The organism is Pseudomonas sp. NFR16, from assembly GCF_900108875.1.
GTDB lineage: Bacteria > Pseudomonadota > Gammaproteobacteria > Pseudomonadales > Pseudomonadaceae > Aquipseudomonas.
Map to the genome: position 1 here is coordinate 1683245 of NZ_FNYJ01000001.1, position 45972 is coordinate 1729216.

General features: G+C 61.7%; 37 protein-coding genes (1 of these 37 running past the window's edge). 17 read left to right on the forward strand and 20 right to left on the reverse strand.

Going from position 1 to position 45972, the window contains the following annotated elements:
- On the reverse strand, nucleotides 1–255 hold the beginning of the coding sequence (locus tag BMZ10_RS07495; RefSeq protein ID WP_093459354.1) for a pyridine nucleotide-disulfide oxidoreductase. 1182 nt of this gene lie to the left of the window's left edge; the window shows 255 of its 1437 coding nt (coding positions 1–255); it begins with the start codon at nucleotides 253–255; its stop codon lies beyond the left edge, outside the window.
- Nucleotides 256–1199: 944 nt separating this feature from the next.
- Here BMZ10_RS07495 and BMZ10_RS07500 point away from each other — a divergent pair.
- Nucleotides 1200–1514, forward strand: coding sequence for a hypothetical protein (locus tag BMZ10_RS07500; protein WP_143070269.1), 315 nt, complete (start codon nucleotides 1200–1202; stop codon nucleotides 1512–1514).
- A gap of 39 nt (nucleotides 1515–1553) precedes the next feature.
- Here the strand turns inward: BMZ10_RS07500 and BMZ10_RS07505 are convergent, their stop codons facing one another.
- The 3 genes from BMZ10_RS07505 to BMZ10_RS07515 form a co-directional block, all read right to left on the reverse strand.
- Entirely contained in the window at nucleotides 1554–1973 is a 420-nt protein-coding gene (locus tag BMZ10_RS07505; RefSeq protein ID WP_093459356.1) for a hypothetical protein, read from the reverse strand.
- A 361-nt stretch (nucleotides 1974–2334) separates the two neighbouring features.
- The gene (locus tag BMZ10_RS07510) at nucleotides 2335–2598 is read right to left on the reverse strand and encodes a DUF1652 domain-containing protein (protein WP_093459357.1); all 264 of its coding nucleotides are present in this window, start codon (nucleotides 2596–2598) and stop codon (nucleotides 2335–2337) included.
- A 363-nt stretch (nucleotides 2599–2961) separates the two neighbouring features.
- Nucleotides 2962–3438 (reverse strand): GNAT family N-acetyltransferase, encoded by a 477-nt coding sequence (locus BMZ10_RS07515; protein WP_093459358.1) that lies wholly within the window; start codon nucleotides 3436–3438, stop codon nucleotides 2962–2964.
- Between the two features lie 418 nt (nucleotides 3439–3856).
- Here BMZ10_RS07515 and BMZ10_RS07520 point away from each other — a divergent pair, with 418 nt between their 5' ends.
- Complete coding sequence (locus BMZ10_RS07520; RefSeq protein ID WP_093459359.1) at nucleotides 3857–4789, forward strand: hypothetical protein; 933 nt, start codon at nucleotides 3857–3859, stop codon at nucleotides 4787–4789.
- Between the two features lie 170 nt (nucleotides 4790–4959).
- Here the strand turns inward: BMZ10_RS07520 and BMZ10_RS07525 are convergent, their stop codons facing one another.
- Nucleotides 4960–5835 carry a LysR substrate-binding domain-containing protein gene (locus tag BMZ10_RS07525; RefSeq protein WP_093459360.1) on the reverse strand — a complete coding sequence of 292 codons (876 nt, stop codon included), beginning with the start codon at nucleotides 5833–5835 and terminating at the stop codon, nucleotides 4960–4962.
- A gap of 105 nt (nucleotides 5836–5940) precedes the next feature.
- On the opposite strand from BMZ10_RS07525, the gene BMZ10_RS07530 reads away from it, so the two are divergent.
- From BMZ10_RS07530 to BMZ10_RS07560, 7 genes are all read left to right on the forward strand, one after another.
- Entirely contained in the window at nucleotides 5941–6654 is a 714-nt protein-coding gene (locus BMZ10_RS07530; protein WP_218147194.1) for a haloacid dehalogenase type II, read from the forward strand.
- Nucleotides 6655–6663: 9 nt separating this feature from the next.
- Nucleotides 6664–7461, forward strand: coding sequence for an aldolase (locus tag BMZ10_RS07535; RefSeq protein WP_093459362.1), 798 nt, complete (start codon nucleotides 6664–6666; stop codon nucleotides 7459–7461).
- Nucleotides 7462–7595: 134 nt separating this feature from the next.
- The gene (locus tag BMZ10_RS07540) at nucleotides 7596–8345 is read left to right on the forward strand and encodes a creatininase family protein (protein ID WP_093459363.1); all 750 of its coding nucleotides are present in this window, start codon (nucleotides 7596–7598) and stop codon (nucleotides 8343–8345) included.
- A gap of 168 nt (nucleotides 8346–8513) precedes the next feature.
- Complete coding sequence (locus BMZ10_RS07545; protein ID WP_093459364.1) at nucleotides 8514–8864, forward strand: hypothetical protein; 351 nt, start codon at nucleotides 8514–8516, stop codon at nucleotides 8862–8864.
- A gap of 566 nt (nucleotides 8865–9430) precedes the next feature.
- Nucleotides 9431–10450, forward strand: coding sequence for an alpha/beta hydrolase (locus BMZ10_RS07550; protein ID WP_093459365.1), 1020 nt, complete (start codon nucleotides 9431–9433; stop codon nucleotides 10448–10450).
- A 197-nt stretch (nucleotides 10451–10647) separates the two neighbouring features.
- On the forward strand, nucleotides 10648–11871 hold the full coding sequence (locus BMZ10_RS07555) for an MFS transporter (RefSeq protein WP_093459366.1): 1224 nt from the start codon (nucleotides 10648–10650) through the stop codon (nucleotides 11869–11871).
- Nucleotides 11872–11948: 77 nt separating this feature from the next.
- Nucleotides 11949–12638: a YoaK family protein gene (locus BMZ10_RS07560; RefSeq protein ID WP_093459367.1), complete on the forward strand. Its 690-nt coding sequence runs from the start codon at nucleotides 11949–11951 to the stop codon at nucleotides 12636–12638.
- A 19-nt stretch (nucleotides 12639–12657) separates the two neighbouring features.
- Here the strand turns inward: BMZ10_RS07560 and BMZ10_RS07565 are convergent, their stop codons facing one another.
- On the reverse strand, nucleotides 12658–13512 hold the full coding sequence (locus BMZ10_RS07565) for a LysR family transcriptional regulator (RefSeq protein WP_093459368.1): 855 nt from the start codon (nucleotides 13510–13512) through the stop codon (nucleotides 12658–12660).
- A gap of 74 nt (nucleotides 13513–13586) precedes the next feature.
- On the opposite strand from BMZ10_RS07565, the gene BMZ10_RS07570 reads away from it, so the two are divergent.
- The gene (locus BMZ10_RS07570) at nucleotides 13587–14525 is read left to right on the forward strand and encodes a DMT family transporter (protein ID WP_093459369.1); all 939 of its coding nucleotides are present in this window, start codon (nucleotides 13587–13589) and stop codon (nucleotides 14523–14525) included.
- A 211-nt stretch (nucleotides 14526–14736) separates the two neighbouring features.
- Nucleotides 14737–15609, forward strand: coding sequence for an NAD(P)-dependent oxidoreductase (locus tag BMZ10_RS07575; RefSeq protein WP_093459370.1), 873 nt, complete (start codon nucleotides 14737–14739; stop codon nucleotides 15607–15609).
- Nucleotides 15610–15634: 25 nt separating this feature from the next.
- Here the strand turns inward: BMZ10_RS07575 and BMZ10_RS07580 are convergent, their stop codons facing one another.
- The 9 genes from BMZ10_RS07580 to BMZ10_RS07620 all read right to left on the reverse strand — a co-directional run bounded on the left by BMZ10_RS07580 (nucleotide 15635) and on the right by BMZ10_RS07620 (nucleotide 29704).
- Nucleotides 15635–16363, reverse strand: a complete 729-nt coding sequence (locus BMZ10_RS07580; RefSeq protein WP_093459371.1) for a GntR family transcriptional regulator — start codon at nucleotides 16361–16363, stop codon at nucleotides 15635–15637.
- A 123-nt stretch (nucleotides 16364–16486) separates the two neighbouring features.
- Nucleotides 16487–18331, reverse strand: a complete 1845-nt coding sequence (gene atzF, locus BMZ10_RS07585; RefSeq protein ID WP_093459372.1) for an allophanate hydrolase — start codon at nucleotides 18329–18331, stop codon at nucleotides 16487–16489.
- 171 nt (nucleotides 18332–18502) lie between these two features.
- Nucleotides 18503–19348 (reverse strand): alpha-amylase family protein, encoded by an 846-nt coding sequence (locus BMZ10_RS07590; protein ID WP_256214396.1) that lies wholly within the window; start codon nucleotides 19346–19348, stop codon nucleotides 18503–18505.
- Nucleotides 19349–19383: 35 nt separating this feature from the next.
- A complete protein-coding gene (locus tag BMZ10_RS07595; protein ID WP_177182084.1) occupies nucleotides 19384–21306 on the reverse strand; it encodes a bacteriophage N4 adsorption protein A in 1923 nt (640 codons plus the stop codon).
- A 65-nt stretch (nucleotides 21307–21371) separates the two neighbouring features.
- On the reverse strand, nucleotides 21372–23492 hold the full coding sequence (locus tag BMZ10_RS07600; protein ID WP_093459375.1) for a glycosyl transferase family protein: 2121 nt from the start codon (nucleotides 23490–23492) through the stop codon (nucleotides 21372–21374).
- A gap of 11 nt (nucleotides 23493–23503) precedes the next feature.
- Nucleotides 23504–25720 (reverse strand): cellulose biosynthesis cyclic di-GMP-binding regulatory protein BcsB, encoded by a 2217-nt coding sequence (locus tag BMZ10_RS07605; protein WP_093459376.1) that lies wholly within the window; start codon nucleotides 25718–25720, stop codon nucleotides 23504–23506.
- A gap of 162 nt (nucleotides 25721–25882) precedes the next feature.
- Entirely contained in the window at nucleotides 25883–27115 is a 1233-nt protein-coding gene (wecB, locus tag BMZ10_RS07610) for a non-hydrolyzing UDP-N-acetylglucosamine 2-epimerase (RefSeq protein WP_093459377.1), read from the reverse strand.
- 641 nt (nucleotides 27116–27756) lie between these two features.
- Nucleotides 27757–28644 carry a YghX family hydrolase gene (gene yghX / locus BMZ10_RS07615; RefSeq protein WP_093459378.1) on the reverse strand — a complete coding sequence of 296 codons (888 nt, stop codon included), beginning with the start codon at nucleotides 28642–28644 and terminating at the stop codon, nucleotides 27757–27759.
- Between the two features lie 175 nt (nucleotides 28645–28819).
- Complete coding sequence (locus tag BMZ10_RS07620) at nucleotides 28820–29704, reverse strand: LysR family transcriptional regulator (protein ID WP_093459379.1); 885 nt, start codon at nucleotides 29702–29704, stop codon at nucleotides 28820–28822.
- A 77-nt stretch (nucleotides 29705–29781) separates the two neighbouring features.
- Between BMZ10_RS07620 and argC the strand changes: the two genes are divergently transcribed.
- Nucleotides 29782–30741 (forward strand): N-acetyl-gamma-glutamyl-phosphate reductase, encoded by a 960-nt coding sequence (gene argC / locus BMZ10_RS07625; protein WP_093459380.1) that lies wholly within the window; start codon nucleotides 29782–29784, stop codon nucleotides 30739–30741.
- Nucleotides 30742–31165: 424 nt separating this feature from the next.
- Here the strand turns inward: argC and eutC are convergent, their stop codons facing one another.
- From eutC to eat, 3 genes are read right to left on the reverse strand one after another with little or no spacing between them, the layout of a single operon-like run.
- On the reverse strand, nucleotides 31166–31987 hold the full coding sequence (gene eutC, locus BMZ10_RS07630) for an ethanolamine ammonia-lyase subunit EutC (RefSeq protein ID WP_093460139.1): 822 nt from the start codon (nucleotides 31985–31987) through the stop codon (nucleotides 31166–31168).
- Between the two features lie 38 nt (nucleotides 31988–32025).
- Complete coding sequence (locus BMZ10_RS07635; RefSeq protein ID WP_093459381.1) at nucleotides 32026–33417, reverse strand: ethanolamine ammonia-lyase subunit EutB; 1392 nt, start codon at nucleotides 33415–33417, stop codon at nucleotides 32026–32028.
- A 30-nt stretch (nucleotides 33418–33447) separates the two neighbouring features.
- Nucleotides 33448–34800 (reverse strand): ethanolamine permease, encoded by a 1353-nt coding sequence (gene eat, locus BMZ10_RS07640; RefSeq protein ID WP_093459382.1) that lies wholly within the window; start codon nucleotides 34798–34800, stop codon nucleotides 33448–33450.
- Between the two features lie 469 nt (nucleotides 34801–35269).
- Here eat and BMZ10_RS07645 point away from each other — a divergent pair, with 469 nt between their 5' ends.
- Nucleotides 35270–36331 carry an AraC-like transcriptional regulator QhpR gene (locus BMZ10_RS07645; RefSeq protein ID WP_093459383.1) on the forward strand — a complete coding sequence of 354 codons (1062 nt, stop codon included), beginning with the start codon at nucleotides 35270–35272 and terminating at the stop codon, nucleotides 36329–36331.
- Nucleotides 36332–36440: 109 nt separating this feature from the next.
- Here BMZ10_RS07645 and BMZ10_RS07650 read toward each other — a convergent pair whose 3' ends face one another.
- Complete coding sequence (locus tag BMZ10_RS07650) at nucleotides 36441–38396, reverse strand: hypothetical protein (protein ID WP_093459384.1); 1956 nt, start codon at nucleotides 38394–38396, stop codon at nucleotides 36441–36443.
- A 201-nt stretch (nucleotides 38397–38597) separates the two neighbouring features.
- Entirely contained in the window at nucleotides 38598–40781 is a 2184-nt protein-coding gene (locus BMZ10_RS07655) for a TonB-dependent siderophore receptor (protein WP_093459385.1), read from the reverse strand.
- Between the two features lie 613 nt (nucleotides 40782–41394).
- Here BMZ10_RS07655 and efeU point away from each other — a divergent pair.
- The 4 genes from efeU to efeO (BMZ10_RS07675) all read left to right on the forward strand — a co-directional run bounded on the left by efeU (nucleotide 41395) and on the right by efeO (BMZ10_RS07675) (nucleotide 45720).
- Entirely contained in the window at nucleotides 41395–42264 is an 870-nt protein-coding gene (gene efeU / locus BMZ10_RS07660) for an iron uptake transporter permease EfeU (protein WP_093459386.1), read from the forward strand.
- 8 nt (nucleotides 42265–42272) lie between these two features.
- Nucleotides 42273–43484, forward strand: a complete 1212-nt coding sequence (gene efeO, locus BMZ10_RS07665) for an iron uptake system protein EfeO (RefSeq protein ID WP_093459387.1) — start codon at nucleotides 42273–42275, stop codon at nucleotides 43482–43484.
- A 64-nt stretch (nucleotides 43485–43548) separates the two neighbouring features.
- Nucleotides 43549–44868 carry an iron uptake transporter deferrochelatase/peroxidase subunit gene (efeB, locus tag BMZ10_RS07670; protein WP_093459388.1) on the forward strand — a complete coding sequence of 440 codons (1320 nt, stop codon included), beginning with the start codon at nucleotides 43549–43551 and terminating at the stop codon, nucleotides 44866–44868.
- A 27-nt stretch (nucleotides 44869–44895) separates the two neighbouring features.
- Nucleotides 44896–45720 carry an iron uptake system protein EfeO gene (gene efeO, locus BMZ10_RS07675; protein WP_093459389.1) on the forward strand — a complete coding sequence of 275 codons (825 nt, stop codon included), beginning with the start codon at nucleotides 44896–44898 and terminating at the stop codon, nucleotides 45718–45720.
- Nucleotides 45721–45972 lie beyond the last annotated feature (252 nt).

Sequence of the window (45972 nt, forward strand, 5' to 3'; positions counted from 1 at the left end):
CGGCTCGAAGACGTCACGCAACGCCGGATCGCGCAGGCAATCCAGAAACACGTCGCCGACCGAGTTGGCAGTGATCCGGTATTGCCCCAGACGACCTGTGCCAGGAGTCGGGCTGGCATCGACAATAATCAGGCCTTCCTTAGCCAATTCAGGCATGGTCCCACTTTTCAATGCATTGAAAAGCAATCCCATGCCTGCTGGTCCTGCGCCTCCTACTACACAACCGCAGACGGTTTCCAGATGATCTCCATACATAATCATGACTCCATACTTGGTCGATGCATTAGCGCAGCCCGGAACCGTCCCGCCCCGGTACTAACAGGAACCGCGACAGCCCACCCCGATGCGATGTTTTTTAATGTCGAACTTGATACGAACAGCAACTAGCGTTTTTGCACTGAAAAAAAACGCACAACTACCGTAGCCATTGTCGGTGAAGTCAATCGCCGCGAATGGATATCGAAAAGCAGTCCACACAGATCAAGCCTGGAAGGCTCTGGTTCAAGGGTCGCGTGACTGAAAATGCCGGTTTCCAGGCGTAATTCCACAGCCTAGACCCGCCCGCCACATGAAAAATGACCCGGGCGAAGTCTCCCTTTCTACAGGGACGCTACCGCCACTTAGGCCCGACTGGAGGCAAGCGCTCAATTAAACAGCCGGCGGCGGCAAAGAGACAGTAGCGATGGAGCGAGAAGAAAAACCGTAACGCGATAGTTTCAAAAAAGCCTGGAAGTGTCAAATTTTCGAGAAATACATATTTTTTGAATAAATGGCAGATAACACATTGATTTTAATACAGATTTAATTTTGACGTCGGAAATTCGCAAGGACATGCGGGCCCCATGCATTTTTAAAATAGTCTCGGGCTTAAAGTGCGCTCATTGGCCGACTCAAAAACAAGAGTTGTTATCGTTAAATATCGAAAAAAGACAATTTTCCAGCGTCTGAAAATAAGCGTTATAACGGCCGATTAAACTTCAGTGTCAACTAAATCAATGCCTCGACAGAGGCAGGAATTTGACGTCAGGCAATAGACTATTACTCGAACTGCGGCGGGTATCGGGGCGGAAAAGATGAGGCACGTCGACGCACCCGATGAACGGTAAGGCCTACGGTAAGAAAATCAGAACTATTTCAAGCAGATCCGTCTCCATTATCAGGCTTACGCTTACTTTTGCATGGATATAGAGGTGGCCACCATGAATGCTGATAAAAACCGTCGGTCCAGCATTGCCGAAATCGATTACTCGCGAGATACCTTGTTCGGCCCGATCCCCATGCAGGCGACCTGCCGCGTGCGGCTGGCGACCATCGAACAGGACGGCCACACGCTGCGTGAGCTGACCATCATCGGGGACGTTCCAGATTACCTGCCCAAATCTTCGATCATTCGGGTTGCGATGGACGGCCGCATCGAGGCAGGCCCGATTCGTGAGCATTACGCGATCCGCAGTGAGGGCGAAGAACAATTCAAACTGCTCTTCGAGAATGAACATCGTCGCCGGGTGCATTGAGCAATCAAGGCCACTCGTCATGCACGTTTCGCAGCAGCTCTACTGGCGCGCCTCAGTGGAGGCGTGCAGGCTGTGAGTCAAAGACAGATCACCGCTCTGGCGAATCAAGGTCTGATTGAAAGGCATGGGACTGACTTGCCGTTCAGTCGTGTGCGACGGTGAAAAACCGTCAATGCCGGGCTCATCGTTGTCGCGGTAGCGCAAGCCGTCAAGACGAGGCGCGGTCTCCAGAACCGGATCGGGAGGCAGCAGTCGCGCTCGTTCCAGGGCCGTCATGGGAGGCTGAACGCTGGCCCTGCGGGTCTCGAGATGGTTGAGCATGTAGGCGATCACCCCTACGCAGATCACCACGATACCTAACAGGCAGCCCATGCCGACCAGCGCCCTGCGGCGCACATCCAGCCGACTTGCTGCTCTGCCTTGCGGTATTTCATGGACATCAGGCTGCGTATCCGCCATGCCTACCCCTTGTATTCGTTCTGGCCTGGAGCGCCACTTGCCGCGTAACGATAAAAGGTCTGGAGCTGTATTGCCAGAGCCCTTTGCACAGCTGCGTCAGGTAAGCAGCTCACTGCGCAATTAACCGTTCCGACTCGGCTCTGACTACCTGGTGCCCATCCACCTTATTGAACGTATTACCCAGATTACGTCCACGCCTTTGTACGCATTTCATTACCGTGACACGCCAGCTGACTCTTGGCTGCCAACATTTATCTGCCGAGAACACGCTTACGAGTCGTAATCGCCCATGAAAATGCCCATGGCCTGTATAGCGCCATGGGCATGAATGATCAGACGTAATCGATCTATTGCGGCCACTTTATCCCGCCAGGGCGTGAGGGAATGGCTGCGGTTGTTTCTTCAATTCGCTTCGCAATGCCGTGATCAGTTCACACAGCGCGCGGCTGGTATCCAAGTGGTCCAGCGAAATTCCTGAACTGTACAGCTTAACGTCCTGGCTGACCGGGTCGATGATTTCGACGCTCATAGAGTCGTCGACCACCGAGCAATTACAGCGCATGGGCAGAAAAGCACTTTCAATAATGCTTCGCAGTTCAAGATTAGACAGTGTGCATGCAATCATTGACATCCTCCCTCGGCCGGACTGCTGAAAGAATAAGTGCAGTCCTGGACCGGGCGTTTATTGATTGGCTTCCATGGGATCCGCAGTGATCCTGATTCGTCAGATAAGCCTCGTGGTTATTGGCGAATACCCAATTTATACACCTCGCCCCAAGTTGTAGCAACGCGATGAATTTGAGTGCACCGCAATGGGGTGTAACGGGTCATCAAGACAGAAAAAACGATTCATCCGCCCTGAATAACGACAAAAAGCCGATTGATCGGGACGCCAAACCAGCGCGCGACGATCGACCGACTGATGTTTTGTAATATTCGGACCAGTCCGTTCGTCGCCCCGCACACGCTGTACCGACGAACGAGCCGATCAAGTGCGCGGCAGGCGCAGGTGAATCAATGCGACACGCGAGCCTTTCTTGTCCTGACGCTCTTCGATGGCGAATGGCTTGAATCCCAGCTTGGGATAAAACAGCAGGCCAGGCACATTGTGGTTGAAGCACGATGCCGTCAGTTCACTCGCTTCGTGCTTGCCAAACGCCAACTCCATCATGCAGCCGATCATGTAGCGGCCCACACCTTTAGAGCGAGCATGCGGTGCGATGATCACATTGCCCATCGAACAGCGTCCGCGGAAGTCGTAGCGGGAAAAGTTGGCGAATCCCACCACTTCCCCATTCAACTCGATCACCGTGTTATCGGAGCGCTGCTCAATGGAGTCCTTCAACTGCGCAGGCGTCAGCGGAAACGTGGCTTTGGGGAACATATAGAAGAGTTCGTCGACACTCTGCGGCATATCACAGACGACGGGGATGTCTTTTTCTTCCAGGGGGCGATGTAGAAACATGACGGTTATCCTCTCGAAGAAACGGGCACTGGATTCAGACTATAAGACAAACGGCGCCAGCACGGCACGAAAGTTGGTGGACGGCCTCTCGCGCAAGGGCAGGCATGTCAATCGCATGACGACGCGATGTCAAATACGGTCAATAAGACCTCATGTTCGGTAATTTGGTGCCCAGATGTTTCAGATACGATGTCTTAACACTAAAAAGTGCGCGCAACTCCCTGACAGCTCAGCACTTTTTCGAACCGGGCATAACGCCTGTGACACGGCAGCAATTCATGCAAAATGCATGAATCCGCGATTATCGGTACTGCACAACTTGTTGATTTTTATACCGTTGTTCCGCTGGTCGAGACTGGCACAAGCACTGCACCGTTCAACCGCGAAGCACACATTATTCGCACGGAGCAGCAAAACAATGAACGTCACCCCTGATACTTATCCTGCCGCTGTAGAAGAATCCACCAACGCCTCGGGAGTTTCCTGGGGAGCCATCTTCGCCGGCGCCGCCGGCGCCGCCGCACTTTCGCTGATTCTCGTTCTGCTGGGCTCGGGGCTGGGATTCTCAGCCATGTCGCCTTGGGCAAACGAAGGTGCCAGCGCCAAGACCATCGGGATCTCCACGGTGGTCTGGCTCGCATTGACGCAAATCATTGCCTCAGGACTTGGCGGCTATCTGGCCGGTCGTCTGCGCGTGAAGTGGTCAAACATGCACGGCGACGAAGTGTATTTCCGTGACACCGCCCATGGTTTCCTTGCCTGGGCCGTCGCTACGCTGGTGGCTGCCGTGCTGATCGTCAGTTCGGTAAGCGGCATTGTCGGCAGCGGCGTCAAGGCCGGTGCGAGTGCTGTCGCAGGCGTTGCCGGCACGGCAGCCGTGGCTGCAGGCAACGCGGCCAGCAATACCAGCAGTGACCAATACGGTTACTTCGTCGACACCCTGTTCCGTGACGACCGCCCTGCCGCTGTCAGCGACGACGCTGCGCGCGGCGTTGTCGTGCGCATCTTCACCAAGACCCTGGCCAACGATGGCCAACTGGCGCCGGAAGACCGCAACTACCTGGCTCAATTGGTCGCCCAACGCACCAACCTGAGTCAGGCAGACGCTCAGGCGCGTGTCGATCAGGTGTATGGCCAAGCCAAGCAAGCCGTTCAGGATGCCAAGGTCAAAGCTCAACAGGCCGCCGATGCCGCCGCCAAGGTCGCCGCCATGAGCGCCCTGTGGACGTTCGTTGCACTGTTGATCGGCGCCTTCGTCGCCAGCCTCGCTGCCATCTGGGGCGGTCGTCGCCGTGACGCCGTGACCTACGTAGAAACCCGTGCCTACACCAGCACTTCAACCATCCGCTGATCAAGGAGAGACATCATGCGTTCACTACTCTTGTGGTTCCTCGGCGTGCCGATTCCAGTGATCATCCTGATCGCTCTGTTCATGCACTGATCGAGTCGTAGACAATCCGCGCTGTGCCTTACGGGGCCTGCGCGGATTTTTTTCGCCCGGCGCTTAACAGCCGAAAGATTTCAGGCCAATTCCATTGTCATGCGTTCCTTCATGTAAGCCACCAGTGTCTGCTGCACTTGCGTCAGCAGCCGGCTGCCGGCAATCAACGCCAGTTCTCCGCCCGGCACTTGGGCGAAGCCTTCATTTGGTGTCAGTAACCGATGGTCCTCGCGCATGGCCGAAGTAGGCAACAGACTGATGCCCAGACCGGCCGACACCGCGGCCTGAATACCGACCAGACTCTGACTGGCGAACGCCACGCGCCAGCGGCGTCCGGAGGATTCCAGCGCATGAACGATGCGATTGCGGTAAATGCACCCTTGCGGATAAACCACGAGCGGGACTGGATCGTCGATCACCCGCGTGTCTCGGCCAATCACCCAATGCACCTGCTCGGGCCAACTCGCCAGCGCTGTGTCCTGCCGCTGCCCATGCCGACCGGCGAGGTCGCGCTTGACCAATGCCAGATCGATGTCCTTGTTATCCAGCCGCGCATAGAGGTCGACGCTCAGCCCGTTGACCGTGTCCAGGCGGATGTGCGGATGTTCCCGCGCGAACCCGGACAACAGTGACATCAGGCGCTGCACATCGAAATCCTCCGGCACACCCAGTTTGACTACGCCGGTCTCGTCGTCACGACTGAGCGAACTGTGCGCCTCCAAGGCCAACGCAACCAGCCGCCGGGCATAGCCGATCAAGCGCTCGCCATCCTCGGTCAGTTGAATGTGCTTGCTCGCCCGCTGACGCAGCAACAGTGGGCGACCTAGCTGATCCTCCAGCTTGCGGATCTGTTGGCTGACGGTGGATTGCGTGCGATTGACCCGCTCCCCCGCTTTAGTGAAGCCGCCGGCATCGACCACACAAACAAATGTATGCAGCAGTTCAAGATCAAACACTGGGATGACCCACTCATTCAGTAAACGAATTATTTCAGCAATGTAATTTAATTTTACGATGATCGCCATTGCTCGCAGAATCGGTTCACACCCTGCTACGAGGAACTGACCATGAGCACATCCCCTGCCCGCCCGCGCTGGATCACATTCGACTGCTACGGCACTCTCATTCAATGGGATGAAGGGCTGCTCGACTACGTTCGGCAGTTGCTCGAGCGCAAGGACGCCCGTCTCGACGCCGACGCCTTCATCGCTGTTTACGATCGCCATGAGCATGCGCTGGAACAGACGCCGCCGCATCGTTCGTTCGCCGATATCTCGCGCCAGTCGATGGCATTGACGCTGCAGGAATCAGGCATGCCGTGCGAGCCGGAGGATGCCGAAGGTCTGATTCAGCGCATTGGTGCCATGCCGCCGTTCCCGGAAGTGCTCGGCGCATTGAAGTGGTTGAAGGATCAGGGCTTCAGCCTGTGCATCGTGTCGAACACGGATGACGACATCATTGCCGGCAACGTCGCTCAGCTCGGCGGTTACATCGATCGAGTCATCACGGCCCAGCAAGCGCAGGCCTACAAACCGGATCATCGACTGTTCCAGCATGCTCACCGAACGCTCGGCGTCGGCCTCGATGAAGTGCTGCACATTTGCGCCAGCCCGCATCTGGATCTCGAAGCCGCCAAAGGCATGGGTTTTCGCTGTGTCTGGATCGACCGCGGAACCCGCCGCAAGCCATTGCCCGACTACACTCCTGACGCCACGCTGGCGGATCTGTCCCAGGTTGCGGATTATATCCGCAGCAAAGGTTGGGCGAACGAATAGGAAAACACGATGGCACACGACCTACGCGCCAGTGATCTGCGGCCTGCACGCAACGACCGGCAGCAAGCGAACCTGAACACCGTCATGATCGAGGCCACGAGGACCGATCTGGCCGCCAGCCTGCGCATGGCGGCGCGGCTGGGGCTGAGTGAAGGTATCTGCAACCATTTTTCGGCGCTGGTACCGGGGCATCCGGACCTGTTTCTGGTCAATCCATATGGTCTGGCGTTCGAGGAAATCACCGCGTCCAGCCTGCTGATCTGCGACGTCGACGGCAACGTGATCATGGGCGATGGCAAACCGGAAGCCACCGCTTTTTATATCCACGCTCGCCTCCATCTGCATAAACCGCGGGCAGTCGCGGCGTTTCACACGCACATGCCCCATGCCACGGCGCTGGCGATGCTGGAAGGTGAACCGCTGATGTGGGCCGGTCAGACCGCGCTCAAGTTTTACGGCCGCGTCGCGGTGGACGAGCACTACAACGGCTTGGCGCTGGACAACCACGAAGGCGACCGCATCGCCGCGTCGATGGGTCAGGCGGACATCGTGTTTCTCAAGAATCATGGAGTCATGGTCACCGCGCCGAGCATTGCCCAGGCCTGGGACGATCTGTATTACCTGGAGCGCGCCGCCGAAGTGCAGCTCAAGGCCATGAGCAGCGGCCGTGCGCTCAAGGCCATCGAACCGGAGATTCTGGTGCGAACGGCGCGCCAGATGAGCGAGGAAGATGCCGAAAGCGCCAGACTGCATCTGGAGAGCGTCAAACGGATACTCACGCGCACGGCGCCTGACTTTGCACACTGAGACGCCGCGGCAAGCGCAGTCGGCCAGCGCACACGCGTCGTGACGGACTGCGCTTCGTTGGCCGCGGTGGCCAATTCGAGTACGCTTCGCTGCGTTCGCACGTCAATCAAGACTGCCCCAGCGAGGCTCTGAAAATGCTTTTACATGCATCGACATGGATCGAGATCGACCAGTTTCTCCAGCGCAGCCGCACGGTGGTCGTGCCGATCGGCTCCAACGAACAACATGGTCCGACCGGTTTATTAGGAACCGACTGGATGTGCCCGCAGATCATTGCCCATGAAGCCCAGAAAAACGCCGATATCCTGATCGCTCCTACCTTCAACATCGGCATGGCGCAGCATCACCTCGGCTTTCCCGGGACCATCTCGCTACGCCCCTCGACCTTCATCGCGGCCATCGGCGACTGGGTTCGCTCGCTTGCCGGGCACGGCTTCGAGAAGATCCTGTTCCTCAACGGCCATGGCGGCAATATCGCCTCGATCGAAGCGGCGTTCTCGGAGTTGTACGCCGAAGCGAGTTTCGCCAGGCGCCCTGCCGGTTTCGCGCTGAAACTGTGCAACTGGTGGGATCTGGAAGGCGTCGGCGAGCTGGCCCAGCAGCAGTTTCCGGTAGGCCATGGTTCCCACGCCACGCCGTCCGAAATCGCGGTCACGCAGTGGGCTTATCCCGAGTCGATCAAGACCGCGGACTACTCGCCGCAGATTGCCCCGACCGGCCCTATTCGGGAAGCCCTCGATTTCCGCGCCCGCTTCGCCGATGGCCGCATGGGTTCGGACCCTTCACTGGCCACCCCGGAAAAAGGCGGTGAACTGGTGCGCGTCGCCGCCCAAGGGCTTGTTCAAGCGGTGGCCGCGTTCAGCCGTGAAGTCAGGCCGCAGTGATCACCGACGCACCTGGCCAGTTGTCAAGCGCGCCACTCAGGCGATAAAAACGTTGAACTCGTGAGCCGTGCCGCAGCCATAGTTTCATGCGCTTTTCTCAACGGTACCGGATCGTGGCAGGCAGGGGCGCAACGGCCCTGCCCGATCCACTTGGCTGACAGGTGATATGTGAATACTTTCATTCCGGTGGACAAACTCGAGACCATCAACCTGCACGACTACCACGAAGTCTGGCTGACTACTAAGGAAGAGTGGCCTCAGGATCCGCAGACCGAACGCGAATGCCTGTGGCGTGCTGACCGCGAACTGACCACGGACGTGGAAATCGACGAGGTGTATTTCCAGAATCTGCCGCGGTTGTGGTTGAGGGTCGATCTGGAAAAGCAGGAGAAGGTCGACGAGGTCAAACAGAAATTGGAAGCGCGTATGAAAGCGCTGGGCGTGGAAGGTGAATTTTTCCCTGGCGAATCCCGCCAGACGCCCTGTGGCGATGACGTGAACAAAGACCTGCGTAGCTGATTGATTCCCGCCACTGCATTGCCGTCGAACCTGAACCTGACAGGATGTCGGGAAATCAGCCATCGCGAGCAGGCTCACTCCCCCACGTTTTTGGCTTTGCTCGACACCCGTCGACGCTGCATTACCTTGTACGAACGTGGCTTGCCCGCGATCTGGCGCGCAGCGGCAGCAGAATCGGATGACGCGGTACTTCAGGCAGATCGCCTAGCCCGGGTTTACGACGACTGCGTCGCCGATCGCGGGACAAGCCACGCTCCCACAGGTTTTGCCGTTCAACACAATTCTGGCAACGCCGAAGATCGTGTGAATCAAACGTTATCCTCAAGGCAAACGCGCCCCCTGAAATCGGCGCACTGCCAGTGGGCCGACCCGCAGCGTCCCCAAATAAGAAACAATGAGTCTCGCTTTACCCTAATTGTTCCCCTCACTCTAAATCCGTACATTTGCATCCAAGCCAGCCAGCAAGCGCGAAACGGCGCGAGCGGGCTGAACATTTTGAGATGGGCGCCGGCAGACGGTGCCCTCCGCAAACCTGAAGACTCCTGACGAACTTCGAGAGAGCCCACATGAACAACATCAAAAAAGCCCTGACCGCCACCCTCCTCGCCCTGTCCATCGGCAGTGCTTTCGCCGCTGAGAACGATGTGCCTGAACACCAGACCCAGGCATTCCTCAACGCGCTGGCGGCAGGTGGCGGACGGCCTCTTGAACAGATGACGCCCAAGGATGCCCGCGCCGTACTGACCGGCGCGCAGAACTCGGTAAAAGTGGACCTCTCCGGCACCGAGGTGAGCGAGAAAACCATCAAGGCCGACAACCAGAACATCAAGCTGACCATCGTGCGCCCGGCCAAGGTGAAGGGTGAACTGCCGGTGTTCATGTTTTTCCACGGCGGCGGCTGGGTGTTGGGCGATTACCCGACCCACGCTCGCCTGATCCACGACCTGGTGGTGGGTTCCGGTGCCGTCGCGGTGTACGTCGATTACACGCCGTCGCCTGAAGCGCATTACCCGACCGCTATCAACCAGGCGTACGCCGCCACGAAATGGGTCGCCGAACACGGCAAGGAGATTAACGTCGATGGCACGCGTCTCGCTGTGGCAGGTAACAGCGTCGGCGGCAACATGGCTGCAGTGGTCGCCTTGATGGCCAAGGAACAGAACACGCCGAAACTGCGCTTCCAGTTGCTCTTGTGGCCGGTGACCGACGCCAGTTTCGACACCGGTTCGTACCAGCAATACGCCGAAGGCCATTTCCTCACCAGGAACATGATGACCTGGTTCTGGGACAGCTATACCACCGATGCAGGCCAGCGCGCCGAGATCCATGCATCGCCACTGCGTGCCACGACCGACCAGCTCAAAGGCCTGCCACCGGCGCTGGTGCAGACCGCAGCGCTGGACGTGTTGCGCGATGAAGGCGAAGCCTACGCCCGCAAGCTGGACGCCGCCGGTGTCGATGTGACGGCGGTGCGCTACAACGGCATGGTTCACGATTACGGCCTGCTCAACCCGCTGAGCAATATCCCCGAAGTCAAGGCCGCCATGCGTCAGGCCGCAGGCGAGCTGAAAGCTCACCTGAACTGACACAGCCCGGCTTGCCAATGAACGCAGCGGGTCAGCCAATCATCGATTGCCTGGCCCGTTTCATCTGGCCGGCGCTCGCGCCACGGCCGCACTCCTGACTCAGTGCAAGAAGATGCAGCGCAACAAACGCACATCCGTTCAAGGCTGCAACCTTGTCCGCCGTTAACATCCCGACTCGACAAAGCGAGGCGCGTCAAATGAGCAATTCCCCACGCACATGGAGTCGCCAATGCAACTTCTGGGTGGCCGCTGCCGTGGTGGTCCACACACTGTGGACCAGCGCCGCGCCCGCCATGATGTACCCGCTTTACGCCCACCAATGGCAACTGACACCCACGGTGACCACGCTGATATTCGCGGTCTTCCCGGTGTTCGTCGTCGCGACGCTGGTGGCGCTGGGCGATCTCTCCGATTACATCGGTCGACGCGCCGCGATGCTGCTGGGACTGAGCGCTTCGCTGATCGGCGTGTTGCTGTTCGCCATCGCGCCCAGCGTCATCTGGTTGCTGGTCGGCCGTGCTTTCATGGGCATCGGCGTTGGTCTGTCTGCCGGTCCCTCTGCCGCCGCCGTAGTGGAATTCAGCGCACCCGGCAAAGCCAGGCTGGCGGGCGCCATTACCACCGCCGCACAGGCGTTCGGCCTGGCTGCCGCGCTGATCCTCAGCGGCGCGCTGATTCAATACGCACCCTTCCCGACCCGTTTGAGCTTCTGGGTGCTGGTCATCGTGTTGATCGCCACGCTGTACGGCGTCTGGAACCTGCCACGCCACACTGCCGCGGAAACTAAAAAACGCTGGTCGCTGAAGCTGCCGCAGATTCACAAGCCGCTGCGCCGCACGTTTCTGGTGTCGGTCAGCGCCGTGCTCAGCGCCTATTCGGTGGGCGCCACAATGCTGTCGCTCGGCTCGCAGATCGCCCATGACCTGATCGGTTCAAGCAACGCCCTGGTCAACGGCGGCGCGATTTCACTGTTCGCCATCGTGCTGGGGATCACCGGTATCGTCGCCAAACGCTTCGGTTCCAGGCTCTCGATCATCGCCGGTGCGAGCTTTGCGATCGCCAGTCTTGCGCTGCTGATGCTAGCCACCGCCACCCATGCGCTGTCGGTGTTCCTGCTGTCCAGCGCGGCGAGCGGTGCCGGTTACAGCCTGCTGTTCATGGGCGGCCTGAACATGATCAATGCCCGTGCACCGATGCATCACCGCGCCGGCACCTTATCCGCGCTGTTTCTGGTGGCGTACCTGATGCAAGGGGTGGTCGCGATGCTGCTGGGACGCGCGGCCACCGCGTGGGGCCTGGACCTGGCGATCGACGTCGGCTCCGTGGCACTGGCGGCGTTGAGCCTGGGTGCGCTGTTGCTGGCGATCTATGTCCGCCAGCCTGAAGGCCCGCTTGAAGACGACGCAGCCCCCGGCGCCTGACCCCTCTCAAACACCACTGACATTGTTGAACGCCGCCCCGCCCGACTCGGTCCGGCGGCGCTCACAAGGAATTTCCCATGCCAACGATTCACCGCTCCATGGCGCCCGCACTCAGTTTCAATGGCGGGTTCGTCGACACCATCGGCTTTCTCGCCTTGCAGGGTCTGTTCACTGCCCACGTGACCGGCAACTTTGTCACCCTCGGCGTCAGTATCGTCCACGGCACTTCCGGCGCACTGGCCAAACTGCTGGCGCTGCCGGTCTTCGCGCTGGTGGTGGGGCTTTCGCACATCGCGGCGGTCTCGATCAACCGACGCGGCCTCACGCCGTTGCGACCGCTGCTGATCCTTCACACGTTGCTGCTGGCCCTGTTCGGCGTTTTTGCCGTCTGGCTCGGGCCGTTCAGTGATGGCGACAGCGCTGCGGCTTTGCTCACAGGAATGACCGGCGTCGCAGCAATGGCGATCCAGAATGCGATATCACGCCAGCACCTCAAAGGCGCGCCGCCGACCACGCTGATGACCGGCAACGTCACCCAAGGCGCCATCGATGTGTTCGCGCTGATCGGCCTGCGCGACCCAGAGCAGCGCGCCGCAATCAGGCAGCGTCTCAAGCCGGTGAGCCTCAATCTGCTTGGCTTCACGGTCGGCTGCATCGGCGCCGCGCTGCTTTATCTGGGCGTGGGCTTGTGGTGCCTGGCGCTGCCGGTGGCCGTCGCGGTCTGGACCTGCGTGCGCACATTCGGCAGCCAGGACAGCGTGGCCTGACCGATCACAAGCGCCTGGGTCACAACTGAAAAAACTGCCTGACGGCCTGTGACAGCAGGTCGACGGCCTCGTCGCCCCGGGAAGCGGTCGAGCGGATGAACACCACATCGTGCTCGGCAATGACAGGCAGCCCGTGCAGGATACGCATGCGCGGCGTGACACGGGCGCGGTCGACCAAACTGATCGCCAGACCCGCCTCGACGCAGGCTTTTACCGCCTGATTGGAGGGACTTTCGAGCACGATGCGCGAGCGCCGTCCGCCGAGCTTGAGGGTCTGGATCATGGCCTGGCGATAAGGGCATTGCACCGCGTGCACAGCCAGCGGGATCGGGTCAGGCAGGTTATCGGCGTGCAGCGCCGACCCCACCCACACTGGCTGGGTCGTGACAAGCCGATGATCGTGCTCGGCCAATTGCTCCCTGGACTGAGCGATCACTGCTGCCTGAAGCCGGCCGCGCTGCACGAGGTCGCGCAGCGCGTAACTGGGCGCGGTTTTCAGCTCCAGCACAATGTTCGGCCAAGCGGCGACGAACGTCGGCAATATGTCGTGGATCACGTGCGTGGCGTATTCGTCCGGCACGCCCAGGCTGATCCGGCCGGCCAGGCGTGTGCCGTGCAGGTCGGCCAGCACGCGGTCGTGAGTACTGAGCAACTCAGTCGTGCTCACCAGCAAGCGCTTGCCCAGCGTGGTCAGCGACACCGATTGATTGTCGCGATTGAGCAGACGCCCGCCGGCAATCGACTCCAGGCGTTGGATGTGCACGCTCACCGCTGCCGGACTCTTATGCAGTTGTTCAGCCGCCGCGCTGAATTTGCCGATGCGGGCCACCGCATGAAAGGTGCGCACCAGATCGATGTCGAGAATCGCCGTCATGATTTAATAAGCCTGAACAACTGATACCGTTTATTTTGATTTATTGAATCACGCAAGTTCCGTAGGTTAGCCCTATGAACTCGCAAACGCCATCGACCTGCACGCCCCTGAGCCGTCCCCACCGGAGACAGGCGATCCCGTTGCCGGTGCTCGAACTCGCCCTGATCCTGACCTGGAGCTCCGGATTCATCGGCGCACGGTTCTCGATCGACTACGCTCCGGCATCGCTGGTGGTGTTCTGGCGCTGCGTGGTGGTCACGGTTGTGCTCTTGCCCTTCGTCATCAAACCGCTGCGGCAGACGCCGTTGGCAGTTTTGCTGAAAAATGCCGGCATCGGCCTCTTGGCGATGGCCGGTTACCTGATGGGCGTCACACAAGGCATTGCGTTGGGCGTGCCGGCCGGCCTTGCCGCGCTGTTTGCCGACCTGCTGCCGATGGGCATGGCGCTGCTCGCTGCCGTGGTCTTGCGGCAACGTCTGACGTGGCGCGTGTGGGCCGGGCTGGTGACCGGACTGGTGGGCGTGATGCTCGTCACCCACGACGCGCTGGCCTGGGGCAACGCGCCGTCATGGGCCTACGCCCTGCCGCTGCTGGGCATGCTGTCGCTGGCCGTCGCCACGCTGTGGCAAAAGCACGCGCCGACGCCAAAGGCGCTGGGCCTGCTGCCGAATCTCTGGTTGCAAAGTTGCGTGTCCAGTTTTGCGTTCGCCGCCCTTCAGGGCGTTCAAGACAGTCTCGCGCCGATCGCCAGTGCGGGCTTTGCGATCAGCGTGTTGTGGACGGTGGCCCTGTCGACGCTCGGCGGATATGGCCTGTACTGGATGTGCCTGCGTCGCGCGAGCGCAACGCGCGTCGCCAGCGTGCTGTATCTGAGCCCGCCCGTCACGCTGCTCTGGGCATGGGTCATGTTCGATGAACCACTGTCCTGGCTGATGGCGTTGGGCATGGCGGTCTCTGGCGTCGGCATCGGGCTGGTGATTCAGGCCGAATCGCAACAGCGCAAAAGCAGCTGACTGCTGCCCACGAAACGTCCTAGGGTCCCGAATACTTGCCTGATCCTCCGGATTGGCAGGTTGACCGCTGCCCTTGCATTTCACTTTGGGCATACTTCACTGATCGCCGGATGGGCGAGCGCCACCTCGACGCTCAACACACGACGTGGCCGACGCGCTGACCAAAACATCGCATCGGTATTTCCGTTTACTTCACAGGAGCAAATCTCTGATGAAAATCGGCTTCTTGGGACTTGGCAACATGGGTCAGGCCATTGCCGGCAATCTGTTGAAAGGCGGTCATGAACTGCGGGTCTGGAACCGCTCGCCGAATGCTGCCCAGCCCTTGGTCGAACAAGGCGCAATTGCCGTGTCCGAACCCGGTCAGGCATTCGCCGCCGATGTGGTGTTCAGCATGCTCGCCGACGACAAGGCGCTGCGCTCGGTGCTGCTGGATTCCGGGTTGCTCGAACGACTCAATGGCCCGTTGATTCACGTCAACCTGGCGACCGTTGCGGTGGCGTTCGCCGACGAACTGGATGCGCTGCATCGGGCGCGAGGCATTGATTACATCGCCGCCCCGGTACTGGGCCGTCCCAATGTGGCGGCCGCCGGGCAACTGAACATTCTCGCCGCGGGACCGACAGCCGCCATCGACCGGGTTCAACCGTTGCTGGACCTGGTCGGGCGCAAGACCTTTCGTCTCGGCGAAAAGGCCTCCAGCGCCAATGTGATGAAACTGGCGGCCAATTACATGCTGATCTCGGCTGTCGACGCCCTGAGCGAGGCCGCGGTGATGGTAAAGGGTCATGGCCTGGCGTCCGCCGACCTGATCGATCTGTTGTCGTCGACCATCTTGCCTGGCCCCATTTATTCAGGCTACGGCGCGCTGATCGGCAAGCGTTCTTACGAGCCTGCTGCGTTCAAGGCGGTGCTGGGGCTCAAGGACATCGATCTGGTGCTGGCCGCTGCCAGCGATGCGTCGGTGTCGATGCCAAATGCCGAGAGGGTGCGCGCCAACCTGCAGGACGCCGTGGACCACGGACAAGGTGAAATGGACCTCGCTGTGCTGGCGGAAGTTGCCGAGCGCCGGAACCCGGGCTGACCTGCGCAGTGTGTCGCCCGACGTCTTACACGTCGGGCGCCACGGTCCTGATCGCGCTGCGTTGGCGGGCGACGTGAAGCATGTGCAGGGTGATTTTGCGCACCTCTTTCTTGCTCATCTCGATGTGGCTTTTCAGCAACTGCTGCGCCTGTTCCGTACGCCGCTGGAGAATGGCGTGGAGGATCTGCGCGTGCTCGGCGTAGGTCGCCTCGATGCGGGGCTTCTGCGTGAAATCCAGACGCCGGATGATGCGGATTTTTTCGGTGATTTCGGCGTGCAGCCGGGCCATCTCGACGTTGCCCGCAGCCTCCACCAGCGCACAATGGAAACGCTCGTCCAGCGCCGACACCTGCTGGGTGTCCTGTACCTGCGCGGCGGGCGGCACCAGCCAGGTTTTCCGGAGTGCGTCGAAGGTCTGGTTCCCCTTGATGTCCATCTGCGCCAGACGCGCCAGTGCCGCACTTTCCAGCACGATGCGCACGTCATACAGCTCTTCGAAATAGTTGAAATCGAACGCCCTCACCTGCCAGCCGCTGCGGAAATACACCTCCAGATAGCCGTCGCGTTCCAGGCGGTAGAGCGCCTGACGCACCGGTGTGCGGCTGGCTTGCACCCGCTCGGCGACTTCGCCTTCGCTGAAGCGGTCGCCCGGCAGCAGACGGAACTCGAAGATGTCTTCCTTGAGCTGCTGATAAATGCGCTCGGCCATGTTGTCCGGGCGCTCCTTGGGCTTCTGCGAAGGGGCAATCTGCATGTTTTATCCGGGCGATTGGGTGGGCAAGGTCGTCGGGCCGGGCAGCCCGGCCGGGAAGCCTGGCGTGCCGGCGTGCCAGGGTGGCTGCCGGCAATACAATGCTACCTCGGGCTGCTCGTCCTATCAGGCCTTTTTCAGGCTGGCAATGTACGCGCGCCAGCCGCCGAAGGTGGTGATGTCCTGCGCGCCGGCGATCGCCCACGGTTCACAGATGAAGCCTTTGACACTGCGGCCGTCGAGCAGCGTGAGGTTGCCGATGCCCAAAGGCGCCGGAATCTCGGCCACGAACTCGCCGAAGCGCGCCAGCGGCACGTCCCACAGCTCGACGATGATCGAGGTGCCGCCCTCGGCTTTTGCCAGGCCGGGTTTCGGCGGCACAGTGCCAGGCAGCGCGTAGAGCCGGTAATCGGAATCGGTCAGGGTCTGCTCGACGAACACGGCATCGCGGCTGGTCAGCTGGACATTCAACGGCATGCCCGTCAGGTGTGCCCCGACCACCGCTACGCGCACGCTGCCACGCGGCTGCGCTGGCTGCGCCGGCGCAGGCAATGCCCGACCGGTTGACCCCATCGGCAAGCCCAGGCTGGCCTGCCAGCGCCTGCCGAAACTGGCCAGCGCCGTGTCATGCCAGGCCGGGGCGATCAGCGTGATGCCCGCAGGCAACCCGTCGCCGCGAAACCCGGCGGGCAACGCAAGCGCCGACAGATCGGCCAGGTTGGTGAAGTTGGTGTAGTAACCGAAATGCGAGTTGTACAGCACCGGCTCGGTGGCCATTTCCGCCAGCGTGTGAATGGTCGCCGAGGTCGGCACGACCAGCGCGTCGAAGCCTGCCAGCGCGTCGTTGATCTGTCGGCTTAAACTGGCGCGCAGGTACTCGGCGTTGTAGGCATCGCAGGCGCTGTAGCCAAAGCCGCTTTCGACGATGCCGCGCACCACCGGATTGATCGCCTCGGGTTGCGATTTCAACATCGCAGTCAGTGCAACCGTGCGCTCGGCCACCCATGGCCCGTAATACAGCTGCTCGGCCAACGCCTTGAACGGCGCGAAGTCGATGGGCGTGATCTGCGCACCCATGGCGCTCAATTTGAGCAGCGCTTGCTCGTACGCGGCCTGACTCTGCTCATCGCCAAAAAACTCCAGCGCGTCCGGGATCGCAAACTTTACCGTCTGACCGAAGCCGAGCGGCGCCGTGTGCGGGTTGCGTCGCGAATAGGCGTCGTGGGCATCGAAACCTTCAGCGACCTCGGCGACGCATTGGGCATCGTCCACGGTCAGGGCGAACACCGAAATACAGTCCACCGTGCGGCAGGCAGGCACCAGACCGGTGTTGGACAGGCGCCCTTTGGTCGGCTTGAGCCCGACGATGTTATTGAAACCGGCAGGCACGCGGCCCGATCCTGCGGTGTCGGTGCCCAGCGAAAAGGCGACCAGTCCGCGCGCCACCACGGAGGCCGAGCCGGAGCTCGATCCGCCGCTGACGTAGTCCGGATCGAAGCTGTTCGGTACCGCGCCGTAGGGCGAGCGTGTGCCCACCAGACCGGTGGCGAACTGATCCAGGTTGGTCTTGCCCATCAGAATCGCGCCTGCCGCGCGCAGGCGCCGGACCACCGTGGCGTCGTCATCGGCCGGATACGCAAATTCCGGGCAGGCCGCCGTAGTCATCCAGCCGCCAGCATCGATGTTGTCCTTGATCGCGAACGGCACGCCGTAGAGCGGCAGCTTGTCGATGTCGCCGTTGACCGCTTCGAGCCGCTCGCTCAATACCCGCAGTTGGGCTTCGATCTGCTCGGCGGTCGCAATCGCAATCCAGGCCGGATCGTTTTCGACGAGCTGATCGCGCAGGGTCAGCAGGCTTTGCGGCGACGTTACACCCTGACGATACGCAGCCAGCCATTCGGTGATGGTCCAGCCACAGGGGCCGGTTGCGGATTGGAGGCTTGCGGGTGGGAAACTGACAGTCTCTTGCATAGTGAATTCCATCTTGTATCCAAGTTTGGATTCAGCGGAAGCAAAACCCGAGCCACGGCTCTAGAGCAGCGTAATACCGGGACTTGATGGAGGCTCTGGATGAACAGCGTGCGTTCACGCGCACACAAATGAGGCGCGATGAGCCGTCAATGGCTGATCAGAGGGCACCGGTCATTTCGACAGTGCGTTGACCAGTTGCGGAGTCACATAATGCGGACCGTCGAACAAGTACAACGGATAGCCGGGATAGGCTGCGAGTTGGGGTTTCAACTCATCCACCGTAGCCGAGCGAAAACCGCCGCCAACTTGCGGGCGAAACGCCTCGACGATGATTTTCACGCGGTTGGGACCTAGCGCCCGACGCAGCGCGTCGGCATAGGTGCGCGCCACCGGCGCGGTACGGGCATAGACGCCGACGCCGTCCTGGAAGAACACGCCAATGTCGTCCGGCAGCCAGGTTTTCAACCAGTCGGCGGTGGCCTGCGGGCCGATGTTGGCGCCATCATATACGCTGATCCACAGGGGCCGAGGCAACCGGGCCAGCAGCGCGGGCAGCTCTCGGGCACGGCTCCAGCTCGGATCGACCTCAGCGGGGAAATACCAGCCCGTGACGTTGAGCGGTGTTTTCACCTTGGCCAGACGCTCGGACAAGGTGGCCAGTTCTTCGATATTGTCTCGCGAGCGGCTTTCGCTGAAGTGACCCGCCAGCCCGACGATCACATCCTGCGCCCAAGGCTCGCGGCTGATCCGCGCCCAGTCCGGCAGCACCGGAACCTGGGGCAGACCGGAATCCGGAACGAACGCCTGGCCGTCCACCGCCGTCCACTGCACCAGCAACTCATGGGCACCCAGTGTGTGCCAGTTGCCGGAAATGCCGACAGTGGCATTGTCGGGCTGCCAGACGATGCCGGCAATGTTCGGCCGCGTGACCCGACCAAGCTCGTACAAGGTGTCGGCCGCGACACCCAGCACGCCCACCAGCAACGCGGTCAGTGAAGTTTTCACGATGCGTGACATCCCTGTCCTCCCTGCCATGTCGTTCAACACACTCCTCACCACGAGTAGGTCAGTCGAGCGAAGACGCCCTCTGCGCTGTCATCGCCGAACACCTTCTCCCGGTACTGCACGGAAAAATCGACGTACGACTGTGGCGCCTTGTGCGCGGTCTCGCGGAACCAGTACCGCACACCGACCCCGACGCCTGCACCGCCGGCATTGTCCGATGAGGTTTTGGTGCGCCCGAGCGCATCGACCTCACTGCGCATCTTCGAGTCGTAATCGACCGCGGCGACTACGTGGGGAAACACCACCAACCTGGGGCTGACACGATCCAGACGAAAGCTGCGCCCCAGTTGCCATTCACTGTTGAAGTAGTTGCGTTTGTCATTCAGGTAACGGCCGCCCTCCGCGTACAGCTGTGACGTCCACCAGCTGGGCACGTCCACTCGCAAGTCGGTGCCGATGCTGGAACCATAGCCCAGGCGCACCAGCCAGTCGCCGTCGACCTTGGAGCCCGCCAACGGAAAGGTGCGCTCGAACGCCGCCATGACGTTGTATTCGGAGAACGGCTTGATGCGCACGCCCACTGCACCCTGCAAGGCATCCATGCCCTTGTCGTTGCCGCTTTCCTTGTTCCACAGGGTGTCGGTGACGCGTCCATAGAGCTCGACAAAACGCGCATCGCGGTAACCGGCCGGACGCCAGAACACCTCGGTGCTGTTCTGCACGCTGTCGTTGCTGCGACTCGGCGTACCGCTCAGACCATTGCTGGTGCTCGCGCCCCGGTAGGTGGTGGTGTTGGTCACGCCCCATTCGCGGGACAGATCGGACACCGCGCGGCGCGTGTCGAACACCTGCTGATCGGGCATCTTCAGATCGCCGGCTTTCTGATAATCGAGGACCCGGTCGAAGTAGGCGATGGCTTGCGCGTCTTCGGACGCGCGCATGGCCGTGTAGGCCGCATCCTGGACTTCCTTGGGCTTGAGCCCGTTCTGCCGGTCCAGGCGCTTGAACACCGCCAGCGCAGCATGATCATCGCCGGACTGACTAAGGAAATACGCCATCTGCACTTCATCGCCGGGCTGCAGTTCGCCCGCGTCGCGTGCCTGCTGCATGCGCTCCAGCGCCTGACGCGGCTGTCCCATGGCGGCGTACAGCGAAGCCTGTTCGCGCAGCGGCAGATTGCCGACGGCCAGGGCCTGGGCGAAATCCTGTTGCGCACCGGGCTTGTCACCCAGGCGCAAACGCATCTGGCCGCGCTGGGCGAGCAAGGTCGCGTCGTTACCTTTCAACGCCAGCGCCTCAGTCGCGGCCGAACGGGCCTCGGCGTACTGTTGCCGGGCGATCAGCGCGCTGACGAGCAGACGTCGATAGGCGATTTCCTGCGGATAGCGCTCGACCACATCGCGGGCATAACTGACGGCGGTGTCGTTGTCACCGCGGGCCAACGCTTCATAGCCCTTGGCGGCCTTGACCACCGCCATCTGCTCATGGATCGACTGCAGACGACGGCTCAGCGCTGGCTGCGGGCCCAGTGCCTGAACCGCCTCATGGGTCGCCACTTCCGCTTCCTCCAGACGCTGCTGTCGCTGCAACGCTTCGATCAGCATCATCCGGTAATCGGCATTCTTCGGCGCCTGGCTGATGGCCTTGCGGGCCAATTGCGCGGAGCGGTCGTAGTCACCGTCCGCGTAAGCGCGCAGCGCCTGATTGCCGTCCAGATAACCGGGTTTGGGCTTCGCCACCGGGTAGCGCTCAGGATGATCGCGGCGGGCCTTGTCGCGTTCGGCCAAAGCGATCAGTTTGCGCAACTGACCGGCGTCATCCCGCTGGCGCAGGGCCTCGCGGGCCTTGGCGATGGCCTGGTCGTAGTCCTTGTGGTGATAGGCGCCGTACGCCTCGTTGGCGATCGCATATGCCGGACCGCTCAGCGGCAATGGCAGGATTTCGGCCTGCCCTTGCCCGTGACAGAACATCGGCAGCAGGCCCAGGCTCAAGCCCAGATTCAACCCCAGCGTGCGATGCAAAGGTGCGAGGAGCTTCATGACAGTTGCTCCGTTCGGTCGCCCGAGGGCGAGTGGCTGTGTTGATGCGCCACGGCCCGCTCGATGGTGTCCCGCGCGAGCACACCGCTGTCCACCAGGTAATCGCCGATACGGCCATGCAGGTGCGGTCGGTATTGCAACATCGCACGGTTGAAGGTCTGACGGTCCAGCAAGCCCTGCTCGATGAGCAGGTCGCCCAGCAACGGGGTGGCCGCCGGCAACGGCTGGCCGGCCACCACTTCCAGTCGACGCAGTTGCGCCACGATTTCGCTTTCTCGGGCGATCATCTGCACCGGCTCCACGCCCATCTGTTCGGTGATCTGCTCAAGCGCCTCTTGCGACAGCGGGCTGGCGACCGCGATTTCGGGGCGGCCCTTAATGTCCAGTGCCAGGGGCACCACACGCCAGCGCAGGCAGTACTCATCAGCCAGCAATGAGTCCGGCTGGACTTTGGCGGCCACGTCGAAGACCCGGGGCAGATCGTTCTGAAAAGCGATGGCTTCGGCCAGGGTTTCGTCGTCGAGCCAGCCGTGGCTGAGCAGAATGCGACCCAGCGGCATTTCCCGGGTCTGCTGCTCGTCCAGCGCGCTTTGCAGCTTCTCGTCGTTGATCGCCTGCCACGACAGCAACACGCTGCCCAGTTTGCGCGGCGCCCGGGCCACCAGATCGGTAGACGGGAAATCGTGCATGGTCTTGTCCCAGACCAGCTTGCGGTTGAGCAACTTGCCCACCAGAAACAGGCGCCAGGCACGCGCGGCGGCCATGAAGTTGACGAAGTTGCCCACGACCATGCGCGGCATCGACAGCAAGCCATGCTGCCAGCCGTAAAGGATGGTCGTGAAATAACAACGATGGGCCATCCGCCAGAGCACCGCCACGCCGTTGGCCGCGAGCAGGACTGTCACCAGGCCGTTGTTCTCGAACGGCGTCGGAAAGGTGGTGTTCCACAACCCGCTCGCGCGCAGCACAATCAGGGCCAGTAACTGAACCAGGATCACGTAAGCGATGATGCTGACAAACGAGGTGATGAGACCTTTGCGGTCGCGAAACAGCAGATAACGGTTGGCAAGCGATCCGCTCCAGCCCATCTGTTCCCAGCCTTGCAGACCGATGCCCAATGTCCAGCGCGCCTTCTGGCGGAACGCGGTGCGGAACGTGTCGGGGAAGAACTCACGCACGCACAGGGGCATTTCCAGGGTCGACTCGTAGGGCTTTCTGAACCACGATTTGCGCAGAATCCGATACTGCACCGGAAACCGCACGAAGATCGCGCTCATGCCATGACGCGCCAGCCGTGCGCCGACGTCGTAGTCCTCGGTCAGGCTGTCGGTGTTGAACGGCTGATTGGCATTCTCGTCGGCCAGCACCTGCAATGCGCGCCGCGAAAAACAGGTGCCGACGCCGGCGGACGGCACGCTGTCGGTCATGCTTTCACGCACCACCAGATCCTTGCCGTGCCATTCGGCGAACTCATCCATGTACGTGCCAGCGACCCATTCGTACCAGTTGCGCTCCAGCGACACCACGGGCAACTGAATCATGTCCTTGCGTGGCAGCAGGTAGTTGAACAAGCGCATTTCCAGTGGATGCAGGACGTCTTCGCTGTCGTGCAGCACCACGCCGGCGAAGGTCACTGCGTGGGTCTGTTCGTACAGGAAAATCGTCTGGATCACCCAGTTCAGGCAGTCCGCCTTGCAGGTCGGACCGGCGTGCGGGACTTCCACGCGATGCAGCTGTTTGTAACGGCGACGCATGCGCTCGACTTCATCGATGGTGCGCTGATCGTTGATGTAGGTGCCGACGAACACCACGTAATTCTGGTAATCGAGCGTCGACACCATGTTCTCGATCATCGGCGCGATGACATCGTATTCCAGCCACGCCGGCACCATGATCGCCATCGGCTGCTCGTCCCGGGCGATCAACTGCTCGGCGGTCAGCGGCCGGTAACGCCGCTCGGCCGTGAATTTTCGGTACAGCCGGCGCGCCCAGTACCACAGGTCGATGAGCAGGTCGTCCAGGCTCGACACCAGGATGATGGCCGCGACCACAATGGTCGCGACCTCCAGCACGCTGTAGTAATGAGCCAGCCAGTAAGGCCAATAAAGCGAGGTCATCGCGGCTCCCGTTACTGGCGGTTGCGACGGGCGCGACGGCCAGCCAGCAGCAGAACGAGGAACGCGATCACCGCGGCCGGAATGAGCCACAGGGCCGACGGCTTACGCCAGGCATCCAAGCCTTTGGGCGCCTGATCATCGACCATCCGGCTGCCGGTTGGATCCTCGGCATCGAAGGTCACCAGCGGACCGCTGTCAGCCAGCAACGTGGTGTTGCCGCGCTCAAGCAGAACCGGCCGGGCGAAGGTAGGTGGCTGCCCGCCCAGGGTGCGGTAGACCATGCCGTGCTGAGCGCCCGACTCGATCACTTGCAGCGACGCCAGGTGATTGAGGGACTTGAGGTCCAGCAGCGTCTGCTCTTTGTGGTGAATCAGCAGGTGCCCGTCATGATCGACCTGAACCGACTCGTCGCTGTCCTTGATCGGCACTTCGAACGCCAGGAAGGCCTTGTCCGGGGCAATGGCGGTCTGGGCGTCGGCACTGACCTTGAGCTCGGCGCGCAATGGCGACACGCCGCTGGCGCTGGCGATACGGATCAGTTGCGGCAGGCTGGCGGCAGGTCGGTCCAGGTAGCTCTGCGGGACCAGCACCTGGGTGCCGGATGCGAAGCGCGCGGCCATGCCGGCGAAGTCGTTGTCCAGCGTGGTTTTCTCCAGCGTCACGTGGCTGCTGGGCAGTACGGCGATGGGGAACGCCTGCGGGGTTTCGCGGCACAGATCGCTGACCGGCTGACGCTGGAAGGTGACGCGCAAGGTGTTCTGCGCCGCCAGTGCATAACGCGGAATGCGCGCCTCAATGCGCTCTCTCTGGCCGTCGGCGTCGAGTTGCCTGGCGCCGATCAAATAGTCGTTGAGGAACAGGCTCACCACCGGCGGGGTGTCGGTCGCGCCTGGAGCGGCGGCCACATCGATGGCGGCGCTGACCGGAATCCGGCCGTCGTAGGCAACGCTGCCCAGCGGGAAACTTGCACTCCAGTCAGTCTTTGCCAGCACGTCGAGGCTGCCCGCCCGGCCGCCCAGACGGGTCAGCGCAACACGGCCGTCTTCGCTCAGCGGCATGCCCGCTTCTTCACCCACCGTCAGCTGACGGCTGCGTGCCAGCTTGTTCCACGCGGCGCCAAACAGGCCGATGGCCTTGCCGGCGGCGTCCTGATTGATCATCAGCAACGGGCGCGCGCCGAGCAATGCCAGGCGCACGTTTTCGCTGCCGGAGGTGTTCAATGCCGCGTTGACATGGCGCTCGCGCCACTGGGCGAATGCGTTGACGGCCGAACCATCGACACTCTGAACCTGGCGTTGCAGGGCATCGAGCGACTCGGTGATCGCCTTGAGCAGTTGCGGGTCGCTCACCGCCAGATCGACATTCAGCGCCGGGCTCTGACCGAGCATCAACAAGGCCCCGATCTGCGCCGGATCGTCGAGGGTACGCAGGCCCTTGCCGTCGAGGCTGGCGAAGGCCGGGATCTGCTTGAGTTCGGCCGGGATGTTCAGTGTGCTGACGTCCACGCTGTCCTTGACCGAAGGGAACGGCACGATGCGCGCCTGTTTGCCGATCCGCTCAAGCGCAACGCCCAGACGCCACGCCGCATCGTAGCTGGCGCTGGACAGCGCGCCCGGTGCGACGAGGATGCCAGGCTTGCCCGACAACGCGTTCCAGGCAGCGCCGACGTCCTGCAGTTGCATTGCGTCGAAGCTGTAACTGAGTCGGGTGTGCGGATCGATCCGCAACACGTTGCCGATCGCCCGCTCGTCTTCGCACTGGATGCGCGACACGATCGATGACCAGGCAATCCCCAACCGCACCGAGCCGCTTTCGCGCGCAGCCTTGTCAACGCCCAGCACCGCGCTGGCGTCCCCTTCCCCTTCATTGAGTCCCAGCGCCCGCACCGGATAACCGTCCAGCGACAGCAGCAGGGTGTTGCGCCCGGCGTCACCGTTCAGGTAGCTGGCGTCAAAATGCAGCGAGGCGTCGGTCAGCGGTACATCAGCAGGCACCGGCAGGTACAGCTCTCGGCGCGCATCGCTGGCGCTGAGGATGATCGGACGATCGATGCCCAGCTCCTGCAGCTCGACGACCCGTTGCTGGCGGGTGTCGGCGTTCAGGCGGCTGATCGCCTGGCTCAGCGTGCTGTCGGCGGCAAGCGCGAACGCGGGTGTGACGGCCAGCAGACTCAAGCTGCAGGCAAGGGCGTGCAACGCGCCCGAGGGTACGGTTACAGAAGACTTCATTCAGTCAGATCTCGATCAAGGCGATGTTGTGTGCGGAAGGCCGCTCAAGGGCGGCTCGGTGGTTGTCCACCGGATCGGACTTCAGGCGAAGCCCTTCTCTTCCACGGGGATTTCAGCGGGCCTGGCCATCGCAATGGCCGGCCGGTATTTCACATGCGTTCACTAATGCAGGCTTGCCACCGAGCGCAGTGCCATAGGCTGGCGGTGCACCTCTTCTGCCTCGCTGCGCCGCAAGGGCAGTTCCGCGACAAACTCATCCACCGGACGCCCCATCAGTGCGTCGACGATGCGCGAACAGGCCTTGCCGTCGCCATAGGGATTGGCGGTTTGCGAGGTACGACGCCACAGCTGCTCATCATCGAACAAGGCGCAGACGCCACGCACGATGGTGTTCGGATCGGTGCCCACCAGGCGCGCGGTCCCTGCTGCCACCGCTTCGGGACGCTCGGTCACATCACGCATCACCAGCACCGGTTTGCCCAGGGACGGGGCTTCTTCCTGCACGCCGCCCGAATCGGTCAGCACAACGTGGGCCAGCTGCATCAGGCGTACGAAGGACAGGTAGTCGAGAGGCTTGATCAGGTGAACGTTCGCCAACCCGCCGAGGTGCTCGGTCACCGGGCCCAGCACATTGGGATTGAGGTGAACCGGGTAGACGATCTGCATGTCGTCGCGCGACGCCAGGGTGCGCAGCGCCTTGCAGATGTCGAGGAAACCGTCGCCGAAATTCTCGCGACGATGGCCGGTGACCACCAGCAACTTGCGTTTGGGGTCCAGGAAGTCGAACTGACGATCCAGCGCGACACGCAGTTGACGATTCTGGTCGATGCGCTCGGCCGTCATCTTCAGCGCGTCGATCACCGTGTTGCCGGTGACAAAGGATTTACCCTGCAACCGCTCGCCCAGCACATTGCGGCGCGACTCGGCAGTGGGGGCAAACAGGTGATCGGAGATCAGATCGATGGTGCGGCGGTTCATCTCTTCCGGCCAGGGCTGATGGATGTCGCCGGTGCGCAGTCCCGCTTCGACGTGGCCCACGGGAATTCGACGATGGAACGCCGACATCGCCGCTACCATGGCCGAGGTGGTGTCACCGTGTACGAGGACCTTGTCCGGCCGCGCCTGTTCGAGCACCGGATCGATCGCGGCGTACAGCGCGGCAGTCAGGGTGTTCAGGGTCTGCCCGGGCGTCATGACGTCCAGGGTGTACTGCGCTTTGAGGTCAAACATGTCCAGCACTTGTTGAAGCATGCTCTGATGCTGACCGGTGACGCAGATCTGCGAATCGATGCCAGGTTCTGCGGCCAGTGCCTTGATCAACGGGGCCATCTTGATGGCTTCCGGACGCGTACCAAAAATCGAAAGGACCTTCAGTCTGGAGTTTGCTCGACCCATTCATTTCTCCCCGCGCATATAGATATGCGCCGCACGGCAGCAGCCTTGAGCGGCGAAAGCTCAAGACACTAGCGAGTTATAGTTATTGGCGGGCATTACGATCGGAAGTTAATTCGACGTTCACTTCAATGTGAAAACGAGTAGTCCATGGCACCCAAAACAGGGGCGATTATTAGCAGATAAAAAATGCATTGCAAAAGAATTTATAACGTTTTTTATAACGTCGAGAAATTTTAAACTTTTGCAGAAGCCGGGAGTCAATCAGAGGTTTTGCCCTTGCTGCAGAGCCTTATGGGCGAGGCCATGCGGGCGGAACAAGTGTGCACTATTGCGCAGACGAGAGTAAAGCATTGAACTTCTGAACATCGATTGCTGTCAGCGCCAGCCGCGCATTAGTTAACTATTAGTGTAGTGACAAAATAATCGAAGGGATCCAAAACTGACGAAAGGCATGAGCACAAAACAGGAGGCTGGCCGGTCGCAAGTTCCGGCGCGCGATTGCGGACAGCAGCCATTAGTTCCATGCTTGATTAAAGATAATTATTAAAGTGTCCGACTGAACGCGCGCCGACGCTGGCCGTTAGTTCCCGCATTGCGTTGGAGCAAGTTGGGTCAGCGATGCAGGAAGTCATGCACCCTTGCTACACCAGATAGCGGTTGAACCAGTCAAGGGTTCTGTCCCATGCCAGCCTGGCGGCAGCGTCGTCGTAGCGAGGAGTCGAGTCATTGTGGAACCCATGATTGGCGCCTTTGTAGACGTATGCCTGATAAGTCTTGCCCGCCGCTTTGAGCGCCTGCTCATAGGCCGGCCAGCCGTCAGTGATCGGCTTGTCGAGTTCAGCGTAATGCAGCAACAGCGGCGCCTTGATCCGGTTGACCTCTTCGGCCTTGGGCTGACGGCCGTAGAACGGCACGGCGGCACCCAGTTCCGGATACGCCACGGCGGCGGCGTTGCACACACCTCCGCCATAACAGAAGCCTGTGATGCCGACCTTGCCGGTGGATGCCGGGTGCGCCATCAACCATTCGAGGCCGGCGAAGAAATCATTCATCAGCTTCTCGGGATCGACCTTCTGTTGCAGCTCGCGGCCCTTGTCGTCATTGCCGGGATAGCCGCCGAGCGAGGACAAGCCATCAGGCGCCAGCGCGACAAAGCCGGCTTTGCCCAGTCGTCTGGCGACATCCTCGATATACGGATTGAGGCCGCGATTCTCATGCACCACCAGCACCGCAGGCAATTTGCCGGTCGACTTGGCCGGACGCACGAGGTAACCGCGCACTTGCCCGTTGCCTTTGGGCGAGGAGTAGGAAATGTATTCGGCGACGATGTCCGGGTCAGTGAACTGAACTTGTTCGGCCAACGCGTAATCGGGGCTCAACGATGACAATATCGCGGTGCCCGTGAGGCCTGCGAGCGTGAACACGGCGGCACGGTCGAGAAATTCCCGGCGGCTGATCTTGCCGTGAACGTAGAAGTCATAAAGCTCCAGCAACTCGGGGGCGAAATCCTTGGCGGTGAGACGGGTCATCAGCGAGGTCCTCAGCAGGTTCGGCCAGGGTCTGGATCTGAACCATCGGTTCAGACACGCGGCAAACGTCCTCATTAAAGCAGCCTTTCGCGCTGGCGCGGCATCACTGCGTCACACCGAAACACGGTCTGCTGCGCAGCGGTGACCTGGCGTCATGAGCTTGCGAAGGCCGATGTCACAACGCTTCCAGCCCCCACAACACCTGCAACACATGCCCGATGGCGCGTTCGACATCGCCTGCGCGATGCGCAATGCCGAGTTCGCGCCACAACGGCGGCTGCAATGGCCGCATGACGATCCGGCGCTCCGGCAGTGGCGTCGACGCCTCATGGGGCAGCAGCGTTGCGCCATAACCGGCCGCCACCAGGCTTTTGATCGCGTCGTTGTAGTTGAGCTGGATGCGCGGCGTCGGCTGCGGCCCTTCCGTGGCGAACCATTCGCCCACCTGCCGCGACAGACGCGTGCTGTTGTCGTTGAGGATCAGCGGCTGCCCCGCCAGCCATGTGGGCGTGACAATGGAAGGACCTGACCAGCGCGCTGGCAGGAACGCCATGACCGGATCTCGTCGCCACGGCTGGATCTGCAAACCTTTGACCGGCGTTTGCGGTAGGGCAATCACGCCGATGTCCAGGCTGCCGTCGAGGAGTTTGTGCAGGGTCTGCTGCGAAGTCAGCACGGCCACTTGTACGTCGATGCCGCTGTGGTGCTGGCCGAGGATGTCCAGCGCCTGCGGAATCAATTGCGCGATGACGCCGGTGGACGCACCCAGCCGCACACGCCCCGCCAGCCCCAGCACCTGCCGTTCGACGTCTTCGAGCGCCTGTTCGGCGTCTGCCAGCAGGCGCCGGGCGCGTTCGATCAAGGTCTCGCCAATGGCCGACGGCTGCACGCGGCCGCGCGTGCGCGACAACAGCGCCCCGCCCACCCGCGCCTCGAGGTCGGCGATGTGCAGGCTGACCGTCGGCGGCGCCAGATTCAGCACACGCGCCGCTTCGGCAAACGATCCATGATCAGCAATCGCGACCAACGTGCGCAGTCGGTCCAGACTGATTTCACGCATGCCATCCTCCATATTCAGAAATTCTGAACTTAAACGTCATTAAATTCGACTTTTACTATCTTAATGGCTGCTTGAAGATGAACGCCATTGATCTCCTCCAACGAGCACCGACCATGTCCATTCCAGTTGTATTCATTGACGGCGACCAGGGCACCACCGGGCTGCAGATCCACCAGCGCCTGCAAGGGCGAGACGATCTGCAACTGGTGACGCTGCCTGCCGCATCACGCAAAGACCCCGAGCGCCGGGCAGCCGCGATCAATGCCTGCGACATCGCGCTGCTGTGCCTGCCGGACGACGCAGCGCGTGCCGCCGTCGCCAGTATCAGCAACCCGGCGGTGCGCGTGATCGATGTCAGCTCGGCGCACCGTACCGATCCGGACTGGGTCTACGGCTTTGCCCAGATGAGCAAGCGACACAATGAGGTCATCGCCCATGCGAGTCGGGTCAGCAATCCGGGTTGTTATCCAACCGGTGCGGTCGGGCTTCTGCGGCCGTTGATCGACGCCGGTCTGGTGCCGCGCGACTATCCGATCAGCATCAGCGCCGTTTCGGGTTACTCGGGCAAAGGGCGTGCTGGCGTCGATGAATTCGAAGGCCCTGACGCCGCGCAAGCGACACCTTTTCAGGTCTACGGCCTGGGTCTTGCGCACAAGCACGTGCCGGAAATCCAGCAGTACAGCGGGCTCAGCGAACGGCCTGTGTTCGTGCCGGCGTATGGGTCGTTCCGTCAGGGCATCGTGCTGACCATCGCGCTGCAACTGCGGCTGTTGGCGCCAGGCGTCACCGGCGCCAGACTGCACGCCTGCCTTGAGCGGCACTACGCAGGCAGCGAGTTTGTCGAGGTCGTCGGGATGGATGAAGCCAAGGCAATGACCGGCCTGGACCCGCGGCAACTGAATGACACCGATCGCCTGCGTCTGATGGTCTTCGAAAATGCCGGTCATGTGCTGCTCGCGGCCGTGTTCGACAACCTGGGCAAAGGCGCCGCCGGCGCTGCCGTCCAGAACCTCGACCTGATGATCGCCGGCGCCTGAAGCCTGAACGCAGGAACGGTGGGTGTGAGGTTGTTTGCGAAGACTGAATGCCAGCCGATGCATTTGCAGCGAATACACCGTGAGCAAGCTCACTCCCACAGGGACCACCGGGCTTTTCCGAATTATCCTCCCAGGCACGAATCCTGTAGGAGCTCGCTCTGGGCCACGCTCCTACACGTGTTGTGCGGCGCGGACTGGTATCGAGCCAGGCAGCAAAACCTGCGGGAGCGAGCTTGCTCGCGAAGGCTGATTTCCAACCACCGCATCTCCACAGCCTGCACCGGCCTCTTCCCGGCTGAAGCCGGTCCTACGGACGCTGCAAGCTTTTCGTAGGACCGGCTTCAGCCGGGAAGGCGTCGGGTGTCACGCCGTTGATCGAAGGGAAAGTCAAAGACCGTTGGCTCACTCCCACCTGAAAAGCCGCTCATCCGCCGATCAGGAAATTGCCCGGGCGGGCGTCGTCGGGGGTTTCCAGTACGGGCACCTGGGCGTCGTCTTTAAGGTTCACGCCTGACAGTTTGCGGCGCCAGGATTCGCGCATCAGGTAAAGCAGTTTGTGCGCCGCCATGGCGTAGCTCATGCCCTCGAGGCGGACGTTGGAAATGCAGTTGCGCGCGGCGTCGTTCAGGCCCACACGGGGCGCGTAGGTGAAATACAGACCCAGGCTGTCAGGCGAGCTGAGGCCCGGTCGCTCGCCGATCAGGATCACCACCATCCTGGCCCCCAGCAGCTGCGCCACTTCATCGGCGACGGCCACGCGGCCCTGCTCCACCAGCGTCACTGGCGCCAGCGTCCAGCCTTCGGCAGCAGCCATCTCGTCGATGCGTTCGAGCATGGCCGGGCCATGACGCTGTACCGCCAAGGACGACAGCCCGTCGGCCACCACCAGCGCCAGATCGAAACCGTCTGGGTGCGCCTGCGCGTACTCGCTCAACCGCTCGACCGACGCCTGTGACAAGCGACGACCCAGGTCCGGCCGCTGCAAGTAGACATGCCGATCCGGCGCCGAGCTTTGCACGGTCAGGGTCTCACGCTGACGCGCTGCCAGTTGCGCACTCAACGCTTCATGATCGAACGGCAGGTGCACGGCGTCCCGCGCCTGGGCGTGAGCGAACTGGAAGTCCAGTTGCGCCGACGTCGGCAGACTCGTGCCTGCATGGCCCAACGCGATGCGCGCCGAGGTCAGCGAGCGAAGCTGTCGCCAGGCATCGGCCTGGGCCGGGGACTTGCTGTGTTCATCGGTCATGGCCCATCCCTCATCACTGTCGATTGCGTCAGCCATCGTTATTTCAGCTGTGCCAGCGCTTTGCGAAACAGCGGTGGCACGCCCTGCCCCAGACGCACGCCGCCGTCGTCCTGACGCAAAATGTCCATGCGCGTCAGCCACGCTTCGAACTCCGGCGCAGGCCGCAGGCCCAGCGTCTTGCGCGCATACAAGGCGTCGTGGAACGACGTGGTCTGGTAGTTGAGCATCACGTCATCCGAGCCCGGAATGCCCATGATGAAGTTGATCCCAGCCACGCCCAGCAGTGTCAGCAACATGTCCATGTCGTCCTGATCGGCTTCGGCATGGTTGGTGTAGCAAATGTCGCAGCCCATCGGCACGCCCAGCAGCTTGCCGCAGAAATGATCCTCAAGGCCGGCACGAATGATCTGCTTTCCGTTGTACAGGTACTCCGGGCCGATGAAGCCCACCACGGTGTTGACCAGAAACGGCTTGAAATGCCGCGCAACACCATAGGCACGGGCCTCGCAGGTCTGCTGATCGACGCCATGATGTGCATTGGCCGACAAGGCGCTGCCCTGCCCGGTTTCGAAATACATCAAGTTATCGCCCAACGGGCCGCGCTGGAGGCTCAGGCCCGCTTCATAACCCTCGCGCAGGATTTCCAGACTGATGCCGAAGCCGGCGTTGGCCGCCTCGGTACCGGCGATGGACTGAAACACCAGGTCCAGCGGCACGCCTTTTTCGATGGCGGCCACCGACGAGGTTACGTGGGTCAGGACGCAGGACTGCGTCGGGATCTCGTAATGCCGGATCACGCCGTCGAGCATTTTCAGCAGTTCAGTGATCGCACTGTTGCTGTCGGTGGCCGGGTTGATGCCGATCATGGCGTCGCCGTTGCCGTACAGCAGACCGTCGAGCACGCTGGCGGCAATGCCTGCCGGATCGTCGGTCGGGTGGTTGGGTTGCAGGCGGGTCGACATCCGCCCGCGCAGGCCGACCGTGTTGCGAAAACGCGTGACGACGCGAATTTTCTGCGCCACCAACACCAGATCCTGCACGCGCATGATCTTCGACACCGCGGCGGCCATTTCCGGGGTCAGCCCCGGGGCAAGCGCCTTGAGACTGGCCTCGGTAGCCTCGTCGCCCAACAACCAGTCCCGAAAGCCGCCCACCGTCAGGTGACTGACCGGCGCGAAAGCTGCCAGATCGTGGCTGTCCACGATGAGCCGGGTGACCTCGTCCTGCTCGTAGGGAATCAGCGCTTCGTTGAGGAAGCGCTTGAGCGGCACCTCGGCCAGCGTCATCTGCGCGGCGGCACGTTCGGCGTCGCTGCTGGCGGCGATCTCGGCGAGAAAGTCGCCCGAGCGCGCGGGACTGGCCTTGGCCATGAGTTCCCGCAGGCTGTCGAAGCGCCAGACCATGCCACCGATGCTGTGGGAAAAGCTCATGAGTACCCTTCCTTCTATCGAACCAGATGATTAGCCAGCGACTGCAACAACCGCGCCGCGTCCGCGTACCAGCTTGCAGAACAACGCACCGACTGCCATCAGGCAGAGGAAGATGCCGCAGATCACCAGATTGAACCAGACCATCGCCACTAGACAGACAATGGCCAGCACCAGCGCGATGCCCGGCACGATCGGGTAACCCGGGGCGCGGAAGCTGCGCTCCAGATCCGGCTCGCTGCGACGCAGCTTGAACAGGCTGAGCATGCTGACGATGTACATCACAATAGCGCCGAATACCGACATGGTGATCATCGCAGCGGTCAGCGTCATGCCCTGCAGGTTGACCAGTCCGTCGCTGAGAATCGCCAGAATGCCGACCACGCCACCGGCGAGAATCGCGCGGTGCGGCGTCTGGAAGCGCGACAGTTTAGCCAGGCTGGGCGGCAGGAAGCCGGCCCGCGCCAAGGCGAAGAACTGACGCGAGTAGCCGAGGATGATGCCGTGAAAGCTTGCCACCAGACCGAACAGCCCGATCCACACCAGCATGTGCATCCAGTTCGAGTTGTTGCCGACCACAGCTTTCATCGCCTGCGGCAGCGGGTCATTGATGTTCGACAGTGCGCGCCAGTCGCCCACACCGCCCGCGAAAATCATCACGCCGATGGCCAGCACGACCAGGGTCAGGATCCCTGCGACGTAGGCACGTGGAATCGTGCGCTTGGGGTCTTTCGCCTCTTCGGCGGCCATCGCTGCGCCTTCGATGGCCAGAAAGAACCAGATGGCGAACGGGATCGCCGCAAAGATGCCGCTGATCGCCGGCAGGCTGAAGGTGTCGGAGCCCGCCCAGCCGCCCAGCACGAAGTTACTGAAGCTGAAGCCCGGCGCGACGACGCCCATGAACACCAGCAATTCGGCGACCGCGAGCACCGTTACCACCAGTTCGAAGGTGGCGGCAATGCTGACGCCCAGAATGTTCAGGGTCATGAACACGATGTACGCGCCGATCGCTGCGACGCGAGGATCGAGCGACGGATACTGCACATTCAGGTACGCCCCGATCGCCATGGCGATGGCCGGCGGCGCAAAGACGAACTCGATCAGCGTCGCAAGCCCGGCGATCATTCCGCCGGTAACGCCAAACGCACGCAGACTGTAGGCGAACGGCCCGCCCGCGTTGGGGATCGCGGTCGTGAGCTCGGTGAAGCTGAAAATGAAGCAGGTGTACATCACCGCGACCATCAGCGTCGTCACCAAAAAGCCCAGCGTCCCCGCCGTGCCCCAGCCATAGCTCCAGCCGAAATACTCGCCGGAGATCACCAGGCCCACGGCCAGTCCCCACAGGTGCAGGGTTCCCAATGTTGGTTTAAGTGTTGAAACGGTCATGAGTGTGCACCCCGGTAGCCAAGCGACGGTATTTGCCTGACATCGAGCATAGCTACAGGATTGCGGCCAAGGCTTGACTCTGCAGCGCGTGGTTTGTCATGCGCGGTCAAGTTTTTCGGGATTTTGCATGGGGTGCATCATGGCGGCGCACGGTTGCGGTGCCGTGCTTGATTGCGGGTCATGATGACACCTCACTACACAACGCAGTGGGTTGAGGGGTAGCAATTCAAGGCGCCGCCGCCAGCCTGTAAAAGCGTGGCCGGTCCCGCATCCGTCGACGCAGTCGTCATGAAGACGTGTCGCACGGCCCGCCTGGAAGACCGCATGCATCGGTCTTACGACTGCTTCGCAACCGATTGCGGGCAAGCCACGCGCCTGCAGAAGCTTTCAATACGAGCCGAAGCCCGTAACAAGGTATGACATTTGCTTGAATGAAATTCATACACAGCAAAAAAGGCCGCGCGTTTAGATGCTTCAGTCATTCCTCCCTGGCGCCCAACCGACCCCCTCCGCGAACAGCAATCGCGGGGTACTGTCGGCTGCGGCCAACGGGCTGGACGGCTTCATTGTGCAACACGGCGGCGATCTGGATCGCGTGTTCGGCCGGGCCGGCATCGACCCGGAAAACCTGCTGCATCCCACATTGAGCCTGCCGCTGACCAACTACTGCAAAGTGCTCGAAGAGGCGGCGTGCCAGACCGGCTGCGACAACTTTGGCCTGCGTTACGGCCAGCAGTTTCAGCCACAGGCGCTTGGCCTGCTCGGCTACATCGGCCTGTGCTCGGCGACGCTGGAAGACGCGCTGATCAACTTCGCTCAGGCATTTCCGTTTCATCAGCACAGCACGCTGATCGAGCTGGTGGATCTGGGCGAGTGCTACCGTTTCGATTATCAGGTGCGTCATGGCGCGATAAACGAGCGCCGCCAGGACGCTGAACTGACCATGGGGATGGCGATGAATCTGGTGCGCCATGTACTGGGCCCTGACTGGGCGCCGCGGCACGTAGCCTTCGAGCACGGCAGACCCCACGACTGGCACGAACACCGCGATGCGTTTCGAAGTGAGGTGGGGTTCAGTCAGGCCTGCAACTCGCTGCTGATTCCCAAGCGCGACCTGATCGACAAGGCCATGCCGGGCAGCGATCCGATTCTGTTGATGCTGATCAAGGACGCCATTCGCCAGCTCGGTGACAACGGCGGGGAAACCGGCCTGCTGGAACAGACCCGCCAGACAATCCAGCGCACACTGCACCTGGGCGAACCTGCGCTTGACGAGATCGCTCACACACTCGGCCTTTCCGAGTGGGCATTGCAGCGCAAGCTGCGTGAGCAAGGGCTGAGCTTCACGCAATTGGTGGATCAGACTCGTCAGCAATCCGCCATGGCCCACCTCAAGCAACCGGACATGAGCATTACCCGGCTGGCGTCCATGCTCGGCTACTCGGAAACCAGCGCGTTCTCCCGCGCCTTCAAACGCTGGTTCGGGCTGAGTCCGAAGCAATGGCGCAGCGCTGCAGCCAACCCTCAATAACGTCAACGCTCGACGCGCACCGGAGCCTTACCGCCAATCGGCATGGTTTTCGATAAGGCATAATTTTCGATAAGGCACGGTTTCAGAAGCCCGCGCCCATCCGCGCCGGTTACCGTTGATTACGCCCCAGATCCTGCAGCCAGTCGTTCATGTTGCCCGGTAGCAGCAGTTCATGGCGGGCGCGGGAGCTGGCGGTGTAGAGCAGCGAGCAGACGCTGGCCAAGGAGTGGGTCGAACCTTCGCGGGGCGGGCGCATGAGGTCGCGGGACAGCAGCACGCAGTCGAACTCCTGGTTTTTCACGTCCTCCACCGTCGCCAGTTTGAGGATGGCTGATGGATCGCTGCAAAAACGCTGCGCCGCTTCGACGAAGTCCTGCAGGCGCTTGCCCTGCCCCAGCCACTCGTGCACAGCCTTGAATTCGTGACTGGCGCCCATGGCCGAGGCCAGGGCGTCCCAATAGGCGTAGCGGAAAATCAGCCGGTGCTGCGGCCGCAGGTCTTCGCAATACAACCCGTCCAGGCCTTTGACGAACAGGGTCAGGTGTTCGAGAGTTCTGGCCGGCAGCTGAAAGCGCGCGCCGGCTTCGCTCAGGCGCCTGAACCAGGCGAACAGCCCCCATTCGTTGGCCACCAGAATTGTCGTCGGCTTGTCGGGAATCGGCATGACGCCATGGCCGATGATGCGCGTGGGGTGCGGCGCACGTCCGACGAAGCCTTCCTTGATGTCGCTGGGGTGCAGCTGGATCAACGGGTCCAGCACGTCGGCCATCTGCTTGCCAGCGCGAATCGATTGCGTCATGAAGCGCTGGCGGATGAAGCCGCCGTGGCGGGTCGCCTTGCCGGTCAGTTGCTGAAATTCGTCACCCAGGGTGATCACCGCCTGTGGGCTGCGATCAAGGATCTGCACCATCGGGGCGGTCAGCTCATGGCTTTCGTCGATGATGATGTGCCTGTAGCTCTCGGGAATGACTTCAGAGGTCAGCGACAGGAACTTGATGCGCTGGGCGTTGCGAATCGGCAGCCGGATGTGCGGCGCCGAGGGCCGCACCGTTTCGCGCCACAGCAACCGGCTGTATTCGAGCAGCATGGCGATGTCGGCCTGACTGGCCGCGTGCCCCAGCGACGGCAGATGCCGCGCCTCGATGTGCGGCAGCGGCGACAGGCAGAAACTGTGGACCGTGGCGCGACAGACTCGCGCCACGTCCCGAGGATAGAGCTTGCCGACGCTCTGCAGGTTCAGCCATTGCGCCACTTGCTGGTCGTCCACCAGCGAGCTGGCGCTGGTGCGTTGCATGTCGCTGTTGCGCCAGCCCTGAGAGGTCAGGTCGCGGTTGAGCAACAGGTTGGCCATGTGGCCAAAGGTGCAGGCGTTGATGCGGCTGTCGGGGCTGGACTGCATGACGCGCTCGCGCAGGGCGGCCACCTGCGCGGGGAATGTGGCCATGAGCAGGGTCGTGGCCGGATCGAGCACTTCGAAGAACTTCGCCAGCAGGAAGGTCTTGCCCACGCCAGCATAGGCCTGCAGATGAAACGACTCGTCCGTGCACACCTGAAACTCGTCGAAGATCCGGCTCTGCTGATCGCTCAGGCGCAGCACGTCGCCGGTCGCCAGCACGATTTCACGGGTCAACGGCTCCAGGGTCTGGCGATGACGCAGGCCAAAGCCGAAGTCCCACTGCCCTTCCTCGTCCAGATAGGCCTGAGCCTGGACCTCGTGTTCCTCGAGCAAGGCGACGCCGGCGATCTCGAGCACCGTCAGGCTGGCGGCCAGGTTTTCGGCGCTGAAACGCATGCGTACCAGATCGGCAAACGCACCGCCGCCCTCTTCGACCGAACCGGCAGCGCGCATCACATCGTCGAGCATGCGCTCCAGCATCTCGACCGCGATGCCCTGCCCGATCAACGCCTTGAGATTGAGCAGCAGCATCAGGGCAGCCATCTGCGCACGGCTCGCCACGCCGAGGAAATCGTCCAGCGACTCACCGGCCGCCAGTGCCTTGACGACCTCGTCGGTCAGCGGCAGAAACAGCGAAGGCGGTGGGGCAAAAAGGCTTGGCGAACTCATTGCTTGGGCAGTGTCCTGGTGAAGGCGGTGACGCGGGATGTGACTGGCGGATGATGATATGCGAAAACGGCCGCGAACAGTCCCGCGGACGCCCCCTGCATCAGGCCCGTTCAGCCGAATCGCTGCCAGCCCGATCGCCACACCGCACAAACCTGCTGCGCCAGGCTCATGCCGCAACGCCGCACGACCGGCCTGTCCTGATCAGAAATCCAGCCTGGCCCGCGCCACCAACTGACGTGGCTCGCCGATGGCGATGGCGGGCGAACCCAGGCCGCTGGACGAGGTGTAGTACTTCTCATCGAACATGTTTTTCAGGTTCAGCTGGAGGGTCAGATCGCGTTCGTCCAGCTTCATCTTGTAAGAGACGAACGCGTCGGCGACCTTCGACGACGGCAAGTAATATTCCTTGCCAGCGCCATCGTTGACGCCCCAGCGGCTGGCGAAACGAGCACCGGCACCGGCGCGCAGATCCCCCACGCCGACGTGGCCGAAGTCGCGCGTCAGGTACAGCGCGCCCGTGTGCTTCGACACACCGTCCAGCGGCTCGCCCTTGAGTACCGGATCTTTCAGCACTTCGGTGTCGGTGTAGGCGTAGCTGCCGGTCAGGCTCCAGACCTCGTTCAGCTGGCCAGTGATGTCGGCTTCCAGGCCACGGGAGCGCACCTCGCCCGAGACCCGCGTGCAGGTCTCGCGGCCGCAGGGCTCGCTGGTCTGCACGTTCTTCTTGTTGATGTTGAACAGCGCGACGGTCGCCGTAATCGCGTCGTTCTGAAACTTGGTGCCGATCTCATAAGACTTGCCTTCTTCGGGCGGCAGGCTCTCGATCGGCGTCGCAATCGAGGTGTTCGGGCGGAACGATTCGGTGTAGCTGCCGTACACCGACCAGTCCGGCTGAATCAGGTAAACCAGACCGACGCGCGGCACCACTTTGCTGTCCTTGACGTCGGCGCCGACGATGAACGGACGGCCCTTGCCGGTGAGCTCGTCGAACGCGTCGTAACGCAGGCCGGCCTGGAAAATCCACTTTTCGCCCAGGTGCATGGCGTCCTGAACGAAGAACGCATGGGTGCGCAGGTGGTCGATCTGGTCGCTGTTCGGTGCACTCACGGCGGAAGGCTTCGGCGTGACGCCGTAGACCGGGTCGTTGTAGTTGAAGTCGGTCTTGTTAGGGCTGCGATAGAGATCACCCAGCTCGCGATCGTTCTTCATGTAGTCCGCGCCGATCAACAACTCATGACGCACATCGCCCCAGTACAGGTTGCCCAGGGCGTTGAGGGTGGCGGTGTGAGCGAACTGCTCGGCATCGCGGGTGGCGTCGCCGCGCCGGGTCACGGCGCCGGTCGTGAAGACGGCCGACATGAAGCGCGACTGATAGTCGTTGTAGTAGTTGCGGCTGTACGCGTAACCGGTGCGCAGGGTCCAGTCGTCGTTCAAGCGATGGTCCATGCGCAGGTCAAGGGAGTCGGAGCGCCCGGTGGTCACGTTGAACGGCTCGTCCAGACGACGCTTGCGCGGGATGTCCAGCACCTTGCCGGTGGTGGTGTTGATCTGCGTGCCACGGTCGAACGGGACCGAATATTCCATGTGCTCGTAGGCCACCGACACGGTGGTGTCGTCGCCGTACCAGGCCAGCGATGGCGCGATCACCGACTGGTCGATGCTGCCGAAATTGCGCCAGTAGTCGTAATTCTGCTTGTCGGCAATGAACCGATAGGCCAGCCCGTTGGTGCCGATCGGGCCCGTCAGGTCAATCTGCTCACCGCCGCCACCGAAGCTGCTGCCGAACACAGAAATGGAGTGGGCGTCCACCCATTGCGGTTTCTTGGTCACGACGTTGATCACCCCGCCCGGGTCCTGCACGCCGTAAAGCATGGACGCCGGGCCCTTGAGCACCTCGATGCGCTCGGTGGTCGGGGTGAAGTTGCGCGCCTGCACCGACTGCATGCCGTCGCGCATGATCGAGTTGTCGCGGTTGGTGCCGAAGCCACGCTTCTGAATCGCGTCCTGCGTGCCGCCCAGCGTGTTGCCTTGCTTGACCCCGCTGACGGCGTTGATCGCCTCGTCCAGGCTCGACGGCTGCCGATCCTCGATCACCCGATTGGTCACCACGTTGACCGTGGCCGGGGTCTCCAGCAGCGGCGACTCCGTGCGTGTCGCGACCGTGGACTTGCGCGCTTGATAGCTGGAGCGGCTGTGCTCCGTCTCGCTGATATCGGCTTGCGAACTCGCATCGATATTAACGGCATCCAGTTGCATCTCTTCGGCGCCTACCCACGTGCTCAGACCCAGGGAACACAACAGTGCAGTGGCCGAACATAACCCCAGTAACGGAGCGGAACGAAGCACGGGACGGGCGCAGACACGAGAAGCGGATAGAGCTGTCATGAACGGTAGACCTGAGGTATCGAGTGGTGAGGGCGTGCGTCGTTAAACGCATCGATTCTCACTACACGGATGCCAACAGGATTTACCTCACAGGGTTTTCCAAAATAATTCTGGGGCCAGTGGGTCGACGCCATGCTTTTTCATTCTGCCCTGCAGCGCCTGAAAGTCAGTCTTCGTCCGATGGCGGCCCCAAGCAAGCGCGCTCCTGCGGGTGTTGTGCCTGGTCGAAGAATTGGGGAATGCCCGGAGACCTCTGTAGGAGCGCGCTTGCCCGCGATCGGCTGCGCAGCAGTCGTAAACCCAGCCACCGCGTTTTTGCCTGACACACCACATTCCCCCGGCAGATCGCCCGAGTGCGCCCCGAGCAAGCGCGCCCCAGCGCCTGCAGCAGAGGCGTCTGATAGGGGATTGAATGACGTTGATTACGCCCGCAGGGCAAGAGGAGTGGCCGAGGGCTGAACGCGGCCTGAACACATGCACAAATTCTGGAGAACGCAAAAAAACAAGTATGCTCATTCAATAATGAGTATCATTATGTTACACCTTGGCTGAATGCGAATGGCTGTACTACGCATTCAGGCCGCACACCCTATCAGATTTGCACCGGTGATAAATGCTCGTTCCTTTTTTGATCATGTTGCGCGAAGGGATTGAAGCCGCGCTTATCGTTGGCATCATTGCCAGTTACCTCAAGCAGACGGGCCGTGGCGAGTGGATGCCAGCGGTCTGGATCGGGGTTTTCCTCGCCGCTGCCCTCGCCCTGTTCGTCGGTGGCGGCCTTGAAATGGTCAGCGCCGAATTCCCGCAGAAGCAGCAGGAACTGTTCGAAGGCGTGGTCGGCCTGGTCGCCGTGGTCATTCTCAGCTCCATGGTCGTCTGGATGCGCAAGGTCGCGCGTTCGGTCAAACACGATCTGCATGAATCACTGGACGCCGCCCTCGCCGGCTCGAGAAACCAGACCTACGCGCTGATCGGCATGGTGTTCTTCGCCGTGGCGCGCGAAAGCCTCGAAACCGTGTTCTTCCTGCTCGCCGTTTTTCAGCAGAGCGAAGGCGCGTCCGGCCCGGTCGGCGCTCTGCTGGGTCTGATCATCGCCGTGTGCGTGGGTGTCGCCATCTACAAAGGCAGCCTGCGCCTGAACCTGAGCAAGTTCTTCCGCTACACCGGGTTGTTCATTCTCGTGGTCGCGGCCGGGATCCTCGCCAATTCGGTGCGCTCGCTGCATGAAGCCGGCGTGTGGAACCACTTCCAGGACGTGGTCTTCGACATCAGCGCCACGCTGCCGATGGACGGTCCGACCGGTTCGGTGCTGGCTGGCATGTTCGGCTATCAGGATGCACCTACCGTCAGCGTGCTGGTGGCCTACCTGGCTTACCTGATTTTCGCGCTGGTCCTGTTCTTCAAACCTCAGGCGCGGGTGGTGAGTCTGCCCACCCGTCCTGCGCACGAACACGGCCACTCACCTTCAGTTATGAACAAATAAGGGCAACCATGACCACCAGTCCCACTGGCCTTCCTCCACAGAAAGCCAAGCCTTCACGCGCCCTGCAATTCGCCGTAGCCGGCTCGGTGATACTGATGATCGCCGCCGGCGCGATGTTCTACTTCGCCTCGCAGGCTGCGCAGAAGAAACGCGTGGCCAACAGCGGCAACGAAACCGTGGTCACGATCCACGCCAAAAATTGCGAGCCTAATGCGATCACAGTGCCGGCCGGCAAGAACGCATTCCGCATCGTCAATGCTTCCGACCGGGCCGTCGAGTGGGAAATCCTCGACGGCGTGCTGGTCGTCGAAGAACGCGAAAACATCGTGCCGGGCCTGAGCCAGATCATCAACGCGAACCTGCAGCCCGGCGATTACGCCATCACCTGCGGCCTGTTGAGCAACCCGCGCGGGACGCTGCACGTCACCGCCACAGCCGAATCCGACGCCGCCGCCAAAGCGCGTCCGTCGATGGTCGCCTTCATCGGCCCGCTGTCCGAATACCGCGTTTACCTGAGCACCCAGAGCAGCGCGCTGATTCGCGCCGTCAACGACCTGCAGCAGGCCATCGAAAGCGGTGATCTGGCTCAGGCCCGGCAAGCGTATGCGCCGGCTCGCGCGGCGTATCAGCGCATCGCCCCGGCCGCGCAGCGTCTGGCCGAGCTGGACAACGCCATCAACGCCCGCGCCGATTACTTCGAGAAGCGTGAGCAGGACCCAGGCTTCAGCGGCTTTCATCGCATCGAATTTGGCCTGTTCTCGCAGAAATCGGTGGAAGGCCTGACGCCCGTCGTGCAGAAGCTGCAAAGCGACATCGCCACGCTCAAGCAGCAGTTGCTGGCGCAGAGCATCGCCCCGGAACAGCTGGCCAGCATGATCGTGCGCACCATGCGCAGTCTGGCAGACATCCGCAGCAACGGCGAAGAAGAGCGCTACAGCCACATCGACGTCACCGGTTTCGCCGCCAATCTGGAAGGCACCCGCAAGGTCATCGAGCTGCTGCGCCCTCTGCTGGCCAAGACGTCCGGCGACGTGCTGAAAAAGATCGACAGCGCCACCACCGGTCTGGACGACCAGTTGCTGATGCTCAAGACCGACAACGGCTTCAAGCCGTATGACCAGGTCAGCGCCGAACAAAGAAAGCAAATCGCAGACAAGGCCAAGGCACTGGCCGATGCACTCGATGGAATCGATCCGGCCCTTGGCCTCTCCGGCCTGTAAGCGTGCCCGGGCGGGTGCCGATGCGCCCGCCCGGACCTGAAACCAGAACGAAGACAGTATCCACATGAAAGATTCAGATCCAACCAACGCTCCCGTCTCTGTAGACCGTCGCCGTGTCCTGCTGGGCCTGGGTGCAGCCGGCGCCGCCATCGCCGGTGCCAGCCTGAGCGGCAATGCATTGGCTGCGCCTGCGCCGGCACAAGTCACCGAAGCGCCGAAAAGCGAGAAGACCCAGGATCACAACGAGTTTCACGGCGTACACCAGAGCGGCATCGTCAACCCGCGTCCCACCGCGGGCATGATGGTGTCCTTCGACGTGCTGGCGCAGGACCGCGAAGACCTGGAGCGCATGTTCCGCACGCTCAACGAGCGGATTTCGTTCCTGATGACCGGCGGCGCCGTGCCGCAGGTGGACCCGAAACTGCCACCGCTGGATTCCGGCATTCTCGGCCCGGTGGTCACGCCGGACAACCTGACCATTACCGTTTCCGTGGGCGACTCGCTGTTCGACGAGCGTTTCGGTCTGGAGCACGTCAAGCCCAAGCGCCTTCAGCGCATGGTCGGCTTCCCCAACGACGCGCTGGAAGCGGACTGCTGCCACGGCGACTTGAGCATTCAGTTCTGCTCCAACGCCCCGGACAGCAACATTCACGCCCTGCGCGACATCGTGAAGAACCTGCCTGACCTGCTGCTGGTGCGCTGGAAGCAGGAAGGCACGGTTCCGGCGCAGGCTCCGCTCAAGCCGGGTCAGCCACCGGAAAGCGCGCGCAACTTCCTGGGTTTCCGCGACGGGTCCGCCAACCCGGATTCCAACGACCAGAAAGCGATGAACGAGCTGGTCTGGGTGCAGCCAGGCAGCGACGAACCGGCTTGGGCCGCGAACGGCAGCTATCAGGCGGTGCGGATCATCCGCAACTTCGTCGAGCGCTGGGACCGCACGCCGCTGCAGGAACAGGAAGCGATCTTCGGTCGCGTCAAAGCCACCGGAGCGCCGATGGACGGCAAGGCCGAGACCGATGTGCCGGACTACAAAAAGGACCCGGAAGGCAAGATCACCAAGCTCGACGCCCACATCCGTCTGGCAAACCCGCGCACGCCGGAAAGCCAGCGCAACCTGATCCTGCGTCGACCGTTCAACTACTCCAACGGGGTGAACAAGAACGGTCAGCTGGACATGGGCCTGTTGTTCATCTGCTACCAGTCGGACCTGGAAAAAGGCTTCATCACGGTACAGACACGTCTGAACGGCGAGCCGCTGGAGGAATACCTCAAGCCGGTAGGCGGCGGCTATTTCTTCACCCTGCCGGGCGTCGTCGACAGCCAGGATTTCATTGGCCGGTCACTGTTGGCTGCCGCTTCTGCCTTAAAAACAAAAACTGCCTGACAACCCTTACCTCACAGGAAGAGCTCCATGAAAAAGTCGCCTCTCGCGTTGTTGCTTACCTTTGGCTTGTTGCAGACCCCGATGTCCGTCTTCGCAGCCACCGCTCCGCTGGATCTGGTTACACCGGTTTCGGACTACAAGATTTACGTCACTGAAAACGTCGACAAGCTGGTGACCGATACTCAGAAATTCACCGACGCCATCAAGAAAGGCGACGTGGCGACTGCGAAGAAACTGTTCCCGACCACGCGCATCTCCTACGAGTCCATCGAGCCGATCGCCGAGCTGTTCAGCGACCTGGACGCGTCGATCGACTCCCGCGAAGACGACCACGAAAACGGCGTGAAGGCTGAGGACTTCACCGGTTTCCACCGCCTGGAGTACGCGCTGTTCTCGCAGAACACCACCAAGGACCAGGCTGTTTTCGCCGACAAGCTGCTGGCTGACGTGAAAGAACTGCAATCGCGTATTGCCGACATGACCTTCCCGCCGGAAAAAGTGGTCGGCGGTGCTGCGGCGCTGATGGAAGAAGTCGCTGCGACCAAGCTGTCCGGTGAAGAAGACCGTTACAGCCACACTGACTTGTATGACTTCCAGGGCAACGTTGACGGCTCGAAGAAAATCGTCGACCTGTTCAAGCCGCAACTGCAGAAGTCCGATGCCGCATTCGTCGCCAAAGTCGACAAGAACTTCGCCACGGTCGACAAGATTCTGGCCAAGTACAAAACCAAGGATGGCGGTTACGAGACCTATGACAAGGTCAAGGAAAACGACCGCAAGGCCCTGGCTGGCCCGGTCAATACCCTGGCAGAAGACCTGTCGCAAATGCGCGGCAAACTCGGCCTGAACTGAGTGTGAATGCAAGGAAAAACCCGCCGATTGGCGGGTTTTTCATTTGATGGCCAGCGCGCGAGTTGCTTTGGCTTGGGCTCCGGCGACTTGCTTTAAAAGCGGAGGGCCGGCTCCCGATCAAGGGCTTCCCGGCTGAAGCCGGTCCTACAGGATTACGCGACACATGACGCCTCCCCTGCAGGGGTACGCGGTGAGTAGGACCGGCTTTAGCCGGGAACAGATCTGTTGAACACCGCGGCCATTGCGGTGTGA

Excerpts from the sequence above, each read along its gene's own strand:
- BMZ10_RS07645 (WP_093459383.1), top strand. The coding sequence starts at position 35,270 with ATGCTTCAGTCATTCCTCCCTGGCGCCCAACCGACCCCCTCCGCGAAC.
- atzF (WP_093459372.1), bottom strand. The coding sequence starts at position 18,331 with ATGCAAGAGACTGTCAGTTTCCCACCCGCAAGCCTCCAATCCGCAACC.
- BMZ10_RS07650 (WP_093459384.1), bottom strand. The coding sequence starts at position 38,396 with ATGAGTTCGCCAAGCCTTTTTGCCCCACCGCCTTCGCTGTTTCTGCCG.
- argC (WP_093459380.1), top strand. The coding sequence starts at position 29,782 with ATGAACGCCATTGATCTCCTCCAACGAGCACCGACCATGTCCATTCCA.
- efeU (WP_093459386.1), top strand. The coding sequence starts at position 41,395 with ATGCTCGTTCCTTTTTTGATCATGTTGCGCGAAGGGATTGAAGCCGCG.
- BMZ10_RS07510 (WP_093459357.1), bottom strand. The coding sequence starts at position 2,598 with ATGATTGCATGCACACTGTCTAATCTTGAACTGCGAAGCATTATTGAA.
- BMZ10_RS07505 (WP_093459356.1), bottom strand. The coding sequence starts at position 1,973 with ATGGCGGATACGCAGCCTGATGTCCATGAAATACCGCAAGGCAGAGCA.
- yghX (WP_093459378.1), bottom strand. The coding sequence starts at position 28,644 with ATGACCCGTCTCACCGCCAAGGATTTCGCCCCCGAGTTGCTGGAGCTT.
- BMZ10_RS07595 (WP_177182084.1), bottom strand. The coding sequence starts at position 21,306 with ATGTTCTGTCACGGGCAAGGGCAGGCCGAAATCCTGCCATTGCCGCTG.
- BMZ10_RS07535 (WP_093459362.1), top strand. The coding sequence starts at position 6,664 with ATGGCACACGACCTACGCGCCAGTGATCTGCGGCCTGCACGCAACGAC.
- efeO (WP_093459387.1), top strand. The coding sequence starts at position 42,273 with ATGACCACCAGTCCCACTGGCCTTCCTCCACAGAAAGCCAAGCCTTCA.
- BMZ10_RS07555 (WP_093459366.1), top strand. The coding sequence starts at position 10,648 with ATGAGCAATTCCCCACGCACATGGAGTCGCCAATGCAACTTCTGGGTG.
- eutC (WP_093460139.1), bottom strand. The coding sequence starts at position 31,987 with ATGACCGATGAACACAGCAAGTCCCCGGCCCAGGCCGATGCCTGGCGA.
- BMZ10_RS07560 (WP_093459367.1), top strand. The coding sequence starts at position 11,949 with ATGCCAACGATTCACCGCTCCATGGCGCCCGCACTCAGTTTCAATGGC.
- BMZ10_RS07570 (WP_093459369.1), top strand. The coding sequence starts at position 13,587 with ATGAACTCGCAAACGCCATCGACCTGCACGCCCCTGAGCCGTCCCCAC.
- BMZ10_RS07590 (WP_256214396.1), bottom strand. The coding sequence starts at position 19,348 with ATGTCACGCATCGTGAAAACTTCACTGACCGCGTTGCTGGTGGGCGTG.
- BMZ10_RS07580 (WP_093459371.1), bottom strand. The coding sequence starts at position 16,363 with ATGCAGATTGCCCCTTCGCAGAAGCCCAAGGAGCGCCCGGACAACATG.
- BMZ10_RS07655 (WP_093459385.1), bottom strand. The coding sequence starts at position 40,781 with ATGACAGCTCTATCCGCTTCTCGTGTCTGCGCCCGTCCCGTGCTTCGT.
- BMZ10_RS07600 (WP_093459375.1), bottom strand. The coding sequence starts at position 23,492 with ATGACCTCGCTTTATTGGCCTTACTGGCTGGCTCATTACTACAGCGTG.
- BMZ10_RS07575 (WP_093459370.1), top strand. The coding sequence starts at position 14,737 with ATGAAAATCGGCTTCTTGGGACTTGGCAACATGGGTCAGGCCATTGCC.
- BMZ10_RS07520 (WP_093459359.1), top strand. The coding sequence starts at position 3,857 with ATGAACGTCACCCCTGATACTTATCCTGCCGCTGTAGAAGAATCCACC.
- BMZ10_RS07500 (WP_143070269.1), top strand. The coding sequence starts at position 1,200 with ATGAATGCTGATAAAAACCGTCGGTCCAGCATTGCCGAAATCGATTAC.
- BMZ10_RS07605 (WP_093459376.1), bottom strand. The coding sequence starts at position 25,720 with ATGAAGTCTTCTGTAACCGTACCCTCGGGCGCGTTGCACGCCCTTGCC.
- BMZ10_RS07515 (WP_093459358.1), bottom strand. The coding sequence starts at position 3,438 with ATGTTTCTACATCGCCCCCTGGAAGAAAAAGACATCCCCGTCGTCTGT.
- BMZ10_RS07635 (WP_093459381.1), bottom strand. The coding sequence starts at position 33,417 with ATGAGCTTTTCCCACAGCATCGGTGGCATGGTCTGGCGCTTCGACAGC.
- wecB (WP_093459377.1), bottom strand. The coding sequence starts at position 27,115 with ATGGGTCGAGCAAACTCCAGACTGAAGGTCCTTTCGATTTTTGGTACG.
- BMZ10_RS07565 (WP_093459368.1), bottom strand. The coding sequence starts at position 13,512 with ATGACGGCGATTCTCGACATCGATCTGGTGCGCACCTTTCATGCGGTG.
- efeO (WP_093459389.1), top strand. The coding sequence starts at position 44,896 with ATGAAAAAGTCGCCTCTCGCGTTGTTGCTTACCTTTGGCTTGTTGCAG.
- BMZ10_RS07550 (WP_093459365.1), top strand. The coding sequence starts at position 9,431 with ATGAACAACATCAAAAAAGCCCTGACCGCCACCCTCCTCGCCCTGTCC.
- efeB (WP_093459388.1), top strand. The coding sequence starts at position 43,549 with ATGAAAGATTCAGATCCAACCAACGCTCCCGTCTCTGTAGACCGTCGC.
- BMZ10_RS07540 (WP_093459363.1), top strand. The coding sequence starts at position 7,596 with ATGCTTTTACATGCATCGACATGGATCGAGATCGACCAGTTTCTCCAG.
- BMZ10_RS07620 (WP_093459379.1), bottom strand. The coding sequence starts at position 29,704 with ATGCGTGAAATCAGTCTGGACCGACTGCGCACGTTGGTCGCGATTGCT.
- eat (WP_093459382.1), bottom strand. The coding sequence starts at position 34,800 with ATGACCGTTTCAACACTTAAACCAACATTGGGAACCCTGCACCTGTGG.